Below are 43785 nucleotides of genomic sequence, written 5' to 3'. Positions count from 1 at the left end.
CGACCTCAACCTCGTCGAGAGATAGCATGGAGCACTGTTCGCGATGTCCTCGCACACCTGTTCGCGATGTCTCCGGTCCAAACAGGGGGGAGATCGGACTTCACGTCAGCCTTCGCCAATCCTTCATCGCCGCAGGAATGAGCGAGACGCTGGGTCTGCCAATCTCCCCCCTTGAGGGGGAGATGTCCGGCAGGACAGAGGGGGGCGCGAAGGATCACTCCGGTCAAAATCACTGTGCCGCGGAACTCGCTTCCGGGGGGACGCGCAGCCACAGCGCTTTTTCGCCGAGGCTGCCAACCATGCCTGCGTGTGCTGCGCGCTCGGCATCGGTCAGGCGCGACGGCAAGGCGATCGGCCGCACACCGATCGAAATATCGATGTCGTCGACATTCTGCCTGCCGCCCGCCGGAGTCAGGATGCTGTCGAGGATAAGGCTTGCCTGCTTGCCGCCGATGAGCTCGATATAGACCTCGGCCAGCAATTCCGAATCGAGCAGCGCGCCGTGCTTGGTGCGGCGGCCGTTGTCGATGCCGTAGCGGCGGCAGAGCGCGTCGAGCGAATTGGGGCCCATCGGATGCTTGCGGCGCGCCAGCGCCAGCGTGTCGACGATCCGTCCCGGATCGATGGCCGGATGGCCAAGCCGGCCGAATTCGAGATTGAGGAAGCCGATGTCGAAGCCGGCATTGTGCGCGACCAGTTTGGCGCCGTCGATGAAGGCCAGAAACTCCTCGGCGATCTCCATGAAAGTCGGCTTGCCCTGAAGATCGGCGGCGCTGATGCCGTGCACGGCCTGCGCCTCGTGATGGATCTGGCGGCCTTGCGGGTTGATGTATTTGTGGAAGGTTCGGCCGGTCGGGAAGCGGTTGACCAGCTCGACGCCGCCAAGCTCGATGACGCGGTCCTCGCGCGTGTCGAGGCCGGTGGTTTCCGTATCGAAGATGATCTCACGCATCGAATCAGTCCACTGGTGCCGGCATCATTCTAGCCGAATCACACCAGGAACAAAATGGCAACAAGTAATGTGGGTCTGCAAGCCTCTTAACCAGGCCTGGCTGCCTTATCCACGACTAGTTCGGCGATGATGGCCTTGACGGCCGCGCGAGTGGCGTCAAAGCCCTGACCGGTGTCGATGACAAAGTCGGCGCGCCGGCGCTTTTCGGTGTCGGGAACCTGCCTGGCCAGGATCGACGCCAGTTTCTCCTCGTTCATGCCCGGCCGCGCCAGCACGCGGGCGCGCTGGACTTCGGGCGGCGCGGTGACGACCACGACCTTGTCGACGCGGTTGCGGCCGCCGGTCTCGAACAGCAGCGGTATATCGAGCACGGCAAGCGGCGCGCCGGCGGCACGATGTTCAGCCAGGAAGGCATCGGCGTCGGCACGGACCAGCGGATGGATGATCGCTTCCAGCCGTTTCAGCGCGGCGGCGTCGCCGAGCACCCGCTCCGCCAGTGCCGCGCGGTCGACCGCACCGGATCGGGTGGTGCCGGGAAAGGCCGCCTCGACCAAGGGCGCGGCCTTGCCGGCATAAAGGCGATGCACCGCCTCGTCGGAATCATGGACCGGCACACCGGCCTCGGCGAACATCTTGGCCGCGGTCGATTTGCCCATGCCGATCGATCCGGTGAGGCCGAGCACGATCATTTTATCGCGCCGATATCGGCAGTAATTATTTGCCGCAGTTCGGCGGTGACTTCTGGCCTGATGCCGAACCACCGCTCGAAGCCGGGCACCGCCTGGTGCAGCAGCATGCCGAGCCCATCGACGGTTCTCAGGCCGCGCGCTTTGGCGGTAGCAAGCAGCGGCGTCTCCAGCGGCACGTAGACGATGTCGGTGACGATGGCGCGGTCCGGCAGTCTGCCTGGATCCGCGGACAGGCCTTCATTGCCATGCATGCCGAGCGCTGTCGTGTTGACCAGCAGGCCGGCATCTTCGAGCAATTCGCCGGTCGCCGCGAGGTTGTGGGCGGAAACGCCGGCACCGAAGCGGTCGCGCAGCTCCTGCGCCCTCGCAAGCGTCCGGTTGACGATGCGGATGTCGCTGACGCCGCGCTGCTTCAGCGCATGGATGACCGCGCGAGCGGCGCCGCCGGCACCGAGCACCACGGCGGGGCCGTTGGCCGCCCAGCCCGGTGCATATTCGTCCAGATTGGCGGCAAAGCCATGGGCATCGGTGTTGCCGCCGCACAATTCGCCATTCTCGAACCACAGTGTATTGACCGCACCGATCTGTTCGGCGTCGGCGTCACGCCGCTTGGCCAAAGCGAAGGCGGCTTCCTTGTGCGGGATGGTGACGTTGCCGCCGCGATAGCCTTGTGCCTGCAGCGTCTGCAGGAATTCGGCAAAGGCCTCCGGTGCAACGTCGATGGCCTCGTAGACGCCGTCGATGCCGTATTTCGCCAGCCAGTGGCCGTGGATCTTCGGAGACCTGGAATGCGCGATCGGGTGGCCGGTGACGAAGGCTTTTTTCGGGGCCTCAGCCATCGATCGCCCCGAACTCACGCAGCTTGGCCAGCACCGGCAAAAGTGGCAAGCCGACAATAGTAAAATAGTCGCCTTCGATTTTTTCGAACAGCTGGATGCCTTCGCCTTCGATCTGGTAAGCGCCGACGCTGGACAACGCTTTGGCGCCGACGCGCGCCAGATGGCGGCCGATGAAGGCCGGATCGAGCTTGCGCATGGTCAGGCTGGCGATGCCGACATGCCGCCACAGAACCTGGCCGTCACGGCCGAGCACGACGGCGCTGTTGAGATGATGCGTCTTGCCCGACAGCGCCAGCAGATGACGGCGCGCCCCTTCCATGTCGGCCGGCTTGTGGAACAGCTCGTCGCCGAGCGACAGCGTCTGGTCGCAGCCGAGCACCAGGGCGCCGGGCTTGCGCTCACTGACGTCGGTGGCCTTGGCTTCGGCGAGCACCAGGGCGACGTCCTCCGGCGACACGCCAGTATTCTGCAGCGGCGCCTCGAGCGCGCGCTCATCGACAGAGGCCGGAACCGCTTCGACAGTGACGCCGGCATTGACGAGCAGCGCCTTGCGGAACGGGCTGCCCGAGGCAAGGATGATTTTTTCAGCCATTTTTTCACCCGGTTCCTGACACTAGGGTGTGTCGAGATTCAGGTCAGGCCGAGCCGAAAACGGCGGCTTCCGAGAACCGGAGCGGAGCGTACTTTTCGTACGTGAGCACCGGAAGCGCAGGAAACCGCCGTTTGCAGGCCGGCATCACCTGAATATCACACGCCCTACCGCGTCTTGCCGCGCAGGGCAACGATGGCCGCCGCCGTCTCCTCGATCGAACGGCGGCTGACGTCGATCATCGGCCAGCCGTGCCGCGTGCATATCTGGCGGGCATAGGCGAGCTCTTCGGCGATCGCGGCACGGTCGACATAGTCGGTCGGTTCGTAGGCGCTGGTGCCGAGAATGCGGTTCTGCCGGACCTGCGAGATCCGTTCGGCGGTGGCGACCAGGCCGACGATCAGCGGCCTCGTGGCATTGACCAGGCTTTCGGGCACCGGAACGCCGAGCACGATCGGGATGTTGGCGGTCTTGATGCCGCGATTGGCGAGATAGATGCTGGTCGGCGTCTTCGAGGTGCGGGAGATGCCGACGAGCACGATGTCGGCATCATCCATATTGGCCGGCAGCTGGCCATCGTCATGCTCCATGGTGAAGTTGAGCGCGTCGATGCGGCGGAAATATTCGGCGTCCAGCACATGCTGGGCACCGACGCGGCGGCCGGCCGGCGTGCCGAGATAGGACTGGAACACCGTCAGCACCGGTTCCAGCACCGAGACGCAAGGCAGGCCCATGGCCGCGCAGCGTTCGTCGATGCCGCGGGCAAGCTTCTGGTCGACCACCGTATAGAGGATGATGCCCGGCTCCTCCTCGATATCCTCAAACACCTTCGTCACCTGCTTTTCGGTGCGGATGAGCGGGTAGATATGTTCGATGGCGCGCGCGTCCTTGTATTGCGCGGAAGCCGCGCGGCCGGCGGCCAGCAGCGTTTCGCCGGTGGCGTCGGAAATCAGGTGAAGGTGAAAGAAGCTCTGCGGTTTGTTCACAGGATACATTCCAGGCTGTGGGCCGATGTGGATAAGCCGGGCGGGAAACCGGCCACCGCAAAGCGACTGTATCAGATGGCGGTTTGTCCACAATTCGATGTGCTGTCGGCTTCTCCGGGCGGTTGGGGACAAGTCCGGGGACGGAGCTTTTTGCCTTCGCTTCATCCACAGGGGCAATTTCCCTGGCCTGGCGGCAACGCATTGACTCCAGTCGTAAATTCCCGACTTTCCACAAAGTCCTGCAATCCCGTTGGAGAAGCGCGCGACAATATGCTGGCTGGTCTTTTCGAGGGCAAAGCGGGACAGGAGACAACCACCACAACCAACAGACTCTTAGAATCATAAGATTCCTAAAAATAGAATATTTAATTATAGGGAAGCCTGGAAAGGCGAGCGCTCAATGCCTCAAGACCGGATCGTGCTGGACGTGTTGAGAGGCAAGGCGGCGTTTCCGCCACCGCTCTGGATGATGCGCCAGGCCGGCCGCTATCTGCCGGAATACCGGGAGACGAGGAGACGGGCCGGATCCTTCCTCGATCTTTGCTACGACCCGGATCTCGCCGTCGAAGTGACGCTGCAGCCGATCGAACGCTTCGGCTTCGATGCATCGATCCTGTTTTCCGATATTCTTGTCGTGCCGCATGCGCTCGGCCGCGACGTGCGCTTCGAGGAAGGACGCGGCCCGCTGCTGACGCCGATCACGGCTGCGGAAATTGCGGCTCTCGACGGCGAAACGTTTCACGTGAATCTCGAGCCGGTCTACGAGACGGTGCGGCGGTTGCGCGCCAGACTGCCTGATGAAACGACGCTGATCGGCTTCTGCGGTGCGCCGTGGACGGTGGCGACCTACATGATTGCCGGCCACGGTACGCACGACCAGGCGCCGGCCAGGCTGTTCGGCTATCGCGAACCGACGGCGTTTCTTAGGCTACTGAAGGTGCTGGCCGATCATTCGGCTGCCTATCTGATCCGCCAGATCGAGGCCGGCGCCGACGTGGTGCAGATCTTCGATTCGTGGTCAGGCGTGCTCGACGAAGCGTCTTTCGAATTGTTCTGCGTCGAGCCGGTGGCCTCGATCGTCCGGCAAGTGAAGGCTGCCCATCCCAATGTTCCGGTCATCGGCTTTCCCAAGGGCGCGGGAGATCACTATCGAAGCTATCGCCAGAAGACCGGCGTGACCGGGCTGGGCCTCGACTGGACCGTGCCGTTGTCGAGCGCGAAGGAATTGCAGCGTGACGGCGCCGTGCAGGGCAATCTCGATCCGCTGCGGCTTGTAGCCGGCGGCAAAGCGCTTGCCGACGGCGTGGGGGCGATCCTGAAGGCGCTGGGCGACGGGCCACTGATCTTCAACCTCGGCCACGGCATCACGCCGGAGACGCCGCTGGCGCATGTCGAGCAGATGGTGAAACTGGTGCGGAGCGCATCGTGACGATGATGGGCGCAGACAATGCGAACGGCACCAACACCGGTAAGGGCGCGATGCGCCGCGCGGCAATCGCGATCGTCATTTTCCTGGTGCTGGCCGGGCTGCTGTTGCTGTTCGGGCCCGATGATTTCTATCCCTGGGCGAAGGCGATCCATGTGATTGCCGTCATCTCCTGGATGGCTGGCATGCTCTATCTGCCGCGCTTGCTGGTCTATCATGCCGATGCCGAAAAAGGCTCCGTCCAGTCGGAGACTTTCAAGGTGATGGAGCGCCGCCTGCTGCGCGGCATCATCAATCCGGCAATGGTGATCACCTGGGCATTCGGCCTGTGGCTCGCCTGGAAAGGCTTTGGTTTTCAAGGCGGCTGGCTGCATGCCAAGATCGCTGCGGTGGTGGGCCTGTCGGCCGTGCATGGCTATCTCGCCGGCGCCGTCCGCAAATTTGCCGAAGACCGCAATGAAAAATCGGCAAGGCACTGGCGGATCGTCAATGAGATCCCTACATTGCTGATGATCGTCATCGTCGTCCTGGTAATCGTGAAACCGTTCTGACGTCTTCGGTTGCCCGCAAAAGGCGGCTTGCTCTTTCAACCGACCGACGATAAAAGACGGGTCTTCCTTCCCGTCATGCGCCGCCCATTTGTCGCTTCGGCCGCGCCCGGCATTTGTCGCATCCCGCCGATATTTTTCCCAAAGCTTACTCAGAGTCCGTCTAATGATGCAAGAAATGAAGCTCACAGAGTTCAAGAACAAGAAACCGCCAGAGCTGATCGCTTATGCGGAATCGCTCGAGGTCGAGAATGCCAGCGTCATGCGCAAGCAGGAGCTGATGTTCGCGATCCTGAAGAGGCTGGCGACCCAGGATATCGAGATCATCGGCGACGGCGTCGTCGAAGTGCTGCAGGACGGCTTTGGCTTCCTGCGCTCCGCCAATGCCAACTATCTGCCGGGTCCCGACGACATCTATATTTCACCGTCGCAGATCCGGCGGTTCTCGCTGAAGACCGGCGATACGGTCGAAGGGCCGATCCGCAGCCCGAAAGAGGGCGAGCGCTATTTCGCGCTGCTCAAGGTCAACACGATCAATTTCGACGACCCGGAAAAAATCCGCCACAAGATCCATTTCGACAATCTGACGCCGCTTTATCCGACCTCGCGGCTGAAGATGGAGATGGAGGTTCCGACCTCGAAGGACATTTCGGCGCGCGTCATCGACCTGGTGGCGCCGCTCGGCAAGGGCCAGCGCGCCCTGATCGTGGCGCAGCCGCGCACCGGCAAGACGGTGCTGCTGCAGAACATCGCCCATTCGATCACCACCAACCATCCGGAATGCTATTTGATCGTGCTTCTGATCGACGAGCGGCCGGAGGAAGTCACCGACATGCAGCGCTCGGTGAAGGGCGAGGTGGTGTCCTCGACCTTCGACGAGCCGGCGGTGCGCCACGTCCAGGTTGCCGAAATGGTCATCGAGAAGGCCAAGCGCCTGGTCGAGCACGGCCGTGACGTCGTCATCCTGCTGGATTCGATCACCCGCCTCGGCCGCGCCTACAACACCGTCGTGCCGTCATCCGGCAAGGTGCTGACCGGTGGTGTCGACGCCAACGCGCTGCAGCGGCCGAAGCGCTTCTTCGGTGCTGCCCGCAACATCGAGGAAGGCGGCTCGCTGACCATCATCGCCACGGCGTTGATCGATACCGGCAGCCGCATGGACGAGGTCATCTTCGAAGAGTTCAAGGGCACCGGCAATTCGGAAATCGTGCTCGACCGCAAGGTGGCGGACAAGCGCATCTATCCGGCCATGGACATCCTCAAATCCGGCACCCGCAAGGAGGACCTGCTGGTTCCGCGCCAGGACCTGCAGAAGATCTTCGTGCTGCGCCGCATCCTGGCGCCGATGGGAACGACCGACGCCATCGAGTTCCTTATCGACAAGCTCAAGCAGACCAAGACCAACGCGGATTTCTTCGATTCGATGAATACGTAAAGGGGGCAAGGCGCTGTCCCGCCGGCGTTCCGGTTCTGTGCACCTCGACCTATCGACGGCGCAACTGCCGCTCGAGTTCCTCAGCGTCGGTTATCACCGGCAGGCAGACCTGCCCCGTGCAGAGCCAGGCGCCGGGCTCGGCCGTTGGCGGCAGGACGCCGCCTGGCAAGGCCGGCAGATTTGTCGCCGAGCCAACAGGCACGACGATGTCCACCCGGCGCGGGTCTGGATTTCGATTCGCAACCGGAGCAAGCCTTAGAGTCTCGGGTCTATCCACGATCACCAGCTTCAGCGGTTCAAGCGCCAAGGCACAGGCATTGACTATACCCGCCTGGCCATAGCCCTGGTGCTCCGCCCGCCCGCCCGCGTGCTCTGCGACTGTCCAGGCTTTTTCCCAGAGATCGAGATCGCCCGAAAGCGACGACAATCGGACCAGAGCCTCGATGATCTGGCCGGTAGCGGAAGGAATGGCTTCGTCGACATCGCCGCGGATGCGGATCGGCACATCCGCGCTGTCGGACGCGGTCAGATAGTAGCCGGTCTTGTCGCTGTCCCGGTGCCAAAGATCGAGTTGCTCAATGAAGTTCCCGGCGCGATCGATGTAGCCGGGATTGCCGGTCGCCTCGAACAGTGAGATGGCGGCGTTGGCCATGGCGGCATAGTCGCTCGACAGAGCCGGAAACAGCTTCTTTGCGCCGAGCATCGAATGCGGCAGGCGGCCGTCACGTCCGGCAGCCGCAATTGCGCCAAAGGCCGTTGCCGCCGCTTCGATCCAGTCGGATCGGCCAAGCGACCGTCCGGCCTCGGCAAGGGCTGCGATCATCAAGCCGTTCCAGTCGGTCAGGGCCTTGCCGTCACGCCCGGGCCGCACGCGCTGTTCCCTCGCTGCCAGCAGCCTTTGCTTGAGCGGAACCAGAAGGTCACGATCGATGACGCTCTGCGCCTGTTGAGCATCAGTCTGGCAAATGATCGGCTTGCCTTCCCAACCATGCGGGTCGGCAAGCGTGAAGTATTTGAAAAACAATGCTGAATCGTCGCCAAGGGCTGCTTCTAGCTCATCCCTGCTCCAGGTGTAGAACAACCCCTCCTCGCCCTCGCTATCGGCATCAAGGCTGGCGGCGAAGGCATCGCCCTCGACTCGCATTTCGCGCAACAGCCAGGCAATGGTCTCTTCGATTCGCAGCCGGAACAATTCCTCGCCGGTTGACGCATAGGCCCAATTGCACAAGCGGATGAGCTGGGCATTGTCGTAGAGCATTTTTTCGAAATGCGGGACCAGCCATTCGGCGTCGGTCGAGTAGCGGCTGAGTCCGCCGCCAATATGGTCATAGATGCCACCGGCCAGCATCTTTTCGAGGCTGAGGAGAACGGCGTCGCGGTGCGATGCGGTGCCGTCGCGCAGCCAGGTCAGCCAGAGGCTCTGCATGAACGGCGCGTTGGGGAATTTCGGCGCGCCGCGCAGACCGCCCAAATCGCGGTCGATCATGCCGTCAATGCCATTGGCGAGGTTCGCCAGCATGCCGCGGTCGAGCACGGCCTTGCCATGGCTGCCCGCCAGCCGCGTCTCGACATGCGTGGTCAGGCCGTCGGCACTCTGGTTAACGCTTTCTTTCTTCTCCCGCCAAGCCTTGTCAACCGCCTCCAGCACCTGGACGAAACCCGGCCGGCCGTAGCGGGCTTCGCGCGGAAAGTAAGTGCCACCCCAGAACGGCTTGCCGTCCGGGGTCAGGAACATGGTCAGCGGCCAGCCGCCCTGCTCGCCCATCGAGGACAGCGCCGCCATGTAGATCTGGTCGATGTCGGGGCGCTCCTCGCGGTCGACCTTGATATTGACGAAGAGACGGTTCATGACGGCGGCGACGTCGTCGTTCTCGAAGCTCTCATGCGCCATGACGTGGCACCAATGGCACGCGGCGTAGCCGACAGAGAGCAGGATCGGACGCTGCAGCACCTTTGCTTCGGCCAGAGCGGCGGGCGACCATGGCCGCCAGTGCACGGGATTGCCGCTGTGCTGCTGCAGATAGGGGCTGGCCTCTTCGGCAAGCAGGTTTTGTGCAGGCAATGTCACGGCACTACTCGATGCGGATTGAACAGGCATAGCTAGGGCGCTTCGGCAGAGCGGGCAAATGATTTCAAAAGACTCCATCGTGGCGCTGTCGAGCGGGCGCCTGCCGGCCGGCATTGCGGTGATCCGGATTTCCGGGCCGCAGAGTCGATTCGCTGTCGAAACGATTGCTGGATCGAAGGTGCCAAACCGCGTTGCCACCTATCGCAAGTTCCGGGCGCCCGACGGATCGGTGCTGGACAGCGGCCTGGTCGTCTTCTTTGCCGGTCCCGACAGTTTTACCGGCGAGGACGTTGCAGAGTTCCATGTGCATGGCGGGCGCGCCGTCGTGGCGAGGATGCTGGAAACGATCGCCTCCTGCGACGGCGTCAGGCATGCCGAGCCTGGCGAATTCACCCGCCGCGCCTTTCTCAACGGCAAGCTCGATCTGGTCGAGACCGAGGCGCTGGCCGATCTCATCAACGCTGAAACCGAGGCGCAGCGGCGCTTTGCCGTTCACAACGCCCAAGGCGTGCAGAGCGAACTCTATCTGGGCTGGCGCAGACGGCTGATCCACGCCCGCGCGATGATCGAGGCCGAGATCGACTTTGCCGACCAGGATGACGTGCCGGGCTCGGTCGCCGATACGGTCTGGTCCGATGTCCGGGCCATGATCGACGAAATCGAGCGCCATGTCGCCGGCTTCCGCGCTGCCGAAATTATCCGCGACGGGTTCGAAGTCGTCATCCTCGGCGCGCCGAATGCCGGCAAGTCCAGCCTGTTCAACGCCCTGGCGCGGCGCGAAGCGGCCATCGTCACCGACGAGCCGGGCACGACCCGCGACCTGCTCGAGGTGGTACTGGACCTGCAAGGGGTGCGGGTCAGGGTAACCGACACCGCCGGTCTGCGGGAGGCGCCCGGCAAGATCGAGGCGATCGGCATCGAGAAGGCCAGGACCAAGGCGCACAGCGCTGATCTGCTGTTGCTGCTGGAGGATCTGGCGGAGCCAATCGCGATCGGTATGCTGCCGGGCGACATTCAGGCGCTGAGGGTCGGAACAAAAATTGACCTGCTGGGGGGCAAATCGCCCTCGCCTGCGGCGCACTATGATTTCGCTATCTCGACGCGGGACGGCACGGGTCTGACCGAACTGCTGGACGAGATCGGGCGTCGTGCCGCAGTCCAGATCGGCAAGGCCGGCGATGTCCTGCCGTCGCGGCTGCGGCACGTCGAGCTGCTCAACGAGACGAAACGCTTCCTGCTCGCAGCAGTGGTCAGTGGTGATCGCGGCCAGGAGCTACGGGCCGAGGAACTGCGCCTGGCGGCGGATCGGCTTGGACGCATCGTTGGGGCGGTCGATGTCGAGGATATGCTGGACGTTATCTTTTCGCAGTTCTGTATCGGCAAATGACTCACGTGAAACATAGGGGAAGGAGCACACCGGGGTGATTCACGTGAAACATGGGCCCAGGAATAGGGGGGACTGTTTCACGCGAAACGATCTCGCTCGTAGCGTCTCCCCTTCTCCCCCAAAGGGGAGAAGGTGGCCGAGCGAAGCTCGGTCGGATGAGGGGTGTTCCAGCCTGGCACCAACAGTGCTCCGTCCAGCACCCCTCAACCGTCTTGGCGCTGCGCGCCAATCCACCTTCTCCCACAAAGGGGGGAGAAGGAAAGACAGGGCGGCGCCAGGCGATCTCTGTCTGCATTGTCGGGGGCAGTCATGCGTCTGAAGGCCCTGCGTCCTTGACAGCGCGTGTCTCCAGGGACATGTGTCGGTCCACTTGAATTCGGGATTCTGAAATGACCAATCACTATGATGTGGTGGTGGTGGGCGGCGGTCATGCTGGTTGCGAGGCGGCTAGTGCGGCCGCGCGGGCTGGCGCCAGAACGGCGCTGGTGACGCTGCGCTTCGACACGATCGGCGTGATGTCTTGCAATCCGGCGATCGGCGGCCTCGGCAAGGGCCACCTGGTTCGCGAGATCGACGCCATGGACGGGCTGATGGGGCGCGTCGCCGATGCCGCAGGCATCCAGTTCCGTTTGCTCAATCGCCGCAAAGGACCGGCGGTGCGCGGGCCACGGACGCAGGCCGACCGAAAACTCTATCGGCTCGCCATGCAGGCGGCGATTCGCGAACAGGCTGGCCTCGATGTCATCGAAGGCGAGGTGCTGGATTTCGAAATCAACGACGGGGAAATCGACGACGGACGCATCGCGGCGGTGCTGCTGGCGGATGGAAGCCGGCTCGCCTGCGGCGCCGTGGTGCTGACGACCGGCACTTTTCTGCGCGGGCTGATCCATATCGGCGAGAAGAAGATCGTCGCCGGCCGCATGAACGAGCAGGCGAGCATCGGCCTGTCGGCGACGATGAGCCGCGCCGGCTTCAAGCTCGGGCGGCTGAAGACCGGCACGCCGCCGCGGCTGGACGGCAGGACGATCGATTGGGCGTCACTGGAGAGCCAGGCGGCGGACGAGGACCCCGTGCCGTTCTCGCTGCTCACCGATCGCATCGAAAATCCGCAGATCCATTGCGGCATCACCCGAACGACCAATGCGACGCACGAGCTGATTCGCGCCAATCTCGGCCGCTCGGCCATGTATTCGGGCTCGATCGAAGGCGTCGGGCCGCGTTATTGCCCGTCGATCGAAGACAAGATCGTCAAGTTCGGTGACCGCGAAGGCCACCAGATCTTTCTGGAGCCGGAAGGGCTGGACGACGACACGGTGTACCCGAACGGCATTTCGACCTCGCTGCCCGAGGACGTGCAACTCGACATCCTGAAGACCATTCCGGGGCTGGAGCGGGCAACCATGCTGCAGCCGGGCTATGCCATCGAGTATGACCATGTCGATCCACGCGAGCTCAAGCCGACGCTGGAAACCAGGCGGATCGCCGGCCTTTTCCTCGCCGGCCAGATCAACGGCACCACCGGCTACGAGGAGGCCGGCGCGCAGGGGCTGCTTGCCGGCTTGAATGCAGCGCGCAAGGCGTCGGCGAGCGAGGAAATCTTGCTCAGCCGCACCGAAGCCTATATCGGCGTGATGGTCGACGATTTGACCAGCCGCGGCATTGCCGAACCCTACCGCATGTTCACCTCGCGGGCCGAGTTCCGGCTATCGCTGCGAGCCGACAACGCCGATGAGCGGCTGACGCCACTGGCGATAAGGCTGGGGATTGCCTCGCCGGAGCGGATGCAGCGGTTCAACAATAGTATGCAAGACCTTGAGAAGGCGCGACAGCTCGCCCTCGGCACCACCATGACCCCCAATGAGGCGGCGCGCCATGGGCTCGAAATCAACCGGGACGGCGTCCGCCGCTCGGCCTATGAGCTGCTGGCCTATCCCGGCGTCGACATCGCCTGGCTGGCGCGAATCGAGCCGGCTTTCGCGGCGATCGACAGCAAAACGGCCGAACGTCTTGAAACGGAAGCCAAATATTCTGTCTATCTCGACCGGCAGCAGGCCGATGTTTCGCAGATCAGGCATGAGGAGAGCAGGCTTATTCCCAAATCGCTCGACTTTGCTTCTGTTCCCGGCCTGTCGAACGAGTTGAAGCAGAAGATGCTGGCACGCCAGCCGCGCTCGATTGCCGATGCGCAACGCATGGAAGGCATGACGCCGGCGGCGCTGGCGATTATTGTCGCCCATGTCCGCAATGCCGAGGCGGCCGCGCGAAAGCAGGTCGCGTGAGCGCAGCGTCCTGGGCAAACCTGCAGGCGGCAGCGGGCCCGGTTTCACGTGAAACATTCGATCGCCTGGTCGAGTTCGAGGCCGTCTTCCGGAAATGGAACCGCCGGATCAATCTGGCCGCGCAATCGACGCAGGACGATGTCTGGCGCCGCCACATCCTCGACAGCGCGCAGCTGGCGCGAATCAAACCAGAGGCGAAGCGCTGGGTCGATCTCGGCTCCGGCGGTGGGTTTCCCGGCCTTGTGCTGGCCTTTTTGCTTGCCGAGCGGGACGGCGCCGGTATCGACCTGGTTGAAAGCAACCGGAAAAAAGCATCGTTCCTGCAAGCGGTCATCGGACAGTTCAGCCTGCCCGCCAAGGTTATCGCGCGCCGCATCGACGACAGCTATCCCCTTGTTCCTGCACCGCAAATCGTCACAGCCAGGGCACTCGCCTCGCTGCCCGACCTGCTCGACCTGGCGGCACCGTGGCTGATCAAGGGTTCGCGCGGCCTGTTTCACAAAGGCCGGGATTACCGCGCCGAAGTGGCAGAAAGCGCTCAACGATGGTCTTTCGATCTGGTAGAACATGCCAGTGCAACCGACGCGCAGGGCGTCATTCTCGAAGTATCCGACTTGCGACAGCACCCTGGCTTGTGACCGGCGACCCAAATGAATTTCTGGCATAGACCCATGATGAAGAACGGCCCCCGAATCATCACCGTCGCCAACCAGAAGGGCGGCGTCGGCAAGACGACGACCGCCATCAATCTGGCCACCGCGCTGGCGGCAATAGGCGAACAGGTGCTGATCGTCGATCTCGACCCGCAGGGCAATGCCAGCACCGGGCTTGGCATCGACCGGCGCGACCGCACCGTCTCGTCCTATGACGTGCTGACCGGCGAACTGGATCTCGAAGCGGCGGCGATCCCGACGGCGGTGCCTGGCCTGTCGATCGTACCGTCGACGCTCGACCTGCTCGGCATCGAGATGGAAATCGCCTCGGCGCCGGATCGAGTGCTGCGGCTGCGCAACGCGCTGCGGGCTTCGGCTGAGCGCTCGGCCAATTTCGGCTATGTGCTGATCGACTGCCCGCCGTCGCTCAACCTGCTGACACTGAATTCGATGGCTGCGGCGGATTCGGTGCTGGTGCCGCTGCAGTGCGAGTTTTTCGCGCTGGAGGGCCTGAGCCAGCTTTTGGAGACGGTCGAGCAGGTGCGCCGCTCGATCAACCCCGACCTGACGATCCAGGGCATCGTGCTGACCATGTTCGACGGGCGCAACAATCTCGCCAACCAGGTGGTGCAGGATGTGCGGGCGCATATGGGCGACAAGGTCTATGAAACCGTCATCCCGCGCAATGTCCGCGTTTCCGAGGCGCCGTCCTACGGCAAACCGGCGATTCTCTACGACCTCAAATGTTCGGGCAGCCAGGCCTATCTGCAGCTTGCTTCGGAAGTCATCCGCCGCGAGCGCAAATTGCGTGCTGCCTGAACAATAAGCCGATTCGACACCGAAACGATCTGGACGGACGATGAACGAAGACCCTTCGAGGAAAAGACTGGGACGGGGACTGGCGGCGCTGATCGGCGAAATCGATCGCCCGGCGGCACCGGAAAAGCCCGGGCTGGCGGCCGACGGCAAGGTGCCGATCGAGTTCCTCAGCCCCAATCCCAAAAACCCGCGCCGGCATTTTGGCGACGCCGACCTGACCGACCTCGCCCAGTCGATCCGCGAACATGGCGTGGTGCAGCCGGTGGTGGCGCGGCCGTCGAAAACCCAAACGGGCCGCTACGAGATCATCGCAGGCGAGCGTCGTTGGCGCGCGGCGCAACGCGCCGGGCTGACCGAAATCCCGATCATCGTACGCGACGTCAACGATCGCACGGCGCTCGAGCTGGCGATAATCGAAAACGTCCAGCGTACCGACCTCAACCCGGTCGAGGAGGCGCTCGGCTACCAGCAGCTGATCGACGACCACGGCTATACCCAAGCCGATCTCGGCCAGGTGATCGGCAAGAGCCGCAGCCATGTCGCCAATACGCTGAGGCTGCTCAAGCTGCCCGACGTCATCCGCGACATGCTGGTCGACGGGGCGCTCTCTGCCGGCCACGCCCGTACCCTGGTGACGGCCAACGACCCGGCCGGGCTTGCCAAGCGGATCATCGACGAGGGGCTTTCGGTGCGCCAGGCCGAGGCGCTGGCGCAAATGCCGGTCGGCGCGCCGGCGGCAAAGCGCCAGCCCGCGCCCCCGCCGCAAAAGGATGCCGACACACTGGCGCTGGAGCGGCTGATGACCAGCACGATCGGCATGATCGTCACGATCGAGCACAACCAGCGCGGCGGCGTGATCAGCGTCGCCTACCGGACGCTGGAGCAGCTCGACGAGCTTTGTCGAAGGCTGAAGCGGGAGTAGGTAGGTTGCTAAAATTAGCCGGCAAAGAACGTTTTGCTGCCGCGCGGTGATTGGCGAAATCGTCGAAGTAGTTAATCTCCTTGAGGGGGAGACGGCCGGCAGGCCAGAAGGGGTCGTCAAATTTCAAGCGCCCACGTCCTCTGTCTTCGCGGAAGGGGCTGGTGTTTTACGCGCTGTGACCCCCTCTGTCGCCTTTGGCGACATCTCCCCCTCAAGGAGGAAGATCAGGTGCGCTGCGCCAGCCTTGCGCTCTCCACTGCGATGCCGAGCAGGGCCTGGCGTGCCAGCGCGACCGACAGATCCGGCCGCCGGCGTGTCTGCAGCACCGCCGTCTGCAGGCGGTTGAGGGCGCGCCCGAGCGCCTCGCTGCTCCAGCGTTCGAGGGCTTTCTCGACCAGCTTGCGCCTGGAGAAAAACACCGGCGGGCGCGCCGCGGCAACGACCGAAGCGGCATTGCGGCCGCCGGCGTCCATCAGGCCGCGCATCGCCTGGATCGCCTGCAACTGCCGCATCGCCGATGAAAGTACCAGAAAGGGCTGGCCGCCGGACTGGCAATGGCGGGTGAAGGCGGTGTCGAAGTCGGCGATCCTGCCTTCGAGCAGGGCGTCGACGGCCGCATCGAAGGAGAGGCCGGACACATCGCCGGATGTCGCCTTGACGTCGTCGAGGCCGATTTCGGCCTGGCCATGCGCATAAAGCACCAGCTTTTCGATTTCACCGCGCGAGGCCAGCCGGTCGCCGCCGAGATTGCGGCGCAGCGCCTGCCGCGCTTCCAGTGTCATCGACATGCCGGCCTTGCGCAGTTCGTCGTCGATGACCGTATCGATATCCCTGGCCTCATCGGCATAGCAAGGCAATGCCATGGCATTGTCCGCCGCCTCCACCACGGCGCGCAGGCCGACGCCCTTCTTCAGGTCGCCGGCCTCGATGAGGATGATGGCGTCCCGCGCGGGCTCCGACGTCAGCGCCTTGACGTCATCGGCAAGCGCCTTCTGAGCGCCGGCGTTGCGCACCCATAGCAGGCGCCGCTCCGAAAACATCGGCACGGTGCGCGCCTCGTCGAGCAGACGGCCCTCGTCGCGATCGACTTCCGATCCGTCCAGCCTGACGACCGAGAACGGATCGTCGAGCGGCAGGCCGGTCTTGCCGGCAAAGGCCTTTGCCCGCTCGGCAACCAGCCCGCGATCGGGACCGTAAAGCAGCACGATCGAGACGCGCGGATCCGGCTTCGCGAGCCATGCATCGACCTCGTATGCTTTCTTTTGTGCCATGGGCGCTGATTAGCATGACGCGGGCGCGGGGTGAACGGCGCCGCCCTCCTTTCCTTCTCCCCCTTGTGGGAGAAGGTGGATTGGCGCGCAGCGCCAAGACGGTTGAGGGGTGCTGGCCGGAGCGCTGTTGGTGCCAAGCTGGAACACCCCTCATCCGACCGAGCTTCGCTCGGCCACCTTCTCCCACAAGGGGAGAAGGAGGTGCTCGTGCCGCCCAACCCGACGCATTGCCTTATCTGGCGGGAAACCCGGCGCAATCATCTCCCAAATTGCGCGCCGGCGCGGAAGATCGACAAGAAATTTCGCCGACATATCTCCATCCTGTCGGCCGCGGGCAGCAGCCAGCGGCAGCGAAGCCTCGCCCGACGAATTGGCACTGGTCTGGCGGTGTGCAAATATCCTGGCCGGGCAACAGTGGAGGACCGAGATCATGGCCGATGCTGGAATGCTGCGCTTCCATGTTCCGGAACCGGAAGTGCGGCCGGGCGGGACGCCGGATTTCTCCAATGTGAGCATTCCAAAGGCTGGCTCGGTGCCGCGCCCGAAGATCGACGTCGACCCGCGCGACATCCGCGATCTGGCCTTCTCGATCATCCGCGTGCTCAACCGCGCCGGCGAGGCGGTCGGGCCGTGGGCAGGGCTGCTTTCGGACGACGAGTTGCTGGAGGGGCTGCGCCATATGATGACGCTGCGCAGCTTCGATGCGCGCATGCAGATGGCGCAGCGCCAGGGCAAGACCTCTTTCTACATGCAGCATCTCGGCGAAGAGGCAGTGAGCTGCGCCTTCCGCAAGGCGCTGTCGCGGGGCGACATGAATTTTCCGACCTATCGGCAGGCCGGCCTGCTCATCGCCGACGGCTACCCGATGGTCACGATGATGAACCAGATCTATTCGAACGAGGCCGATCCGCTGAAAGGGCGGCAATTGCCGATCATGTATTCGTCGAAGGAGCACGGCTTCTTCTCGATCTCCGGCAATCTGGCGACGCAGTACATCCAGGCGGTCGGCTGGGCGATGGCCTCCGCAATCAGCAACGATTCAAAGATCGCCGCCGCCTGGATCGGCGACGGCTCGACCGCCGAGTCCGACTTCCATTCGGCGCTGGTGTTCGCCTCGACCTACAAGGCGCCGGTCGTGCTCAACGTCGTCAACAACCAGTGGGCGATCTCGACCTTCCAGGGCATCGCCCGCGGCGGTTCCGGCACTTTTGCCGCCCGTGGGCTCGGCTTCGGCATCCCGTCGCTGCGCGTCGACGGCAACGACTATCTCGCCGTCCATGCGGTGGCCAAATGGGCGGCGGAACGGGCGCGCAGCAATCTCGGGCCGACGCTGGTCGAATACGTCACTTACCGCGTCGGCGCCCATTCGAGCTCCGACGACCCGTCGGCCTACCGGCCGAAGGCCGAGTCCGATGCCTGGCCGCTCGGCGACCCGATCGTCAGGCTGAAGAACCATCTCATCCAGCGCGGCGTCTGGTCGGACGAACGCCACGCCCAGGCCGAGGCGGAAATCCTCGACACGGTGATTTCGGCGCAGCGGGAGGCCGAGCGCCATGGCACGCTGCATGCCGGCGGCAAGCCCTCGACGCGCGACATGTTCGAGGGCGTCTATGCCGAGATGCCGCCGCATCTCAGGCGCCAGCGCCAACAGGCAGGGGTCTGACCATGCCGCGGCGGACCATGATCGAGGCGATCCGCGACGCCATGGACGTGTCGATGGCGCGCGACAGCCAAGTCATCGTGTTCGGCGAGGATGTCGGCTTCTTCGGCGGCGTCTTCCGCTGCACGCAAGGCCTGCAGGCGAAATACGGCAAGGGCCGCTGCTTCGATGCGCCGATCAGCGAATCCGGCATTGTCGGCGCGGCCATCGGCATGGCCGCCTACGGGCTGAAGCCTTGTGTCGAGGTGCAGTTTGCCGACTATGTTTATCCAGCCTACGACCAGATTGTCTCGGAAGCGGCGCGGCTGCGCTACCGGTCGAACGGCGATTTCACCTGCCCGATCGTCGTGAGAATGCCGACCGGCGGCGGCATTTTCGGCGGCCAGACCCACAGCCAGAGCCCGGAGGCGCTGTTCACCCACGTCTCCGGCCTGAAAGTCGTGGTGCCCTCGAACCCGCATGACGCCAAGGGCTTGCTGATCGCGGCGATCGAGGATCCGGACCCGGTGATCTTCCTGGAGCCGAAGCGGCTTTATAACGGCCCCTTCGACGGTCATCATGAGCGGCCGGTAACGCCATGGTCGAAACATGAGCTCGGCGAGGTTGCCGACGGCCATTACACGGTGCCGCTCGGCAAGGCGGTGATCCGACGGCCGGGTGCGGCAGTCACCGTGCTTGCCTATGGCACGATGGTCTATGTCGCCCAGGCGGCAGCCGAGGAGACCGGCATCGATGCCGAGATCATAGATCTGAGGACACTGCTGCCGCTCGATCTCGAGACGATCGTCGCATCGGTCAACAAGACCGGGCGCTGCGTCATCGTGCACGAGGCGACGCTGACATCGGGGTTCGGCGCCGAACTTTCGGCGCTGGTTCAGGAGAGCTGCTTCTACCATCTGGAAGCGCCGGTGGCGCGGGTCACCGGCTGGGACACGCCCTATCCGCATGCGCAGGAGTGGGACTATTTTCCCGGTCCTGCCCGGCTAGGCCGCGCGCTGGTCGAAACGATGGAAGCCTGAAGAGGGAACGATGGGCGAATATGTCATCAAGCTGCCCGATGTCGGCGAAGGCGTCGCCGAGGCCGAGCTCGTCGAATGGCAGGTCAAGGTCGGCGATCTCGTGCGCGAGGACGCCGTGCTTGCCGCTGTCATGACCGACAAGGCGACGGTCGAAATTCCGTCGCCCGTCGATGGCGAGATCGTCTGGTTGGGCGCCGAGATCGGCGACACGGTGGCGATCGGCTCGCCGATTGTCAGGTTGAAGGTGGCCGGCGAGGGAAATGTGAACGCAGGCGCGAAATCGGCGGAGGGTGAGGCGGCACCTACCCCCACCCCTAGCCCCTCCCCACAAGGGGGAGGGGGACGAGCTTCGGCCGCCAAAGCCGAAGCCAGGTCCAGCTCGCCCTTGGTCGGGCATGTGCCAAGAACCGAGGGCGCACGAACGGCGGATACGGAGTCCTTCTCCCCCTTGTGGGGAGGGGTTAGGGGTGGGGGTACTGCGCCGGCTTTCGGGGGTATAGCGCCGGTCGGTGCGCCGCGCCCCGAGGGAGAAAAGCCACTGGCCTCGCCGGCCGTCCGCCTCAGGGCGAAAGAGGCCGGCATCGACCTTCGGCAGGTCCCGGGAACCGGCCCGGCCGGGCGTATCCGGCACGAGGATATCGAGGCTTTCCTGGCGCGCGGACCCCGGCTCGCCAAGGTTTCCGGCCTTGCCCGCAACGAGGCGGTCGAGGACATCAAGATAGTCGGGCTCAGGCGAAAGATCGCCGAGAAGATGACGCTGGCCAAGTCGCGCATCCCGCATATCACCTATGTCGAGGAGATCGACGTCACCGCGCTCGAGGATTTGCGCGCCGCGCTCAACAAGGAGAAGCGGCCGGGCGCAGACAGGCCGAAGCTGACGCTGCTGCCGTTCCTGATGCGGGCGATGGTCAAGGCAATCGCCGACCAGCCCAATGTCAACGCACTGTTCGACGACGAAGCCGGCATCGTCCACCAGCATGGCGGCGTCCACATCGGCATCGCCGCGCAGACGGCTTCCGGGCTGATGGTGCCGGTGGTCAAGCACGCCGAGGCGCGCGACATCTGGGACTCTGCAGCCGAGGTTGTCAGGCTGGCCGAGGCGGCAAAATCCGGCACGGCGACGCGCGACGAGCTCTCGGGCTCGACCATCACCATCACTTCGCTGGGCGCCATGGGCGGCGTGGCGACGACGCCGGTGATCAATCATCCGGAAGTGGCGATCGTCGGCGTCAACAAGATGATGGTGCGGCCGGTATGGGACGGCAGCCAGTTCATCCCGCGCAAGATGATGAACCTGTCCTCCAGCTTCGACCACCGCGTCGTCGACGGCTGGGATGCAGCGGTATTTATCCAGCGGATAAAGACGCTACTGGAGACGCCGGCGCTGATTTTTGTGGACTGAGGAGATGAGAACGGTCGCAAAGGCCCCCTCGCCCGGCAGCATGGGGCGCCGGGACGCTGGCTCCCCCTTCTCCCCTTGTGGGAGAAGGTGTCGCCGAAGGCGACGGATGAGGGGTGCTCCAGCTTGGCACCTACCGCACTCCGTCCAACACCCCTCATCCGTCTCGGCGCTACGCGCCGATCCACCTTCTCCCACAGGGGGAGAAGGAAAGGTGCGCAGCGGCCGGATGGTGGGGCATTTATCCCCGAAAGGACGCAGCTGACATGAAGGAAATCTCCTGCAAGCTGCTGGTCATCGGCGCCGGTCCGGGCGGCTATGTCTGTGCCATCCGCGCCGGGCAGCTTGGCATCGACACGGTGATCGTCGAGGCAGGCAAACCGGGCGGAACTTGCCTCAATGTCGGCTGCATCCCGTCAAAGGCGCTGATCCATGCAGCCGAAGAGTTCGAAAAGCTCTCGCACATGGCCGGCGGCAAAAGTCCACTCGGCATAACGGTCGCGGCACCGTCGCTTGATCTCGCCGCGACCATTGCCTGGAAAGACGGCATCGTTAGCCGGCTGAACAACGGCGTCGCCGGCCTGCTGAAGAAAGCTGGCGTGAAGACGGTGCATGGCTGGGCGACATTTCGCGACGGCAAGACCGTTGCCGTCGAGACCGAGATCGGCATGCAGGTGATCCGAGCCGAAACGGTCGTGATAGCGACCGGCTCGGCGCCGGTCGAGCTGCCGTCGCTGCCGTTCGGCGGGCCGGTCATTTCGTCGACCGAGGCGCTGGCGCTGAGCGAAGTTCCGGAGAGGCTGGCGGTGGTCGGCGGCGGCTATATCGGGCTGGAACTCGGCATCGCCTTTGCCAAGCTGGGCGCCAAGGTGACCGTGGTCGAGGCGTTGCCGCGCGTGCTGGCGCAATATGATGCGGAACTGACCCGGCCGGTGGTGAAGCGGCTGGCCGAACTCGGCATCGAGGTGCTCGTGAACGCCAAGGCCAAGGGGCTGTCCACTAAGCGCGACGCGCTGCTGGTCGAGACGAATGGCGGCAAGAACGGCAAGATCGCTGCCGACAAGGTGCTGGTCACGGTCGGTCGCAAGCCGGTAACCGAAGGCTGGGGGTTGGAGCAGATCGACCTCGACATGGCCGGACCCTTCATCCGCATCGACGACCAGTGCCGCAGCTCGATGCGCGGCCTCTTTGCCATTGGCGACGTCACCGGCGAGCCGATGCTGGCGCATCGGGCCATGGCGCAAGGCGAAATGGTCGCCGAGATCGTCGCCGGCCACAAGCGCAGCTGGGACAGACGAGCGATCCCGGCTGTCTGTTTCACCGATCCGGAGCTGGTCACCGCAGGCCTGTCGCCGGAGGAGGCCAAGACCCGTGGCGAGATCAAGGTCGGACTGTTTCCCTTCACCGCCAATGGCCGGGCGATGACGAAGTTGGGCGAGGACGGATTCGTCCGGGTAGTGGCGCGGGCGGACAACCATCTGGTGCTTGGCATCCAGGCCGTCGGCCAGGGCGTGTCGGAACTGTCGACGGCGTTTGGGCTGGCGCTGGAGATGGGCGCGACGCTGGAGGACATCGCCGGGACGATCCATGCCCATCCGACACAGGGCGAGGGTTTTCCGGAAGCGGCGCTGAAGGCGCTGGGGCACGCACTGCATGTCTGATGGCTCGCGCTCTCCCCCCTTGAGGGCGAGATGGCCGGCAGGCCAGAGGGGGTCGGTTCGACTGGATGCGACCTCCCTTGCGACAGATGGAGGTTGGCGCTCTACGCGAGGCGACCCCCTCCGTCGCCTTCGGCGACATCTCCCCCTCGAGGGGGGAGATTACGCAGCTCATCCTGCAAGCCGGCTAACCATCTCGTGCTGCGCATAGGCGCGGCCGAAGCGGTTGGCCAGGAACGCGTCGAGCGCGATGTCCTCCTGCTTGATGAAGCCCCTGGCCGGCAAGCTGCCGTCGGTGAGCATGTCGAGCACCGCGCAGATGGCCGATGCGGTGGTGATCTGGATGGCGCTGCGCACCGTTTCGCCGTCGCGCCTGGCGTAGATCTTGTTGGCGTAGGTCTCCTGCAGCAGACGGCCGTTCTTGCGGCCGCTGACGGTGACGAAGACGATAACCACGTCCTGCAGCGTTGCCGGCAGGGCGCTTTCGAAAATGTCCTTCAGCACGTCGCGGCGGTGCCGCAGGCCGAGGTCGTTGAGCAGCGCCTTCATGATCGCCGCATGGCCGGGATAGCGGATGGTGCGGTAGTTCAGCGTGCGCACTCTGCCCTTCAGCGTTTCGGCCAGCGTGCCCAGCCCGCCCGAGGTGTTGAACGCCTCATAGGTGACGCCGTCGAGCGAGAATTCTTCACGCTCCTCGAGCGGCGGCACTTCGATCAGTTCGCCTTCGACGATCGCCTCGCAAGGCTCGCAATATTCGTTGATGACGCCGTCGGTGCTCCAGGTCAGATTGTAGTTCAGCGCATTCGACGGGTACTGCGGCAGCGCGCCGACCCGCATGCGCACGCTTTCCAGCGTGTCGAAGCGGCTGGCGAGATCGTTGGCAACGATCGAGATGAAGCCGGGCGCCAGACCGCATTGCGGGATGAAGGCGCTGTTGCCGGAGCGCGCCAGTTCCTTGACCCGCCTGGTGCTGACGACGTCCTCGGTCAGATCGAGATAGTGCACGCCGGCGCTGGCCGCCGCCTCGGCGATGCGCGTGGTCAGATGGAAGGGCGCGGCGCTGAGCACCGCGAATTTGCCGGCCAGGGCCGCTTCGAGGGTGCCGGCGGCCTCGATGTCGAGTTCCAGCGTCTCGACCGTTTCAGGCAGTTCGGCCGCGCCGAGCTGCGCCGCCGAGCGGTCGACGAGCGTAACATGGTAGTTGCCCGTGGAAGCCAGCATCTCGGCAATGGTCGAGCCGATCTTGCCGGCGCCGACGACGATGATTTCCTTCATGACCGGTCCCTCGCACCAATGCTAAATTCACGGTTAGAATCGCAGCTTGCCTGTCGAAAGGAAGCGTGAGATTGTACGAAACGCAGCCTCTCTTTGGGCAATGTGACGGTAAGGTTCGTCGAAATGCTCAGCGATGCCGACCAGGCTCTGCTTTCCCTGCTGCGCACCAATGCGCGCGCCTCGACCGCAGAACTGGCGCGGCGCCTCGGCGTCTCACGAACGACGGTGCAAAGCCGGATCGAGCGGCTGGAAGAGCGCGGCATCATCGCTGGCTACGGGGTCAGGCTGTCGCCGGATTACGAGCAGGGGCTGGTCAGGGCGCATGTCCTGCTCACCGTCACCCCCAAGCTTGCCGACAAGGTGGTGCGCAGCCTGCAGGCGCTGGCACCGGTTCGCACGCTGCACTCGGTCAGCGGCAATTTCGACATGATCGTCATCGTCGAGGCGCCTTCGATCAGGGATCTCGACACGCTTCTCGACCAGATCGGCGCCATGGACGGAGTCGAGCGCACGTCGTCGTCGATCATCCTGTCGACGCGGATCGACCGCTGAGCGGGCTGGTGTCGCGGGTCCAGACGCTGGCGCGAAGGATCACCGAGCGCAGTGATCGTTCTGGCGCTCTCGCGGCAAAGCGATATAGGCTTCGAAGATGTTGGATGAGACTCGCAGAGGGGCCGCGTCCTCTCGCGCCAAGCTGACAAGTCGCGCGGTCACGCAACGATTTCCAGAGGAGGCCTCCTTGCCCAAGCAATGTTTTGGAAAATCCCATGTGCCGTTGTCGCCGGCGGTCAGGGCCGGCGATTTCGTCTATGTCTCAGGCCAGGTGCCGGTCGGCACAGACGGACTGGTGGTCAAGGGCGGCATCGCCGAACAGACCGAGCAGGTGCTGTCGAACGTCAAGGCGGCACTGGCGCTGGCCGGCTGTACCCTCGACGACGTAGTCAAGACGACGGTCTGGCTCGAAGACGCCCGCGATTTCGGCATCTTCAACACCGTCTATGCCAGGCATTTCCCGAAAGACCCGCCGGCGCGCACGACAGTGGAGTCGCGGCTGATGATCGACATCAAGATCGAGGTCGAGGCCGTTGCCTACAGGCCGGCCTGACGGGAAAGTGGAGACAGGCGCGATGCAATTCGATCTCCTGATAAAAGGCGGCCGCCTCATCGATCCGGCGTCCGGCCTCGACGCGCAGCGCGATCTGGCGATTGCCGACGGCCGTATCGCCGCGATCGACACCGAAATCCCCTTCGAACGTGCCGCCCGCGTCATCGATGCCACGGGCTCGATCGTCGCGCCGGGCCTGATCGACCTGCACAGCCATGTCTATTGGGGCGGCACGTCGCTCGGCGTCGATGCCGACCGGCTCGCCGCAAAGAGCGGCACCACCACCTTCATCGATGCCGGAAGTGCCGGCGCCGGCAATTTCCTCGGCTTTCGCCGCCACGTCATCGAGCGCTCGAAAGTCCGTATTCTGGCTTACGTCAACATTTCCTTTGCCGGCATATTCGGCTTCTCGCAGACCGTGGCGGTCGGCGAGTGCAGCGACCTCCGGCTCTGCGAACCGCGCGAGACGGTAGCGGCGGCTCGCGAGCACGCGGACGTGGTTGTCGGCATCAAGGTCCGCTCGGGTCGCCATGCCGGCGGCACCAGCGGCATCGCGCCGGTCGATCTCGCGCTCGAAGCCGCCGACAAAGCCGGCCTGCCGCTGATGGCGCACATAGACGAGCCGCCGCCGGGCCGCTCGGAAGTGCTGCCGCGGTTGCGCAAGGGCGACATCCTCACCCACTGCTTCCGGCCGTTTCCCAACGCGCCGGTCTTCGCCTCGGGGGCGGTGCGGCCAGATATGCGGCTGGCGCGCGAGCGCGGCGTCATCTTCGATATCGGCCACGGCATGGGCTCGTTCGATTTCGAAGTGGCGAAAGCGATGCTCGGCGAGGGGCTGGCGCCGGACGTGATCAGCAGCGACGTGCATCTCTACTGCGTCGACGGGCCGGCCTTCGACATTCTGGTGTGCATGTCGAAGCTGCTGGCGCTCGGCATGCCGCTGGTCGAGGTGCTGCGCGCCGCGACACAGCGGCCGGCCGAAGCGATCGCCAGGCCCGATCTCGGCAGGCTGGCGGTGGGTGCGGTCGGCGACATCGCGGTGCTGCGGCTGCGTCCGGGCCGCTTCACCTTTGTCGATTCGGTCGGCGCCTCGCTGGTCGCCGAGCAACGGCTGGTCTCGGACGGAATCGTGGTCGGCGGCAGCTGGTGGCCGAACGAGGCGGTGGACGATCTCGGCGAAACCGAGCGTTTCGAAGCGCATGCGCACGACACGCATGTCGAGGTGGCGAGCCGGCATTTCGGGCGTGGGTGATCTCCCCCCTTGAGGCCCCTTGAGGGGGAGATGTCGCCGAAGGCGACAGAGGGGGTCGGTTCGACCGGGCTCGTCTTCCTGCAACGGATGGAGGCTGGCGCTCGACGCGCGGCGACCCCCTCTGGCCTGCCGGCCATCTCCTCCTCAAGGGGGGAGATCACAGCTTCACCGCCCCGCCGCTCCATAAACCGGCGTCGCAATGCCTTCCATCCTCGCCTTGATCTGCAGCGCGACGTACTTCGAATAGAAGCGCGACAGCGCCAGATTGCCGCCGTGGAACCACAGCGCTTCCTGTGCCGTCGGCTTCCACATGTTGCGCAATTCGCCTTGCCATGGACCCGGGTCGCCTTTCACGCCCGAGCCAATCCCCCAGCACGGGCCGACCTTGTTGGCGACTTCGCGCGAGACGATCGCCGCCACCGTTTCGTTCATCGAGAGATAGCCGGTGCAGGCGATGATTGCGTCGGCCGCCAGTTCGGTGCCGTCGTCGAAGAGGATGCCTGTCTGCGTCAGCGACTTGATCCCGACGCCGCTGCGGATGCCGATCTCGCCGTCGATGATCAGGTCGCAAGCGCCGACATCGATGTAGAAGCCCGAGCCGGTGCGGTAGGCCTTCATCAGGAGCCCGGTCTCGTCGTCGCCGAAATCGATGGCGAAGCCGGCGCCGCGCAAACGATCGTAGAAGGCCGCGTCGCGCGCCTTGATGATGTCGTAAAGCGCCCGCTGGCCTTGCGGCAGCAGCGCGAACGGCGTCGAGGCGACGATCATGTCGGCCTTCTCGGTGGTGATGCCGCGGGCCAGCGCCTTTTCCGAAAAGATCTCGAAACCGATCTCCATCAGCGTGTCCGACTTGACCACCGTCGTCGGCGAGCGCTGGACCATCGTCACCTCGGCGCCGCTCTCCCAGAGGTCGACGCTGACGTCATGGCCGGAACTTGCGGCGCCGATGACGGCGACCTTTTTGCCGCGGAATTTCTCGCCGCTGGAATACTGGCTGGAATGCAGGATCTCGCCGTTGAAGACATCGGCACCCGGCAGGTCGATGCGCCTGGGCGGGCCATAGGCGCCGGTCGCAAAGACGATATGCTTCGGCTTTAGCGTGATGCGCTCGCCGGCGCGATCGAGTTCGACCGTCCAGACCCTTTCGGTCTCGTCATAGGACGCGCTCACGCATGTCGTGGAGGTCCAGTAGTTGAGCTCCATGACGCGCGTATACATCTCCAGCCAGTCGCCCATCTTGTCCTTGGGCGTGAACACGGGCCAGTTCTCGGGAAACGGTATGTAGGGCAGATGGTCGTACCAGACCGGGTCGTGCAGCACGAGCGAGCGGTAGCGATTGCGCCAGGAATCGCCGGCCTGAGCGTTCTTCTCGATGACTATGGCCGGCACGGCCAATTGCCGGAGCCGGGCGCCCAGCATGATGCCGCCCTGGCCGCCGCCGATGACCAGGCAATAAGGCTGCTGGCCGGCGCCGAGTTCACGCGTCTCGCGCGCCCTCGCCTCCAGCCAGGTCTCGCGCTCCGGATCGGCCTTGTGGCGGACACCCAGCGGCCGCGCCGGGCCCTTGCGCTCCTCAAACCCCTTGAGATCGCTCATCGCGGTAAACAGTGTCCGGCATTTGCCGTCCCTGAGGCGCATGATGCCTTGGCCCCACGCCGATGACGTCTCGAAAGAAAACCAGGCTTCGATCGTGCCTTCGTCCGAAGTCGCTTCGCCGCTGAGCTGCCACCGGGCAGGTTTTGTCGTTGCCAGCGTCGCCGCCAGCATGTCGCGGATCGCGACGCGGCCCTCCATCGTCCTGACGTTCCAGGTGAAGGTCAAGAGATCGCGCCAGTAGCAGTCCTCGACGAACAAATTGGTTGCCGCCTCGACGTCGCCGGCCTCGAGCGCCCGGGCAAAGGAATCGAGCCAGGTGGCAGCCTGTTTCGTCGGTGCGATGTCGAGCATCTGTCTTGCCTAACTTCCAGTGGCCTTTGCGCTGACCTCATTCTTACCCTTTCCCGGTTCTTTGCGGGAGAGGGTAAGGGCCGTGCAAACAGTCCGGAAGCTAAGGGCGCAGCGTAGGCCGAAGCGACTGCCGCTGCCGTCAGGCCCGCGCGCGGGCCTGATCCGAACCGCTATCCAGCCATGCGAGATCGTGCGGCGAAAGTGAGATGTCGAGCGCCTGGAGGCTGTCTTCCAACTCGTCGAGCGTGCGCGGCCCGATCAGCGGGACGGACGGAAACGGCTGCGCCAGCACATAGGCGAGCGCGACGTGGATCGGGCTTTTGCCCAGCCGTTTGGCGAGCTCGATGGCGCGGTCGCGACGGCCGAAATTCCTCTCCGAATACCAGACCCGGACCAGCTCCTCATTATCGCGCCGGTCGCGCCCGGCGCGGTCGGTGAAGAAGCCGCGGCCCTGGCTCGACCAGGCGAAATTCGGCATCTGCCGGGCGGCGAGCCAGGCCTTCCATTCGTCGCTGGAGGAGGTGACGCAGCCTGCCCAGATCGGCTCCAGCATCTCGGCCAGCGAGAAATTGTTGGAAAGCGCGCCGGGCTTCTGCTTGCCGGTGCGCTCGGCATAGGCAATCGCCTTGTCCATGCGGTCCATCGTCCAGTTCGAGCCGCCGAACGGACCGCGAATGCGGCCGGCCTTGACCTCGCGGTCCATCGCATCGACGAACTCGTCGACCGGCACGTCCGGATTGTCGCGGTGCATGAAATAGACGTCGATATGGTCGGTCTGCAGCCGTTCGAGCGACTGGGTGAGCTGCTTGCCGATGACGTCGGGATAGCAGAGCGGCGAGTGCGCGCCCTTGCCGATGACCACCGACTGCTCGCGCACGCCGCGGTTCTTCAGCCACTGGCCGAGCAGCGTCTCGGTATAGCCGGAACCGTAGACGAAGGCGGTGTCGAACAGATTGCCGCCGGCCTCGAAATAGGCATCGAGCAGGATGGCGCCCGACGAAAAGGTGCGGAAATCCTCGAAGCCGAGCGCCAGGCACGAGGCCGGCCGCGGCAGGCCCGGAATGCTGCGCTTGGGGATGGCGGTTCCGCCGGAGCGCAGCTTCCGTCCGGAGATCGTGTTGACGCGCTTTGCCGGTTTCTCGATGTCGTATTCGAGCCCGATTGCGGCCCGCCATTTGTCGAGCACGCGCAGATTGCCGAGACTGTCGGCCCAGCCCATGCCGGGCCAGGCGAACTCCTGCTTTCCGCCGAGAATGGCCTCGCCGGCGGCGTCGACCTCAAATGCGTACAGCCAGCCGTCCTCCGTGACCTCGACCACCTCGGTGTCACCCGGACGGATGATGCGGATTTCGCCGGTGCCGCCTTGCTGGCCGCCGGCATACCAGAAATCCGCCACCTCGATGCGGCCTTTGCTGCCGAGAATACGCAAGACATTGTCCTGAGCGAGCGAGATGCTGCAGGACACTTCCGCGACGATGCCGCCCGGAAAATGCAACAGCGCCGACGCCCATTCGTCGACGCCGGATTGGCCGAGATGCGCAGCGCCGACGACTTTGTCCGGCTCGGCGAAGGGCTTTCCCACTGCTGCGCCGGCAATCAGCCGCGCCATCGAGACGGGATAACCGCCGACATCGAGAATGCCGCCGCCGGCGAGATCCTTGGCGTAAAGCCGGTGCTCCGGCATGAAGCCCGGCATGGCGAAGCCGAAGCTGGATTTGATCATCTTGATGTCGCCGATCGCGCCGGCCCTGATCAGCTCGACCAGCTTGGCCGTCTGCGGATGCAGCCGGTACATGAAGGCTTCGCCGAGAAAGGTGCCGGCCTTGCGCGCGGCATGGATCATGGCGTCGGCTTCGAATGCGGTCAGGCCAAGCGGCTTTTCGCAAAGCACGTGCTTTCCGGCCTCGGCCGCCTTGATCGCCCATTCGGCATGGCTCGGATGCGGCGTCGAAATATAGATCGCGTCGACATCCGGATCGCCAACCAAAGCCTCGTAGCCGTCCAGGATGCGGGCGCCGGGGAAAGCCTCGGTGAGCCCCGACTTGCCGGGATTGCGCGCCCCTAAGGCGACCAATGTGCCGGTGCGCGAATGGGCGACGCCCCCGGCAAAAGCCTTGGCGATGTTGCCGGGCCCGAGAATGCCCCAGCGAACTTTTTCTGGTTTGGACGTCATGTCAAATCTCCGTGGGGTGGCCGCGAGCAATCGCGATCGGACAAAAGAAAGATGGGTTAGCGAATGCGTGCGCCGGTGGCGTCGAAGAGAAGCGAGCGGTCGGCTTTGATCGACACCACCAGGTCGTCGCCGTTCGCGCGATGCCGCGAGGCCTCGCGCTCGATGATCAGTTCCTCGCGTCCGCCACCGGTACCGGAATTGGCATAGACATAGCTCACCGATCCCAAGTGCTCGGCGACGTCGGCCTTGAGGGTAAGGTCGCAATCGCCCTGGCCGGCGTCGAAGAAATGCTCCGGCCGCACGCCAAGCACAACATCGCCGCCTGTTGCAGGCAAGGCATCCGAAAGCGGCTTGCGCAGTCGCGCGCCGCGATGATTGACCAGTTGGACGACCGCCGCACCGTTGTCGGCCCCGACCATTTTTGCCGCCAGGAAGTTCATTTTCGGCGAGCCGACGAAGCCGGCAACGAAGCGGTTGGCGGGGTCGTCGTAGAGATCGAGCGGCGCGCCGATCTGCTCGATATTGCCGGCGTTGAGCACAACGATCCTGTCGGCCAGCGTCATTGCCTCGGTCTGGTCGTGCGTCACATAGACCATGGTAACGCCGAGTTCCTTATGAAGGCGCGATATCTCGACGCGCATCTGCACCCGGAGCTCGGCATCGAGATTGCTGAGCGGTTCGTCGAACAGGAACACTTGCGGCTCACGCACGATGGCGCGGCCGATGGCGACGCGCTGGCGCTGGCCGCCCGACAATTGCCGCGGCCGCCGCTTCATCAGCTCGGCGATACGCAGGATTTCGGAAGCCCGCTTCACCCGCCGCTCGGTATCTGCCTTGGGGTTGCCGGTCATTCTCAGGCCGAAGCTCAGATTCTGCTCGACCGTCATGTGCGGATAGAGCGCGTAGGACTGGAACACCATGGCGATGCCGCGATCGGCCGCCTCGACGTCGTTCACCACCTTGCCGCCAATGGCGATCTCGCCGTCGCTGATGTCCTCGAGTCCGGCGATCATCCGAAGCAGCGTGGACTTGCCGCAGCCGGAAGGGCCGACGAAGACGACGAATTCGCCGTCATCGATGTCGATATTGGCACCGTGGACGATCTCGAAGACGCCGAAGCGCTTGATGACGTTTTTGAGTGTGACTGCCGCCATGCTGATCCTTACTTGATGGCGCCGGCGGCGATGCCGGCAACGAAATGGCGCTGCAGAAGCACGAACACGACGAGCATTGGCGCCGTCAGCATCACCGCGCCCGCCATGATGCCGCCCCAGGACACCTTGGTGAGACCGATCAGCGTGCCGAGCGCCACGGGCGCGGTCATCGCGCCCGGCTTGGAATTGATCAGCAGCGGCCAGAGATAGTTGTTCCAGGAGGCAAGGAAGAGGATGATGGCGAGCGCCGCCAGCATCGGCCGCGCCAGAGGCAGTGCGACGAACAGGAATATCCGCCATTCCTTGACGCCCTCGACCTTGGCGGCGTCGAACAGCTCGTGCGGCATCATCGAAAAACTCTGCCGCATGAAGAGCACGCCCAGCGAATTGAACAGCGGCGGCACGATCAGCGCCACCCAGGTGTTGGCGAGCTTGAAGTCGCGCGCCACCATGATGAATTGCGGGATCAGCACGACCGCATAGGGCAGCGTGATGGTGCCGAAGATGATGGCGACGACCATGCCCTTGCCGAAGAAGTTGTAACGCGCCAGCGCCCAGCCGGCCATCGAGGTCAGCATCACCGACAGGAAGGTATAGGTCACCGCCACCGAGACGGAGATGCCGATGGCGCCGATGAAATTGGTGCCGCGCTGCAGATTGCTGACATTGTCGAGGAAATTGCCATGCGGCAAAAGCTCGATGTCGGGGCTGAAGATGCCGTTGTCGGGCATCGTCGAAAAAACCACCATCATCCATAGCGGAAACAGCCAGACCAGTGCCAGCGGCGTCAGGAACAGATGCAGCGCGATGCTGCGTCCCAATCTGGCCTGGGAGCGGCTGACTCTTGAGTGCGAGGTCATTTCGGTTCCCTCGTCAGCCATATCTGCACCAGCGAAATGGCGATCGCCAGCCCGGCCATGGTGTAGGCGACGGCCGAAGCGTAGCCGAAATTGAGCGACCGGAAGCCCTGGCGGTAAAGCAGCAGCCCGAGCGTTTCGGTGCCGCCGCCCGGCCCGCCGCGCTCGGTGATCAGGAAGGGCTCGGTGAACAGCTGCATGGTGCCGATGATCGACAGCACGGCGCAGAACACGATGATCGGCTTGAGCAGCGGCAGCGTGATGTAGAAGAACTGTTTGACCTTGCTGACCCGGTCCAGGGTCGCCGCCTCGTAGACATCCTCGGGAATCGACTGCAGGCCGGCGAGCAGGATGATGGCGTTGTAGCCGGCCCAGCGCCACGTCACCGCCATCATGATCACCGCCATCGCCGGGGTGACATTGGTAAACCAGTCGACACTGGGCAGGCCGATGCTGTTCAGCAATTTGTTGATGATGCCGTAGTCGAGATTGAACATCAGCCGGAAAACCGCCGAATAGGCGACCTCGCCGACCACGACCGGCGCGAAGAAGGCAAAGCGGAACAGGCCACGGGCCTTGAGCAGTGGCGAATTCAAAAGCACCGCCATCACAATCGCCAGCGAAATCATCACCGGGACCTGGATGACAAGGATCAGCAATGTGTTCTTCAAGGCATTGAAGAAGGCCGGATCGCCGATCAGCCGGCCCCAGTTGAAGGTCGGCGCGAAGCGCCACGGCACGGTGCGCGTCGCCTGGAACGAGATCAGGAAGGAATCGATGATCGGCCACAGCCAGAAGATCGAAAAAATCAGCAGATACGGCGCGAGAAAGCGATACGCCGTGGCGTTCTGGTAGCGCATCGTTTTCCTCCTTTCTGCTTTCAAGTTCTTGCCTTCTCCCCTTGTGGGAGAAGGTGGATCGGCGCGTAGCGCAGAGACGGTTGAGGGGTGATGGCCGGAGTGCCGCCGGCGCCAAGCTGGAGCACCCCTCATCCGTCGCCTTCGGCGATACCTTCTCCCACAAGGGGAGAAGGGGAGCCGCGCGCTCGGAGCCGCCTCGTCTAGATCACGACTTGAACGGCAGGCCGGTCGCCGCGGCGATCTGGCTTGCGGCATCGTCGAGCGCTGCCTTGGCGTCGGGATAGCCGCCGGCCAGATATTTGGTCTGCACCGCGCGGATGATGATTTCGGCGTCGCTCTGGAACGGCGTGCCGCGGCTGGGGACGACCTTGGGCAAGGTGCCGAGGATGTCCTTCCACACGGCTTGGCCACCCCAATAGGGCAGGCCTTCGGAGACATAAGGGTCGTTGAGCGCCGAGATCAGCGACGGCACCAGGCCGAAGCCTTTCAGCATGGTGATCTGGCCCTCATTCGTCGCAAGCGTGTATTTCAGATAGGCGTAGGCGGCTTCCTTGTTCTTCGACACCGAGGTGATGGCGAGCGAGGAGCCGCCGAGATTGGCGGCGCGCGGACCGTCGGCGGTCAGGCTCGGCATCAGATAGACGCCCCATTTGCCTGCCCCATCGGGCGATTCGGTGCGCACGGTGCCTTCATACCAGCCGCCATACATCTGCGTGGCGACCTTGCCGGCGGTGTTGTTGGTGATCTTGGTGCTCCAGTCGGCAGAGGAAATGATGCCGGCATCCTTCATCTCCTTGATCTTGGTCATGGCATCGACGCATTTGGGCTGGTTGACCGTGATCGATTGCCCGTCGGCGGAGAAGTAGGCGCAACCCTGCTCGTTGGAGATCATGCGGAAGAATTCGGAATCGCCGTTGAAATCGGCGTTGGTCATCGTGACGCCGGGATTGGCGGCCTGGATTTTCTTGGCGGCGGCGATGAAGTCGTCCCAGGTCTTGATCGAGGACGGATCGACGCCAGCCTTCTCGTAGAAGTCGCGGCGGTAGAACATCGCCACTGGACCGGAATCCCAGGGCATCGCATAGGCCTTGTCGTCAACCTCGAGCTCGGTACGCTTGAAGTCGGGGAATTTTGCCTGGTCTTCCGCGGTGTAGCCGAGCGTATGCAGGTCGACGAAGCAATCCGGGAACTGGCTCCAGTAGTTTTCGGCTTCGCCGTTCTCGATCGTAACGATGTCAGGCAGCCCCTCGCCGCCGGCGGCACAGCCGGCGATTGATTTGTCGTAGGTCGGCTGGTTGCCAAGGTCCTCGACCGTCACCTTGATGTCGGGATACTGCTTGTTGAAGCCCGCTATGGTGGCCTTCAGCGACGAAGCGGCGATATTCCAGCTCCAGATCGTGATTTCACCGGACTGCGCAAAGGCCGGGCTGGAGCCCAAGGCAAGCGCGAGCGCGGCGCAGGTCAATTTTATGCGCATTGAAATCCTCCCATTTCAGTTGCTCTCTGTTTGCGAGCGTGGCTAGACTAGGCCTCGGGAAAGCCTTGTCCGCGACAAAGGGAATAAGAAATGAGCGGAAAGTAAGATGCCGGAAAGGCCGTTTTACCAGCCTGGCGCCAGCAGCGTGGAGGGCCTGCCGCTGCTGCTGCAGATGTTCCACACCCAGCCCCTGGTGATGCTAAAGCCGCATTGGCACGCCCAGGTCGAGGTGAATTTCATCGTGCGTGGCGCCGTGCATTACCGCATGGATGGGCACGGGCTTTCACTTTCTGCGGGTGACATGTGCCTGTTCTGGGGCGGCCTGCCGCACCAGATGGACGAAGCGTCCGATGATGCCATCTATGCCGGCGCGCATTTGCCGCTGGTGCATTTCTTCCGGCTGCATTTGCCCGTCGATGTCCGCAACAGGCTGATGACCGGCGCGACGCTGGTGACCGACGCCACCGACCGGTCGGACGACCACAATTTCGAGCGCTGGAATCGCTATGCCCGCTCCGGCGACCCGGTCAAGGCCGAGCATGCCGTCAACGAGCTTTTGCTGCGGCTGGAGCGGGTGCGCTTCGAGCCTTACCGGCTGGTGCCCGAAACCCCGGTCGAACAGGAGATAGGCAGTCCCTTCGATCAGCAATCGCTGCGCAATGTCGGGCGCATGTGCGACTTCATCGCCGAGAATTTCCTCTACGAGATCGATTGCGTCGACATCGCCGCGGCGGCCGATATCCATCCCAAATACGCCATGAGCATATTCAAGAAATCGACCGGCATGACGCTCAATGAATATGTGAACTTGCTGCGCCTCAGCTACGCGCAGGCGCTGCTGATGCATCAGGATGCCAATGTGCTGCGCGTCGCCATGGAATCGGGCTTCGGCTCGCTCAGTGCCTTCAACAAGTCGTTCCGCAAGCTTTCCGGCATGTCGCCGTCGGATTTCCGCAGGGGCGTGGCCGGCGCCAGATAACGGCTGGATTCAAGCGATAATATCCAGGCGCCTCGGCAGGCGGTTCATCGGCGACGGCCCGTTGGCGGTGATCAGGAACTGGTCCTCGAGATTGAAGCTGGCGAGACCGTCGATGTAGAGCGGGATTTCGAATGCCAGCACCATGCCGGCCTCGATCACGACATTGCTGTCGGCCGAGATGAACGGCCATTGCTCGGAAAAAACGGAATTGCCGACGCCGTGGCCGAAATGGCCGCGGCGATAGGAACGCAGGCCCTGGCGCGCCAGGCTTTCGCTGGCGGCGCGATGCACGGCGGCTAACGGCTTTCCGGGCATAAGCGCGGCAAGCCCGTCGGCGAAGGCGCGTTCGGCTATCGCATGCAATTCGGCCTGTTCGGGCGACGGCGGCCCGAAGGTGAAATTCCGCGACATATCCGAGGCATAGCCGTTCACGCTGCACACCATGTCGGCCTTCAGCGGATCGCCGGCGGCGGCGACGGCGTCGGCGCCTTTTGGGCGAGCGCCCAGCGTGACGTATTCCGCCGTCGAGATTTGCTGCGACGACCCGGCGGCTGCATCCGCGACGCCTTGCCGGTAAAGCGCGACCAGCTCAGACTGACGCATGCCGGTCGTCGCATGCTGCTGCAGCCGCGACAGGCCGGCTTCCGACAGGGCGATGCCCTGCTGCAGAAGGTCGATCTCGCTCTGCGATTTGATTGCCCGCAGCCTGTCGAGAACCGGCGAGCCGTTGACCAGGGCAGTGCCCGGCAACATTGCCTGCATCGCGGAAAAATCGCTGGCCGAGACGAAATCCAGCTCGATGCCGAGCGTCGCACGCTCCAGCCCGAATTCTGCGAGGATCGGTTTCAGCTCGCGGACGGAGCGGGCAAGCTCGAAGGTCGCCGGACGTGAAAAACCGGGGGCGCGGCCAACCAGGCCGGCCTCGATGCGCTGCGCAACAGGCCGGTCGGCCGTCGCCGGCTCGAGCGACGCCGATTCGATCCAGATCGCATGCGTGCGCAGCACGGCGCCGGCCATCGCCGCCCGGAGCCGGGCAGCCTGGAAATCCGCCACCACGACGCCGATCGGCAGGTCGCCTCGCTTGGGAATAACGACGAAACCGGCGCCGGCCCGCCGGAACAGGCCGGCCGGGCCGATCCAGGCACCGGTGGCATATTGGAACGCCTCGGGCTCGCAAAGCACCAGCGCCTCGATGCCGGCGCGCTGCATCAGGTCAGTTGCGCGCTCGCGGTCGACAAAGCCGGTCATGGGATCTCCTCGAATGCACTCGAATCCGACGCCGATGCGGCGGCGTTTGGCCTTAGCGTAGCTTCAGTGCCGCCGTGGAGCAGCTTTTTTCTGGAAGCGCTGTTCACCTTGAGAGTTCGTCGTCGGGAAACGAAAAAAGCCGCGGCGAACCACGGCTTTCAACGCGACAAGTGGTCTGTTTTTGGAATGCTTACTGGGTTTCGTCAGAGGTGTCGTCGGCAGTGTCTGCCGCGTCTTTCGCGGCCTTCCTGTCCAGCGCTGCCTGCAAGGCCAGCGTAGCCTGCGGTGAGGCCGGCGTCGTGGCAACGACCGCCATTGCATGAGCAACGCCGGTCGTCGACTTGTCCTTGGCCGCGGCGGAAGTGGCGGCTCCGTGTCCCTGCGAGCCGGCCCCGGCCGAGTTTCCGCCGTTACCGTTGCTGCCGCCATTGCCGTTGCCATTGCCATTGCCCCCGGGGGCAGCGAGTACCGGAGATGCGACAAGGGTGAGAGCGGCTACAGTCGCGAATAGACAGGTGCGCGTTTTCATAGTTCCTCCTTCGAGTCGCCCTCCCGCCAGGATGGGTTTCAGATGAAAAACGTCAGGACTTTCGAATCCGAAAGTCGGCTGTTACCTAGCTTTGTTCAAATACAGTATTCTACAAGACGGACCTTGGTCCGAAATCGATACGCAAAAGTCCTGGATTTTATCGACAGCGTACTTCGGACGACCGCAGCGGCGGGATTTTTGCTGCCGGCAGATCCGGCGCCGCTACAGCGCAGTGTGCGTCGGCTGACATCAGGCTAGGGTCGAGGAAACCTAGTTGCTCGACCATCGGTGAGAGCATTCAAGGCGATTGAGAAACATTCCACATCTCCTGAAGTTGGGAGCGCAGGTGCGCTTTTGAGGTGCCAAAATGTTTGATGCCGGCGGGCTTTTGGGAGGAAGCCATGATCCGCGTCACGCCTGCATTTCGTGTTTCGCGCCGCCGCGCGTTGCAGTTTGGCCTGGGAGCAACGCTCGCTTCGGCCACCGGCCTTGCCCCGGTTTCCCGGGCCTATGCGCAGGATGAGGTCAAAGACGAAGACATTTTTTTCCGGTTCGCCCTCAATCTCGAATATATGCGGAAGCCGAATATTACCTGCGCGGTACAACCGGAAAAGGGATCGAAGACTCGGATACTGGCCCGAAGGCCGGCGCTGTCGTTGGCGGCAAACAGGTCAGCTTTGACACGCCTGCAATCGGCGAGTTCATGTGCCCATGGCGTCCAAAAAGCTAGTGAGTTCAATTGGCTCGCCCGAAAAGAGTCGAACTCCTGACCCTTAGATTCTGGTCTGAGAAGTCAAGATCTAGGCGGTTCGAACGTGTCCCCTACTCCGTCAACGCTCCGGCTTCCCACCGCCAAGGCACATCATGGTTTAGGAGCTTGGCTTAGACGCTCGAAGTGAAGTACCCAGCCCATACCTTATTCCATTCTGGAGTTTCCACGTTTTTCGCAGCGGTCAAGGCCGCCGAGAATCCGAGATGGTCAATACCAGTGAAATGATGCAGGTTCTTCTGGACCACGTGGCAAGCAGGCCGCTGAGCAGACGTAGCTTCCTGGTTTCAGCATATGGACCCTCTTTGTAATACGAATTGAAAATTGCGCCCTCATGTTTCAGAACAGGTCGGTAGACCCGCGAGGATGATTTCGAATCCTGCGGGTCGCTCACGGTCCTCAAGGCGAGAATTCTAAGAGACGTTCAACAATGACCCAGCACGCAGAAAACGCTCGAATTCTCATGTACAGCCACGACACGTTCGGGCTCGGCCATTTGCAGCGCTGCCGGACTATCGCGCATTCGCTGGTCGAGGATTTCCGCGGACTTCAGGTGCTCATCATTTCGGGTGCGACTATCGCTGGCGCCTTCGATTACCGCGCCCGTGTCGACTTCGTGAAGATCCCCAGCGTCATCAAGCTGCGCAACGGCGAATACACCTCGCTGGAAAAGGACATCGATCTGCATGAGACGCTAAGGATGCGCCAGTCGATCATCCGCCATACAGCTGAGACCTTCCGGCCCGATATCTTCATCGTCGACAAGGAACCGCTCGGCCTGCGCGGTGAGATTGAGGACACGCTGTCCTACCTCAAGACGCGGGGCACCACGCTGGTGCTTGGCCTGCGCGAGGTGATGGATGCGCCGCATCTGCTCGAAGCAGAGTGGGCACGCAGAGACGTGATGCGCAAGATAGGCGTCTTCTATGACAAGGTCTGGGCCTATGGTCCGCCGGATTTCTACGATCCGTTGACGGGCTTGGATGTGCCCCCGGCTGTCAGGGCAAAGATGAGGTTCGTCGGGTTCCTGCAACGGAGCCTGCAGCGGAACGAGTTGCCCGGCCACCGGCCCGAGGGCGACTATATCCTCGTTACTACCGGTGGCGGCGGTGACGGCGCCGATCTGATCCACGACGTCATCGATGCCTATCAGCAGGATCCGCAATTGCAGCATAGAGCCCTGATCGTGCTTGGGCCCTACATGCCGGCGCGCAAGCGCAACAAGCTGCTCAAGAAGGGGTCCAAGATCCCTTACATCAAGATCATCGAGTTCGACAACCGCATGGAAGACCTGATTGCCGGCGCCAAGGCGGTAGTGGCGATGGGCGGCTACAACACCTATTGCGAGATACTGTCTTTCGACAAGCCGGCGCTGATCGTGCCGCGCGTCGAGCCCCGCCGGGAACAACTGATCCGCGCACGGCGCGCAGCCGAACTCGGCCTCATCGAGATGCTTTTGCCGGAAGAAGCCGAGGATTCCCGGCGGTTTGCCGATGCACTGAAGGTGCTGCCGGACCGGCCCCGCCCATCGCAGAGCAATCCGCATCTGACGCTGGAAGGGCTGCCTCATATTTCCGAAATCGTCGCGGAACTGCTCGACCGGCGGGCCGGCCATCACCTTTCGGTCATTGAAGGAATGACCTGAGTTGCAACACCGCAAGATCGTCGTGGTTCTGAAGGGTTATCCGCGGCTGTCCGAAACCTTCATCGCGCAGGAACTGCTCGGTCTTGAGCGTGCGGGGTTCGACCTGATACTCGTCGCGCTCAGGCGGCCGACCGACGAAAAACGCCACCCCGTGCATGACGAGATCAAAGCGCCCATCCATTATCTGCCGGAATATCTGCATGAAGAGCCGCTGCGCGTGCTTCGCTCGCTGTTTGCCTGTCTGCTGCGTCCGGGCTTCTGGCGCGCGCTCGGATCGCTGGCTGCCGATATGCCCCGCGACTTTACGCGCAATCGCGCACGGCGCTTCGGGCAAGCGCTCGTGCTGGCGGCCGAATGGCCGGAAAACGCAGGCTGGCTGCATGCACATTTCGCGCACACGCCTGCATCGGTGACGCGCTATGCCAGCCAGCTTCGTGGCCAGCCCTGGACCTGCTCTGCCCATGCCAAGGACATCTGGACTTCGGCGGACTGGGATCTGGCCGGCAAGCTTTCCTCGGCGCGCTGGACGGTCACCTGCACGAAAACCGGCTTCGACCGTCTGAAAAAACTCGCGAACGGCAACTCGTCTGTGCATCTGAGCTATCATGGGCTCGACCTTGATCGCTTCGGCAGTTTCGGCGAAGCGCGAAAGCAGCATGACGGCTCGGCTCCGGACGAACCGGTTGTCGTTCTGAGTGTCGGGCGCGCCGTTGAAAAGAAAGGTTACGATACGTTGCTGGAGGCCCTTGCCCTGCTGCCCGGCGATTTGGCGTGGCGTTTCGAGCATATCGGCGGCGGCGAAGAACTGGAACGGTTCAAGGCGCTGGCGCAAAAGCTCGGCCTGGATGGTCGCGTCTCTTGGAAAGGCGCGCTTGCGCAGGAGGAGGTGCTTGAGCACTACCGCCGCGCCGACATCTTCGCCCTGGCCTGCAGGATCACCGCAAATGGCGACCGCGACGGTCTGCCGAATGTTCTGGTGGAGGCGGCTAGCCAGCGGCTTGCCTGCGTGTCGACCGATATTTCCAGCGTGCCGGAGCTTTTATCGCCGGATGAAACCGGGTTGCTGGTTCCGACGGAAAACCCGATTGCCCTGGCACAGGCGCTGGAGCGCCTGATCCGAGATCCCGTGCTCCGCGACCGCCTCGGCGACGCCGCAGAGCGGCGCGTGCGCGCCAATTTCGATCACATGGCAAGCATTGGACAGCTCAAGGAACTGTTCGAGCGGGAGTGGCGGGCCGCCGAATGAAGCGGCTGCGCGCTTTCTTCTATGTCCAGCACTTGCTAGGCATCGGCCATCTCGCGCGCGCCAGCCGCATTGCGGCGGCTCTGGTCGATGACGGGTTTGACGTTACCGTCGTGACCGGCGGAGCGCCGATCGCCGGGTTTCCGGGACTGGGTGTACAATCTGTAACCCTGCCACCTGTCACCTCCGGTGATGAAGGATTTTCGGGACTTGTCGACCTGCAAGGCAACCCGATCGACGATGATTTCAAGAAATGGCGTTCAGAGATGCTGCTGCAGGCATTCCGGGATTGCAGGCCTGATATCGTCATTGTCGAGGCGTTTCCATTTGGACGCCGGCAGATGCGTTTCGAACTCTTGCCGCTGATCGAGGCGATCGACGCGACGTCGCCCAGACCGCTGCTGGCGACGTCCGTCCGTGATATCCTCCAGGAGCGCGTCAAGCTGGGCCGAAACCAGGAAACGGTCGATCTCATCAACAGGCATTTCGATCTTGTTATGGTCCACGGCGATCCGGCTTTCGCAACCATCGACAAGACATTTCCACTGGCTGGGGCGATCAGGGCCGAGGTCGCCTACACGGGGCTCGTTGCCGCGCCGCCATCGCCCGCGGCCTCCGAGCGCTTCGACGTTCTGGTGTCGGTTGGCGGCGGGGCTGCCGGAAAGAGCCTTGTCAGATCCACCATCGCAGCGGCGCGGAATGCCAACAACGCTTGGAAATGGTGCTTGATCACCGGCCCAAACCTGCCGAAAGACGAGTTTGACGCGATCGCACGCGATGCCACGCCAGGCCTGTCCATCTTCCGGTTCCGCGAGGATTTCGCCAGCCTGCTGACCGGCGCCCGCCTGTCAGTCTCGCAGGCGGGTTACAACACGGTCTGCGATGTCCTGCGCGCGGGTTGTCGCTCCCTGCTCGTCCCATTTGCAGCCGGCGGGGAAACCGAACAGACGGTTCGCGCCCTGATGCTCGAAGAACTCGGTCTTGCAACGGTGCTGATCGAAAAGGACCTGACGCCTGAAGGTTTGGCGCAAGCGATCGAACAAGCGCTTGTGGAACCGACGACATCCGCGCATCGTCTCGATCTGGAAGGCGCGCGTCGCTCCGCGCAAATCCTGCGCGAGCGGCATCGAACATGGTCCCTAAATGTGGGGCCCGGTTTCGGAAAAGTTCATGATTAAACAGACGATAGATCCTAGAGCGGTTCATCGTTTTCACGCAGAACCGCTCTGTCTCTTGTTTTGACGCAATTCCGGACGGAAAGCCGTTTCCACACTTTCCTGCAAATGCTCTAACGCGCGTCGCGCCTGGTGAGATTCGTGCGACGCGCTTCAAGTCCTGTTTTTATGCATGTCGTTTCCCAAACCGCTACGCGCTTTTGGGCGAAATGCGTTAAACAGTTCCAATCAGCATGAAGCGCGTATAATTTTTTGTCGGCAGTTCGCCGGAGAACCGCACCTCCCGTAGCGCCGCCATTTCTTCGAAGGCTGCAAGCGAAGCCACGCAGTTGATGTGCGTCGGCTCGCTGAAATAATCGTTCGATTGCAGCAGTACATTCGTGCCCGGCGGAAGCAGAGCAAGCCAGGCGCGCAGATCGGCTATGTGTTCGCAGCTCGTATTGACCATCAGATCGGGCCGCCCGGCCGCATAGTCGAGTGCGTACATATCTGCCGTCAGCGCCCGGAACCGGTCGCCGGCTTCCCGGTTGAGGGTCCGGGCGACCGGCGCGACTTCGGGATCGATGTCGATGCTATCGACCGCCGCGATGTCGAAGCGGGCGTCGTTGAAAAGCATTGCCGGCAATACGCCGTACCATCCACCCAGAACCCATATGCGTCCGAAGCGGCCGCCGCCGCTTTCGAACAGCCTGTCGAGCGCCCACATCTTGCAGGCGACCTGCTTGTGGTTGAAGGCGTTGGCGATATCGGCCTTCGGATGCTTGGCGACGACCCGCGCCAGCCCTGCCACGAGAGGGCAGTTGACATAAGCAGCAATTCCCCGCGTGAGGTCTAAGGCTTGCTCGTGCCAGTCCATGGCATTGCGTGGTTGCGTGACATCCATCATAATTCGTCTTGTATGTTGGGATTTTGGGCGACACAACGCAATCTTGCCTCCCGCAAGACTGTTTGATTCCGCGGACGTGATCATGCTGCAAGCCGCTTGGCTATTGCCCGGTGCCGGAGAGAGCCTGTTGCATCTGTCCGGATCATCGGCGTCCATCCGCCAGCACCAGCCGCGCAGCTGCGGCCTCGTGCCGCTCGGCTGTTCGCCAAAGCCCTACGAAAGCCGCGGACCGTTTGGCCAGCCGCTGTCTTCGCCGATCAACAATGCCCATGTCGATGCCATCGACCATGCGTCGGAACTGGATCGCGCCGCCTCGCAGGTTTCTTGCATCGTTGAGCGCAGGACAATGTCCGTGCACAGCAGCTTCGAGCTTGTCGTTGGCGATGAAGAAATTGCCGATACGCCATTCGCCAGCAGGTGCTTTTACATCCTGCATCCTTCCAACTGAAGGGTCCACAGTCGCATATGGAAGCCAGCCTAGCCCGCTATATCTGGACGCACACCAAGAAGCAGCAACTCTGGATATTGATGATCGTCGTGCTTTCGATGATCCCGTATTTCATGTCCTTCGACCTGCCGAAGCTGATCGTCAACGGACCGATCCAAGGTCGC

General features: G+C 63.4%; 38 protein-coding genes and 1 pseudogene (1 of these 39 cut by a window edge). 22 read left to right on the top strand and 17 right to left on the bottom strand.

Features of this window, described 5'->3' with window-relative positions; all coding sequences use genetic code 11:
• Positions 1–229: 229 nt before the first annotated feature.
• From dnaQ to NKH90_RS21580, 5 genes are all read right to left on the bottom strand, one after another.
• A complete protein-coding gene (gene dnaQ, locus NKH90_RS21600) occupies positions 230–952 on the bottom strand; it encodes a DNA polymerase III subunit epsilon (RefSeq protein WP_352473994.1) in 723 nt (240 codons plus the stop codon).
• Positions 953–1038: 86 nt separating this feature from the next.
• On the bottom strand, positions 1039–1641 hold the full coding sequence (coaE, locus tag NKH90_RS21595) for a dephospho-CoA kinase (RefSeq protein ID WP_352473995.1): 603 nt from the start codon (positions 1639–1641) through the stop codon (positions 1039–1041).
• On the bottom strand, positions 1638–2480 hold the full coding sequence (locus tag NKH90_RS21590) for a shikimate dehydrogenase (RefSeq protein ID WP_352473996.1): 843 nt from the start codon (positions 2478–2480) through the stop codon (positions 1638–1640). The genes coaE and NKH90_RS21590 overlap by 4 nt, the downstream gene beginning before the upstream one ends.
• On the bottom strand, positions 2473–3072 hold the full coding sequence (locus NKH90_RS21585) for a Maf-like protein (protein ID WP_352473997.1): 600 nt from the start codon (positions 3070–3072) through the stop codon (positions 2473–2475). The genes NKH90_RS21590 and NKH90_RS21585 overlap by 8 nt, the downstream gene beginning before the upstream one ends.
• Before the next feature lie 164 nt (positions 3073–3236).
• Positions 3237–4055 carry a pyruvate, water dikinase regulatory protein gene (locus NKH90_RS21580; RefSeq protein ID WP_254817949.1) on the bottom strand — a complete coding sequence of 273 codons (819 nt, stop codon included), beginning with the start codon at positions 4053–4055 and terminating at the stop codon, positions 3237–3239.
• Positions 4056–4455: 400 nt separating this feature from the next.
• On the opposite strand from NKH90_RS21580, the gene hemE reads away from it, so the two are divergent.
• The 3 genes from hemE to rho all read left to right on the top strand — a co-directional run bounded on the left by hemE (position 4456) and on the right by rho (position 7464).
• Positions 4456–5484, top strand: a complete 1029-nt coding sequence (gene hemE, locus NKH90_RS21575; protein WP_352820776.1) for a uroporphyrinogen decarboxylase — start codon at positions 4456–4458, stop codon at positions 5482–5484.
• A gap of 2 nt (positions 5485–5486) precedes the next feature.
• Positions 5487–6032 carry a protoporphyrinogen oxidase HemJ gene (gene hemJ / locus NKH90_RS21570; protein WP_502893764.1) on the top strand — a complete coding sequence of 182 codons (546 nt, stop codon included), beginning with the start codon at positions 5487–5489 and terminating at the stop codon, positions 6030–6032.
• 166 nt (positions 6033–6198) lie between these two features.
• Positions 6199–7464: a transcription termination factor Rho gene (gene rho, locus NKH90_RS21565; RefSeq protein WP_023675925.1), complete on the top strand. Its 1266-nt coding sequence runs from the start codon at positions 6199–6201 to the stop codon at positions 7462–7464.
• Between the two features lie 49 nt (positions 7465–7513).
• Here rho and NKH90_RS21560 read toward each other — a convergent pair whose 3' ends face one another.
• Positions 7514–9532, bottom strand: a complete 2019-nt coding sequence (locus tag NKH90_RS21560) for a thioredoxin domain-containing protein (RefSeq protein WP_352820774.1) — start codon at positions 9530–9532, stop codon at positions 7514–7516.
• A gap of 58 nt (positions 9533–9590) precedes the next feature.
• Here NKH90_RS21560 and mnmE point away from each other — a divergent pair, with 58 nt between their 5' ends.
• From mnmE to NKH90_RS21535, 5 genes are all read left to right on the top strand, one after another.
• Positions 9591–10919, top strand: a complete 1329-nt coding sequence (gene mnmE, locus NKH90_RS21555; protein WP_352820773.1) for a tRNA uridine-5-carboxymethylaminomethyl(34) synthesis GTPase MnmE — start codon at positions 9591–9593, stop codon at positions 10917–10919.
• Between the two features lie 389 nt (positions 10920–11308).
• Positions 11309–13198 carry a tRNA uridine-5-carboxymethylaminomethyl(34) synthesis enzyme MnmG gene (mnmG, locus tag NKH90_RS21550; protein ID WP_352820771.1) on the top strand — a complete coding sequence of 630 codons (1890 nt, stop codon included), beginning with the start codon at positions 11309–11311 and terminating at the stop codon, positions 13196–13198.
• Positions 13195–13836: a 16S rRNA (guanine(527)-N(7))-methyltransferase RsmG gene (rsmG, locus tag NKH90_RS21545; RefSeq protein WP_352820770.1), complete on the top strand. Its 642-nt coding sequence runs from the start codon at positions 13195–13197 to the stop codon at positions 13834–13836. The genes mnmG and rsmG overlap by 4 nt, the downstream gene beginning before the upstream one ends.
• Before the next feature lie 33 nt (positions 13837–13869).
• Complete coding sequence (locus NKH90_RS21540) at positions 13870–14670, top strand: ParA family protein (RefSeq protein WP_084642633.1); 801 nt, start codon at positions 13870–13872, stop codon at positions 14668–14670.
• Between the two features lie 40 nt (positions 14671–14710).
• The gene (locus NKH90_RS21535) at positions 14711–15592 is read left to right on the top strand and encodes a ParB/RepB/Spo0J family partition protein (RefSeq protein WP_352820768.1); all 882 of its coding nucleotides are present in this window, start codon (positions 14711–14713) and stop codon (positions 15590–15592) included.
• Positions 15593–15816: 224 nt separating this feature from the next.
• On the opposite strand, the gene holA is transcribed toward NKH90_RS21535, so the two are convergent.
• Entirely contained in the window at positions 15817–16863 is a 1047-nt protein-coding gene (gene holA, locus NKH90_RS21530; protein ID WP_352614672.1) for a DNA polymerase III subunit delta, read from the bottom strand.
• Between the two features lie 430 nt (positions 16864–17293).
• Here holA and NKH90_RS21525 point away from each other — a divergent pair, with 430 nt between their 5' ends.
• From NKH90_RS21525 to lpdA, 4 genes are all read left to right on the top strand, one after another.
• Positions 17294–18526 carry a 3-methyl-2-oxobutanoate dehydrogenase (2-methylpropanoyl-transferring) subunit alpha gene (locus tag NKH90_RS21525; RefSeq protein WP_352818028.1) on the top strand — a complete coding sequence of 411 codons (1233 nt, stop codon included), beginning with the start codon at positions 17294–17296 and terminating at the stop codon, positions 18524–18526.
• Between the two features lie 2 nt (positions 18527–18528).
• Positions 18529–19542 carry an alpha-ketoacid dehydrogenase subunit beta gene (locus NKH90_RS21520; RefSeq protein WP_352770114.1) on the top strand — a complete coding sequence of 338 codons (1014 nt, stop codon included), beginning with the start codon at positions 18529–18531 and terminating at the stop codon, positions 19540–19542.
• Positions 19543–19552: 10 nt separating this feature from the next.
• Positions 19553–20944 (top strand): dihydrolipoamide acetyltransferase family protein, encoded by a 1392-nt coding sequence (locus NKH90_RS21515; protein WP_352820766.1) that lies wholly within the window; start codon positions 19553–19555, stop codon positions 20942–20944.
• Between the two features lie 263 nt (positions 20945–21207).
• Positions 21208–22602, top strand: coding sequence for a dihydrolipoyl dehydrogenase (gene lpdA, locus NKH90_RS21510; RefSeq protein ID WP_352820764.1), 1395 nt, complete (start codon positions 21208–21210; stop codon positions 22600–22602).
• Positions 22603–22770: 168 nt separating this feature from the next.
• On the opposite strand, the gene NKH90_RS21505 is transcribed toward lpdA, so the two are convergent.
• Positions 22771–23874, bottom strand: coding sequence for a saccharopine dehydrogenase family protein (locus NKH90_RS21505; RefSeq protein ID WP_352820762.1), 1104 nt, complete (start codon positions 23872–23874; stop codon positions 22771–22773).
• A 123-nt stretch (positions 23875–23997) separates the two neighbouring features.
• On the opposite strand from NKH90_RS21505, the gene NKH90_RS21500 reads away from it, so the two are divergent.
• From NKH90_RS21500 to NKH90_RS21490, 3 genes are all read left to right on the top strand, one after another.
• A complete protein-coding gene (locus NKH90_RS21500) occupies positions 23998–24426 on the top strand; it encodes an Lrp/AsnC family transcriptional regulator (protein WP_352770106.1) in 429 nt (142 codons plus the stop codon).
• A 187-nt stretch (positions 24427–24613) separates the two neighbouring features.
• Positions 24614–24979, top strand: coding sequence for a RidA family protein (locus NKH90_RS21495; RefSeq protein ID WP_023675940.1), 366 nt, complete (start codon positions 24614–24616; stop codon positions 24977–24979).
• 22 nt (positions 24980–25001) lie between these two features.
• On the top strand, positions 25002–26231 hold the full coding sequence (locus NKH90_RS21490) for an amidohydrolase/deacetylase family metallohydrolase (protein WP_352614663.1): 1230 nt from the start codon (positions 25002–25004) through the stop codon (positions 26229–26231).
• Between the two features lie 165 nt (positions 26232–26396).
• On the opposite strand, the gene NKH90_RS21485 is transcribed toward NKH90_RS21490, so the two are convergent.
• From NKH90_RS21485 to NKH90_RS21460, 6 genes are all read right to left on the bottom strand, one after another.
• Positions 26397–28178 (bottom strand): NAD(P)-binding domain-containing protein, encoded by a 1782-nt coding sequence (locus tag NKH90_RS21485; RefSeq protein WP_352614661.1) that lies wholly within the window; start codon positions 28176–28178, stop codon positions 26397–26399.
• Positions 28179–28317: 139 nt separating this feature from the next.
• Positions 28318–30351 (bottom strand): aldo/keto reductase, encoded by a 2034-nt coding sequence (locus NKH90_RS21480; protein ID WP_352820761.1) that lies wholly within the window; start codon positions 30349–30351, stop codon positions 28318–28320.
• Between the two features lie 56 nt (positions 30352–30407).
• A complete protein-coding gene (locus NKH90_RS21475; RefSeq protein ID WP_352820759.1) occupies positions 30408–31505 on the bottom strand; it encodes an ABC transporter ATP-binding protein in 1098 nt (365 codons plus the stop codon).
• Between the two features lie 8 nt (positions 31506–31513).
• Positions 31514–32365: a carbohydrate ABC transporter permease gene (locus NKH90_RS21470; RefSeq protein WP_023675945.1), complete on the bottom strand. Its 852-nt coding sequence runs from the start codon at positions 32363–32365 to the stop codon at positions 31514–31516.
• On the bottom strand, positions 32362–33222 hold the full coding sequence (locus tag NKH90_RS21465; protein WP_254817930.1) for a carbohydrate ABC transporter permease: 861 nt from the start codon (positions 33220–33222) through the stop codon (positions 32362–32364). Before NKH90_RS21465 ends, NKH90_RS21470 begins: the two co-directional genes overlap by 4 nt.
• Before the next feature lie 205 nt (positions 33223–33427).
• Positions 33428–34699 (bottom strand): extracellular solute-binding protein, encoded by a 1272-nt coding sequence (locus tag NKH90_RS21460; RefSeq protein WP_352820757.1) that lies wholly within the window; start codon positions 34697–34699, stop codon positions 33428–33430.
• A gap of 106 nt (positions 34700–34805) precedes the next feature.
• Between NKH90_RS21460 and NKH90_RS21455 the strand changes: the two genes are divergently transcribed.
• Entirely contained in the window at positions 34806–35678 is an 873-nt protein-coding gene (locus NKH90_RS21455; RefSeq protein ID WP_352541929.1) for a helix-turn-helix domain-containing protein, read from the top strand.
• A 9-nt stretch (positions 35679–35687) separates the two neighbouring features.
• On the opposite strand, the gene NKH90_RS21450 is transcribed toward NKH90_RS21455, so the two are convergent.
• Positions 35688–36926 (bottom strand): M24 family metallopeptidase, encoded by a 1239-nt coding sequence (locus NKH90_RS21450; RefSeq protein WP_352820755.1) that lies wholly within the window; start codon positions 36924–36926, stop codon positions 35688–35690.
• Positions 36927–37116: 190 nt separating this feature from the next.
• Positions 37117–37455 (bottom strand): hypothetical protein, encoded by a 339-nt coding sequence (locus NKH90_RS21445; RefSeq protein ID WP_352820754.1) that lies wholly within the window; start codon positions 37453–37455, stop codon positions 37117–37119.
• A gap of 401 nt (positions 37456–37856) precedes the next feature.
• Here NKH90_RS21445 and NKH90_RS21440 point away from each other — a divergent pair.
• The 4 genes and pseudogenes from NKH90_RS21440 to NKH90_RS21425 all read left to right on the top strand — a co-directional run.
• A pseudogene (locus NKH90_RS21440) lies at positions 37857–38161 on the top strand (ferritin-like domain-containing protein); the annotation flags it as partial.
• A 493-nt stretch (positions 38162–38654) separates the two neighbouring features.
• Positions 38655–39869 (top strand): glycosyltransferase family protein, encoded by a 1215-nt coding sequence (locus NKH90_RS21435; protein ID WP_352450264.1) that lies wholly within the window; start codon positions 38655–38657, stop codon positions 39867–39869.
• A gap of 1 nt (position 39870) precedes the next feature.
• Positions 39871–41115, top strand: coding sequence for a glycosyltransferase (locus NKH90_RS21430; RefSeq protein WP_352820753.1), 1245 nt, complete (start codon positions 39871–39873; stop codon positions 41113–41115).
• Positions 41112–42290, top strand: coding sequence for a glycosyltransferase family protein (locus NKH90_RS21425; protein WP_352820752.1), 1179 nt, complete (start codon positions 41112–41114; stop codon positions 42288–42290). The genes NKH90_RS21430 and NKH90_RS21425 overlap by 4 nt, the downstream gene beginning before the upstream one ends.
• A gap of 211 nt (positions 42291–42501) precedes the next feature.
• Here NKH90_RS21425 and NKH90_RS21420 read toward each other — a convergent pair whose 3' ends face one another.
• Positions 42502–43170: a class I SAM-dependent methyltransferase gene (locus tag NKH90_RS21420; RefSeq protein ID WP_352450272.1), complete on the bottom strand. Its 669-nt coding sequence runs from the start codon at positions 43168–43170 to the stop codon at positions 42502–42504.
• Between the two features lie 85 nt (positions 43171–43255).
• Here NKH90_RS21420 and NKH90_RS21415 point away from each other — a divergent pair, with 85 nt between their 5' ends.
• Positions 43256–43621, top strand: a complete 366-nt coding sequence (locus tag NKH90_RS21415; RefSeq protein ID WP_352470896.1) for a hypothetical protein — start codon at positions 43256–43258, stop codon at positions 43619–43621.
• Between the two features lie 17 nt (positions 43622–43638).
• Positions 43639–43785, top strand: the 5' end (the start) of a protein-coding gene (locus tag NKH90_RS21410; RefSeq protein WP_352500819.1) for an ABC transporter transmembrane domain-containing protein. 2568 nt of this gene lie beyond the right edge of the window; the window shows 147 of its 2715 coding nt (coding positions 1–147); its start codon is at positions 43639–43641; its stop codon lies beyond the right edge, outside the window.

It is taken from the genome of Mesorhizobium sp. M0898, assembly GCF_040319695.1.
Classification (GTDB): Bacteria; Pseudomonadota; Alphaproteobacteria; order Rhizobiales; family Rhizobiaceae; genus Mesorhizobium.
The sequence above is the reverse complement of the archived record's forward strand: the minus strand, read 5'-3'. Positions and strand labels throughout refer to the sequence as shown.

Bases quoted from the DNA above. Each gene is read 5' to 3' on its own strand.
- dnaQ (WP_352473994.1), bottom strand. From the start codon at position 952: ATGCGTGAGATCATCTTCGATACGGAAACCACCGGCCTCGACACGCGC.
- coaE (WP_352473995.1), bottom strand. From the start codon at position 1,641: ATGATCGTGCTCGGCCTCACCGGATCGATCGGCATGGGCAAATCGACC.
- NKH90_RS21590 (WP_352473996.1), bottom strand. From the start codon at position 2,480: ATGGCTGAGGCCCCGAAAAAAGCCTTCGTCACCGGCCACCCGATCGCG.
- NKH90_RS21585 (WP_352473997.1), bottom strand. From the start codon at position 3,072: ATGGCTGAAAAAATCATCCTTGCCTCGGGCAGCCCGTTCCGCAAGGCG.
- hemE (WP_352820776.1), top strand. From the start codon at position 4,456: ATGCCTCAAGACCGGATCGTGCTGGACGTGTTGAGAGGCAAGGCGGCG.
- hemJ (WP_502893764.1), top strand. From the start codon at position 5,487: ATGATGGGCGCAGACAATGCGAACGGCACCAACACCGGTAAGGGCGCG.
- rho (WP_023675925.1), top strand. From the start codon at position 6,199: ATGCAAGAAATGAAGCTCACAGAGTTCAAGAACAAGAAACCGCCAGAG.
- mnmE (WP_352820773.1), top strand. From the start codon at position 9,591: ATGATTTCAAAAGACTCCATCGTGGCGCTGTCGAGCGGGCGCCTGCCG.
- mnmG (WP_352820771.1), top strand. From the start codon at position 11,309: ATGACCAATCACTATGATGTGGTGGTGGTGGGCGGCGGTCATGCTGGT.
- NKH90_RS21540 (WP_084642633.1), top strand. From the start codon at position 13,870: ATGATGAAGAACGGCCCCCGAATCATCACCGTCGCCAACCAGAAGGGC.
- NKH90_RS21535 (WP_352820768.1), top strand. From the start codon at position 14,711: ATGAACGAAGACCCTTCGAGGAAAAGACTGGGACGGGGACTGGCGGCG.
- holA (WP_352614672.1), bottom strand. From the start codon at position 16,863: ATGGCACAAAAGAAAGCATACGAGGTCGATGCATGGCTCGCGAAGCCG.
- NKH90_RS21525 (WP_352818028.1), top strand. From the start codon at position 17,294: ATGGCCGATGCTGGAATGCTGCGCTTCCATGTTCCGGAACCGGAAGTG.
- NKH90_RS21520 (WP_352770114.1), top strand. From the start codon at position 18,529: ATGCCGCGGCGGACCATGATCGAGGCGATCCGCGACGCCATGGACGTG.
- NKH90_RS21515 (WP_352820766.1), top strand. From the start codon at position 19,553: ATGGGCGAATATGTCATCAAGCTGCCCGATGTCGGCGAAGGCGTCGCC.
- lpdA (WP_352820764.1), top strand. From the start codon at position 21,208: ATGAAGGAAATCTCCTGCAAGCTGCTGGTCATCGGCGCCGGTCCGGGC.
- NKH90_RS21505 (WP_352820762.1), bottom strand. From the start codon at position 23,874: ATGAAGGAAATCATCGTCGTCGGCGCCGGCAAGATCGGCTCGACCATT.
- NKH90_RS21500 (WP_352770106.1), top strand. From the start codon at position 23,998: ATGCTCAGCGATGCCGACCAGGCTCTGCTTTCCCTGCTGCGCACCAAT.
- NKH90_RS21490 (WP_352614663.1), top strand. From the start codon at position 25,002: ATGCAATTCGATCTCCTGATAAAAGGCGGCCGCCTCATCGATCCGGCG.
- NKH90_RS21485 (WP_352614661.1), bottom strand. From the start codon at position 28,178: ATGCTCGACATCGCACCGACGAAACAGGCTGCCACCTGGCTCGATTCC.
- NKH90_RS21480 (WP_352820761.1), bottom strand. From the start codon at position 30,351: ATGACGTCCAAACCAGAAAAAGTTCGCTGGGGCATTCTCGGGCCCGGC.
- NKH90_RS21475 (WP_352820759.1), bottom strand. From the start codon at position 31,505: ATGGCGGCAGTCACACTCAAAAACGTCATCAAGCGCTTCGGCGTCTTC.
- NKH90_RS21470 (WP_023675945.1), bottom strand. From the start codon at position 32,365: ATGACCTCGCACTCAAGAGTCAGCCGCTCCCAGGCCAGATTGGGACGC.
- NKH90_RS21465 (WP_254817930.1), bottom strand. From the start codon at position 33,222: ATGCGCTACCAGAACGCCACGGCGTATCGCTTTCTCGCGCCGTATCTG.
- NKH90_RS21460 (WP_352820757.1), bottom strand. From the start codon at position 34,699: ATGCGCATAAAATTGACCTGCGCCGCGCTCGCGCTTGCCTTGGGCTCC.
- NKH90_RS21455 (WP_352541929.1), top strand. From the start codon at position 34,806: ATGCCGGAAAGGCCGTTTTACCAGCCTGGCGCCAGCAGCGTGGAGGGC.
- NKH90_RS21450 (WP_352820755.1), bottom strand. From the start codon at position 36,926: ATGACCGGCTTTGTCGACCGCGAGCGCGCAACTGACCTGATGCAGCGC.
- NKH90_RS21445 (WP_352820754.1), bottom strand. From the start codon at position 37,455: ATGAAAACGCGCACCTGTCTATTCGCGACTGTAGCCGCTCTCACCCTT.
- NKH90_RS21435 (WP_352450264.1), top strand. From the start codon at position 38,655: ATGACCCAGCACGCAGAAAACGCTCGAATTCTCATGTACAGCCACGAC.
- NKH90_RS21425 (WP_352820752.1), top strand. From the start codon at position 41,112: ATGAAGCGGCTGCGCGCTTTCTTCTATGTCCAGCACTTGCTAGGCATC.
- NKH90_RS21420 (WP_352450272.1), bottom strand. From the start codon at position 43,170: ATGGATGTCACGCAACCACGCAATGCCATGGACTGGCACGAGCAAGCC.
- NKH90_RS21415 (WP_352470896.1), top strand. From the start codon at position 43,256: ATGCTGCAAGCCGCTTGGCTATTGCCCGGTGCCGGAGAGAGCCTGTTG.